This is a genomic window from Desulfovibrio sp. X2 (genome assembly GCF_000422205.1).
Classification (GTDB): domain Bacteria; phylum Desulfobacterota; class Desulfovibrionia; order Desulfovibrionales; family Desulfovibrionaceae; genus Alkalidesulfovibrio.
In genome coordinates this window covers 1-56,328 of record NZ_ATHV01000066.1, presented here as the reverse complement: position 1 = coordinate 56,328, position 56,328 = coordinate 1, and the positions used below count along the sequence as shown (strand labels likewise).

At 68.3% G+C, this 56,328-nt stretch carries 53 protein-coding genes; 34 read left to right on the top strand and 19 right to left on the bottom strand.

All coding sequences use genetic code 11. The features are described 5' to 3' along the window. The first annotated feature begins 92 nt into the window (after window positions 1–92). The 13 genes from DSX2_RS17260 to DSX2_RS17195 all read left to right on the top strand — a co-directional run bounded on the left by DSX2_RS17260 (window position 93) and on the right by DSX2_RS17195 (window position 17,847). Window positions 93–449, top strand: a complete 357-nt coding sequence (locus DSX2_RS17260) for a DUF488 domain-containing protein (RefSeq protein WP_020882290.1) — start codon at window positions 93–95, stop codon at window positions 447–449. 655 nt (window positions 450–1,104) lie between these two features. Continuing rightward, window positions 1,105–2,421, top strand: a complete 1,317-nt coding sequence (locus tag DSX2_RS17255) for a (Fe-S)-binding protein (RefSeq protein ID WP_020882289.1) — start codon at window positions 1,105–1,107, stop codon at window positions 2,419–2,421. A 73-nt stretch (window positions 2,422–2,494) separates the two neighbouring features. After that, a complete protein-coding gene (locus tag DSX2_RS17245) occupies window positions 2,495–5,545 on the top strand; it encodes a CoB--CoM heterodisulfide reductase iron-sulfur subunit A family protein (RefSeq protein ID WP_152513013.1) in 3,051 nt (1,016 codons plus the stop codon). A 10-nt stretch (window positions 5,546–5,555) separates the two neighbouring features. Continuing rightward, entirely contained in the window at window positions 5,556–5,984 is a 429-nt protein-coding gene (locus DSX2_RS17240) for a hydrogenase iron-sulfur subunit (protein WP_152513012.1), read from the top strand. Between the two features lie 20 nt (window positions 5,985–6,004). Further along, a complete protein-coding gene (locus DSX2_RS17235; protein ID WP_020882284.1) occupies window positions 6,005–6,955 on the top strand; it encodes an NADH ubiquinone dehydrogenase in 951 nt (316 codons plus the stop codon). A 79-nt stretch (window positions 6,956–7,034) separates the two neighbouring features. Further along, the gene (locus tag DSX2_RS17230) at window positions 7,035–8,498 is read left to right on the top strand and encodes a Ni/Fe hydrogenase subunit alpha (RefSeq protein WP_084486766.1); all 1,464 of its coding nucleotides are present in this window, start codon (window positions 7,035–7,037) and stop codon (window positions 8,496–8,498) included. 147 nt (window positions 8,499–8,645) lie between these two features. Continuing rightward, complete coding sequence (locus tag DSX2_RS17225; protein WP_020882282.1) at window positions 8,646–9,140, top strand: hydrogenase maturation protease; 495 nt, start codon at window positions 8,646–8,648, stop codon at window positions 9,138–9,140. 42 nt (window positions 9,141–9,182) lie between these two features. Beyond that, a complete protein-coding gene (locus tag DSX2_RS17220) occupies window positions 9,183–9,527 on the top strand; it encodes a 4Fe-4S dicluster domain-containing protein (protein ID WP_020882281.1) in 345 nt (114 codons plus the stop codon). Then, window positions 9,524–10,411, top strand: a complete 888-nt coding sequence (locus tag DSX2_RS17870) for an iron-sulfur cluster assembly scaffold protein (protein ID WP_020882280.1) — start codon at window positions 9,524–9,526, stop codon at window positions 10,409–10,411. Before DSX2_RS17220 ends, DSX2_RS17870 begins: the two co-directional genes overlap by 4 nt. 2 nt (window positions 10,412–10,413) lie before the next feature. Then, complete coding sequence (locus DSX2_RS17210; protein ID WP_020882279.1) at window positions 10,414–10,830, top strand: hypothetical protein; 417 nt, start codon at window positions 10,414–10,416, stop codon at window positions 10,828–10,830. Between the two features lie 48 nt (window positions 10,831–10,878). Continuing rightward, on the top strand, window positions 10,879–12,786 hold the full coding sequence (locus DSX2_RS17205; RefSeq protein WP_020882278.1) for a PAS domain-containing sensor histidine kinase: 1,908 nt from the start codon (window positions 10,879–10,881) through the stop codon (window positions 12,784–12,786). Between the two features lie 473 nt (window positions 12,787–13,259). Further along, a complete protein-coding gene (locus tag DSX2_RS17200) occupies window positions 13,260–15,389 on the top strand; it encodes a methyl-accepting chemotaxis protein (protein ID WP_020882277.1) in 2,130 nt (709 codons plus the stop codon). Window positions 15,390–15,708: 319 nt separating this feature from the next. Next, window positions 15,709–17,847, top strand: a complete 2,139-nt coding sequence (locus tag DSX2_RS17195) for a methyl-accepting chemotaxis protein (protein WP_020882276.1) — start codon at window positions 15,709–15,711, stop codon at window positions 17,845–17,847. A gap of 170 nt (window positions 17,848–18,017) precedes the next feature. On the opposite strand, the gene DSX2_RS17190 is transcribed toward DSX2_RS17195, so the two are convergent. Genes DSX2_RS17190 through DSX2_RS17140 form a run of 11 tightly spaced genes read right to left on the bottom strand, consistent with a single transcriptional unit; the run spans window position 18,018 to window position 26,287 of the window. Continuing rightward, window positions 18,018–18,512 (bottom strand): cyclic nucleotide-binding domain-containing protein, encoded by a 495-nt coding sequence (locus DSX2_RS17190; protein ID WP_020882275.1) that lies wholly within the window; start codon window positions 18,510–18,512, stop codon window positions 18,018–18,020. A gap of 32 nt (window positions 18,513–18,544) precedes the next feature. Continuing rightward, window positions 18,545–20,326 (bottom strand): Na(+)/H(+) antiporter subunit D, encoded by a 1,782-nt coding sequence (locus tag DSX2_RS17185; RefSeq protein WP_020882274.1) that lies wholly within the window; start codon window positions 20,324–20,326, stop codon window positions 18,545–18,547. Further along, entirely contained in the window at window positions 20,316–20,567 is a 252-nt protein-coding gene (locus DSX2_RS17180) for a hypothetical protein (RefSeq protein WP_020882273.1), read from the bottom strand. The genes DSX2_RS17185 and DSX2_RS17180 overlap by 11 nt, the downstream gene beginning before the upstream one ends. Before the next feature lie 25 nt (window positions 20,568–20,592). Further along, window positions 20,593–22,059 carry a monovalent cation/H+ antiporter subunit D family protein gene (locus DSX2_RS17175; protein ID WP_020882272.1) on the bottom strand — a complete coding sequence of 489 codons (1,467 nt, stop codon included), beginning with the start codon at window positions 22,057–22,059 and terminating at the stop codon, window positions 20,593–20,595. A gap of 13 nt (window positions 22,060–22,072) precedes the next feature. Beyond that, window positions 22,073–23,533 carry a complex I subunit 5 family protein gene (locus tag DSX2_RS17170; RefSeq protein WP_020882271.1) on the bottom strand — a complete coding sequence of 487 codons (1,461 nt, stop codon included), beginning with the start codon at window positions 23,531–23,533 and terminating at the stop codon, window positions 22,073–22,075. After that, entirely contained in the window at window positions 23,534–23,980 is a 447-nt protein-coding gene (locus DSX2_RS17165) for a cation:proton antiporter subunit C (RefSeq protein WP_020882270.1), read from the bottom strand. A 1-nt stretch (window position 23,981) separates the two neighbouring features. Further along, window positions 23,982–24,818, bottom strand: coding sequence for a hydrogen gas-evolving membrane-bound hydrogenase subunit E (mbhE, locus tag DSX2_RS17160; protein WP_020882269.1), 837 nt, complete (start codon window positions 24,816–24,818; stop codon window positions 23,982–23,984). Beyond that, window positions 24,818–25,063: a hydrogenase subunit MbhD domain-containing protein gene (locus DSX2_RS17155; protein ID WP_020882268.1), complete on the bottom strand. Its 246-nt coding sequence runs from the start codon at window positions 25,061–25,063 to the stop codon at window positions 24,818–24,820. Before DSX2_RS17155 ends, mbhE begins: the two co-directional genes overlap by 1 nt. Continuing rightward, window positions 25,060–25,422, bottom strand: a complete 363-nt coding sequence (mnhG, locus tag DSX2_RS17150; protein WP_020882267.1) for a monovalent cation/H(+) antiporter subunit G — start codon at window positions 25,420–25,422, stop codon at window positions 25,060–25,062. Before mnhG ends, DSX2_RS17155 begins: the two co-directional genes overlap by 4 nt. After that, window positions 25,422–25,721 (bottom strand): monovalent cation/H+ antiporter complex subunit F, encoded by a 300-nt coding sequence (locus DSX2_RS17145; RefSeq protein WP_020882266.1) that lies wholly within the window; start codon window positions 25,719–25,721, stop codon window positions 25,422–25,424. The genes mnhG and DSX2_RS17145 overlap by 1 nt, the downstream gene beginning before the upstream one ends. Then, window positions 25,721–26,287, bottom strand: a complete 567-nt coding sequence (locus tag DSX2_RS17140) for a Na+/H+ antiporter subunit E (protein ID WP_020882265.1) — start codon at window positions 26,285–26,287, stop codon at window positions 25,721–25,723. The genes DSX2_RS17145 and DSX2_RS17140 overlap by 1 nt, the downstream gene beginning before the upstream one ends. Before the next feature lie 489 nt (window positions 26,288–26,776). Here DSX2_RS17140 and DSX2_RS17135 point away from each other — a divergent pair, with 489 nt between their 5' ends. Both DSX2_RS17135 and DSX2_RS17865 read left to right on the top strand, forming a co-directional pair. Next, window positions 26,777–27,472, top strand: coding sequence for a response regulator (locus tag DSX2_RS17135; protein ID WP_020882264.1), 696 nt, complete (start codon window positions 26,777–26,779; stop codon window positions 27,470–27,472). Beyond that, complete coding sequence (locus DSX2_RS17865; RefSeq protein ID WP_020882263.1) at window positions 27,453–29,003, top strand: cell wall metabolism sensor histidine kinase WalK; 1,551 nt, start codon at window positions 27,453–27,455, stop codon at window positions 29,001–29,003. Before DSX2_RS17135 ends, DSX2_RS17865 begins: the two co-directional genes overlap by 20 nt. Window positions 29,004–29,042: 39 nt before the next feature. On the opposite strand, the gene DSX2_RS18740 is transcribed toward DSX2_RS17865, so the two are convergent. From DSX2_RS18740 to DSX2_RS17105, 5 genes are all read right to left on the bottom strand, one after another. After that, window positions 29,043–29,639 carry a TetR/AcrR family transcriptional regulator gene (locus DSX2_RS18740; protein WP_020882262.1) on the bottom strand — a complete coding sequence of 199 codons (597 nt, stop codon included), beginning with the start codon at window positions 29,637–29,639 and terminating at the stop codon, window positions 29,043–29,045. A 537-nt stretch (window positions 29,640–30,176) separates the two neighbouring features. Further along, window positions 30,177–30,509, bottom strand: a complete 333-nt coding sequence (locus DSX2_RS17120) for a P-II family nitrogen regulator (protein ID WP_020882261.1) — start codon at window positions 30,507–30,509, stop codon at window positions 30,177–30,179. Window positions 30,510–30,557: 48 nt separating this feature from the next. Beyond that, window positions 30,558–31,955, bottom strand: a complete 1,398-nt coding sequence (locus tag DSX2_RS17115; RefSeq protein WP_020882260.1) for an ammonium transporter — start codon at window positions 31,953–31,955, stop codon at window positions 30,558–30,560. 579 nt (window positions 31,956–32,534) lie between these two features. Beyond that, window positions 32,535–32,873 (bottom strand): P-II family nitrogen regulator, encoded by a 339-nt coding sequence (locus DSX2_RS17110; RefSeq protein ID WP_020882259.1) that lies wholly within the window; start codon window positions 32,871–32,873, stop codon window positions 32,535–32,537. Between the two features lie 12 nt (window positions 32,874–32,885). After that, window positions 32,886–34,511, bottom strand: a complete 1,626-nt coding sequence (locus DSX2_RS17105; protein WP_084486778.1) for an ammonium transporter — start codon at window positions 34,509–34,511, stop codon at window positions 32,886–32,888. 139 nt (window positions 34,512–34,650) lie between these two features. Between DSX2_RS17105 and DSX2_RS18465 the strand changes: the two genes are divergently transcribed. Further along, window positions 34,651–34,905: a hypothetical protein gene (locus DSX2_RS18465; RefSeq protein WP_152513011.1), complete on the top strand. Its 255-nt coding sequence runs from the start codon at window positions 34,651–34,653 to the stop codon at window positions 34,903–34,905. A 284-nt stretch (window positions 34,906–35,189) separates the two neighbouring features. On the opposite strand, the gene DSX2_RS17100 is transcribed toward DSX2_RS18465, so the two are convergent. After that, the gene (locus DSX2_RS17100; protein WP_020882257.1) at window positions 35,190–36,065 is read right to left on the bottom strand and encodes an IS630 family transposase; all 876 of its coding nucleotides are present in this window, start codon (window positions 36,063–36,065) and stop codon (window positions 35,190–35,192) included. A 474-nt stretch (window positions 36,066–36,539) separates the two neighbouring features. Between DSX2_RS17100 and DSX2_RS17095 the strand changes: the two genes are divergently transcribed. The 13 genes from DSX2_RS17095 to DSX2_RS17035 are packed head-to-tail and all read left to right on the top strand — an operon-like array spanning window position 36,540 to window position 49,580. Further along, window positions 36,540–37,349, top strand: coding sequence for a 2-amino-3,7-dideoxy-D-threo-hept-6-ulosonate synthase (locus DSX2_RS17095; protein ID WP_035043420.1), 810 nt, complete (start codon window positions 36,540–36,542; stop codon window positions 37,347–37,349). Between the two features lies 1 nt (window position 37,350). Continuing rightward, window positions 37,351–38,334 (top strand): 3-dehydroquinate synthase II, encoded by a 984-nt coding sequence (locus tag DSX2_RS17090; RefSeq protein WP_020882255.1) that lies wholly within the window; start codon window positions 37,351–37,353, stop codon window positions 38,332–38,334. Beyond that, entirely contained in the window at window positions 38,331–39,482 is a 1,152-nt protein-coding gene (gene pheA, locus DSX2_RS17085; protein ID WP_020882254.1) for a prephenate dehydratase, read from the top strand. Before DSX2_RS17090 ends, pheA begins: the two co-directional genes overlap by 4 nt. Then, the gene (locus DSX2_RS17080; protein WP_020882253.1) at window positions 39,479–40,879 is read left to right on the top strand and encodes a 3-phosphoshikimate 1-carboxyvinyltransferase; all 1,401 of its coding nucleotides are present in this window, start codon (window positions 39,479–39,481) and stop codon (window positions 40,877–40,879) included. Before pheA ends, DSX2_RS17080 begins: the two co-directional genes overlap by 4 nt. After that, the gene (locus DSX2_RS17075; RefSeq protein WP_020882252.1) at window positions 40,876–41,739 is read left to right on the top strand and encodes a prephenate dehydrogenase/arogenate dehydrogenase family protein; all 864 of its coding nucleotides are present in this window, start codon (window positions 40,876–40,878) and stop codon (window positions 41,737–41,739) included. The genes DSX2_RS17080 and DSX2_RS17075 overlap by 4 nt, the downstream gene beginning before the upstream one ends. Beyond that, window positions 41,720–43,168, top strand: coding sequence for an anthranilate synthase component I family protein (locus DSX2_RS17070; protein ID WP_020882251.1), 1,449 nt, complete (start codon window positions 41,720–41,722; stop codon window positions 43,166–43,168). The genes DSX2_RS17075 and DSX2_RS17070 overlap by 20 nt, the downstream gene beginning before the upstream one ends. Beyond that, entirely contained in the window at window positions 43,152–43,763 is a 612-nt protein-coding gene (locus tag DSX2_RS17065; protein WP_020882250.1) for an aminodeoxychorismate/anthranilate synthase component II, read from the top strand. Before DSX2_RS17070 ends, DSX2_RS17065 begins: the two co-directional genes overlap by 17 nt. Then, window positions 43,756–44,757: an anthranilate phosphoribosyltransferase gene (gene trpD / locus DSX2_RS17060; protein ID WP_020882249.1), complete on the top strand. Its 1,002-nt coding sequence runs from the start codon at window positions 43,756–43,758 to the stop codon at window positions 44,755–44,757. The genes DSX2_RS17065 and trpD overlap by 8 nt, the downstream gene beginning before the upstream one ends. Continuing rightward, window positions 44,757–45,578 carry an indole-3-glycerol-phosphate synthase gene (locus tag DSX2_RS17055; RefSeq protein WP_020882248.1) on the top strand — a complete coding sequence of 274 codons (822 nt, stop codon included), beginning with the start codon at window positions 44,757–44,759 and terminating at the stop codon, window positions 45,576–45,578. The genes trpD and DSX2_RS17055 overlap by 1 nt, the downstream gene beginning before the upstream one ends. Then, a complete protein-coding gene (locus DSX2_RS17050; protein WP_020882247.1) occupies window positions 45,575–46,231 on the top strand; it encodes a phosphoribosylanthranilate isomerase in 657 nt (218 codons plus the stop codon). Before DSX2_RS17055 ends, DSX2_RS17050 begins: the two co-directional genes overlap by 4 nt. Further along, on the top strand, window positions 46,228–47,493 hold the full coding sequence (gene trpB, locus DSX2_RS17045) for a tryptophan synthase subunit beta (RefSeq protein WP_020882246.1): 1,266 nt from the start codon (window positions 46,228–46,230) through the stop codon (window positions 47,491–47,493). Before DSX2_RS17050 ends, trpB begins: the two co-directional genes overlap by 4 nt. 1 nt (window position 47,494) lies before the next feature. Beyond that, complete coding sequence (gene trpA / locus DSX2_RS17040) at window positions 47,495–48,262, top strand: tryptophan synthase subunit alpha (protein ID WP_020882245.1); 768 nt, start codon at window positions 47,495–47,497, stop codon at window positions 48,260–48,262. Between the two features lie 34 nt (window positions 48,263–48,296). Beyond that, window positions 48,297–49,580 carry a phenylacetate--CoA ligase family protein gene (locus tag DSX2_RS17035; RefSeq protein WP_020882244.1) on the top strand — a complete coding sequence of 428 codons (1,284 nt, stop codon included), beginning with the start codon at window positions 48,297–48,299 and terminating at the stop codon, window positions 49,578–49,580. Window positions 49,581–49,954: 374 nt separating this feature from the next. Here the strand turns inward: DSX2_RS17035 and DSX2_RS17030 are convergent, their stop codons facing one another. Further along, window positions 49,955–50,344: a hypothetical protein gene (locus DSX2_RS17030; RefSeq protein WP_020882243.1), complete on the bottom strand. Its 390-nt coding sequence runs from the start codon at window positions 50,342–50,344 to the stop codon at window positions 49,955–49,957. Window positions 50,345–50,566: 222 nt separating this feature from the next. Further along, window positions 50,567–51,340 carry a methyltransferase domain-containing protein gene (locus DSX2_RS17025; RefSeq protein ID WP_020882242.1) on the bottom strand — a complete coding sequence of 258 codons (774 nt, stop codon included), beginning with the start codon at window positions 51,338–51,340 and terminating at the stop codon, window positions 50,567–50,569. 350 nt (window positions 51,341–51,690) lie between these two features. Between DSX2_RS17025 and pstS the strand changes: the two genes are divergently transcribed. The 5 genes from pstS to phoU are packed head-to-tail and all read left to right on the top strand — an operon-like array spanning window position 51,691 to window position 56,130. Continuing rightward, window positions 51,691–52,740, top strand: a complete 1,050-nt coding sequence (gene pstS / locus DSX2_RS17020) for a phosphate ABC transporter substrate-binding protein PstS (protein ID WP_020882241.1) — start codon at window positions 51,691–51,693, stop codon at window positions 52,738–52,740. Between the two features lie 15 nt (window positions 52,741–52,755). Next, window positions 52,756–53,796, top strand: a complete 1,041-nt coding sequence (gene pstC / locus DSX2_RS17015; protein ID WP_201764426.1) for a phosphate ABC transporter permease subunit PstC — start codon at window positions 52,756–52,758, stop codon at window positions 53,794–53,796. 8 nt (window positions 53,797–53,804) lie between these two features. After that, complete coding sequence (gene pstA, locus DSX2_RS17010) at window positions 53,805–54,644, top strand: phosphate ABC transporter permease PstA (protein ID WP_152513010.1); 840 nt, start codon at window positions 53,805–53,807, stop codon at window positions 54,642–54,644. Beyond that, window positions 54,641–55,414: a phosphate ABC transporter ATP-binding protein PstB gene (gene pstB, locus DSX2_RS17005; RefSeq protein WP_020882238.1), complete on the top strand. Its 774-nt coding sequence runs from the start codon at window positions 54,641–54,643 to the stop codon at window positions 55,412–55,414. Before pstA ends, pstB begins: the two co-directional genes overlap by 4 nt. Window positions 55,415–55,437: 23 nt before the next feature. Then, window positions 55,438–56,130, top strand: a complete 693-nt coding sequence (gene phoU / locus DSX2_RS17000) for a phosphate signaling complex protein PhoU (RefSeq protein WP_020882237.1) — start codon at window positions 55,438–55,440, stop codon at window positions 56,128–56,130. Window positions 56,131–56,328 lie beyond the last annotated feature (198 nt).

The following is a 56,328-nucleotide window of genomic DNA, read 5'->3' as shown; positions in this document are numbered from 1 at the left end:
CCGCCCCGGGTTTTCCCGACGCCACGGGCATGCTACAGGCTGGCTGGGAGCGGCCCGGCCTGTAGCATGCCGGGGCCGCACGGGAGGCTCACATGCTGCGGATCAAGCGCGCCTATGAAGAGGCAGGGGAAGGCGACGGCACGCGCTACCTGGTGGATGCGCTCTGGCCGCGCGGCGTTTCGCGCGAGCGGCTGCGCATCGCGGCCTGGCTCAAGGCCGTGGCCCCGGGGGCGGGGCTCCGCAAGCGCTTCCACCACGAGAAGGAGCGCTGGCCCGAGTTCCGCGAGGCCTATCTGGCAGAGCTGGGCCAGGCAGAGGGCGAGGCTGCCGAGGCGCTCGGCGAGCTGCGCCGGGCCATGGCCGAGGGCGACGTGACCCTGGTCTACGCGGCCCGGGACGAGAAGCGCAACAACGCCGTGGTGCTGCGCGAGTTCCTGGCCGGAGGCTGAGATTTGCGCCGCACCCTGTGCCGCCCCCTCAGCGACGCCGGGCCCCCATCAGGCAGCGGCAGGCCATGGCTGAAGGCGTCGTGCCGCAGGTGATCGCCTCCCCGACTCCAATCCCTGCCGAGGCGATCTGCCACACCCCCGGGGCGCAGGGTGGGCAAAAGTGTCCCGCAGGGGCTTGTGAAAGAGTTGACAAGCTGGCTTCGGCAAGATATTGATCACTCAAACAGGCTGAACTTCGGACGATAATGGTCTGAAAAAGGTTCAGTCCCCGCCCCTGATTTCATCTGACATTCCACCGCATTGCTCCACTCCCTTCTCCGTCACGCATAGGGTCTTCCTATAGCTCTAATAAGAGCTGTCTATCTGTACGGGATCATTTACTTTCGCCCGATTTTTGGTAGATATCGGGAACGATTTCCGGATCAGATCATCCGGCCGCCCGCATCCAGTCGGCCCTCCTTTCGGAGGTGGATGCGGGAGGCCGACTATCCAGACCAGACCCAGCGAGGGCTGCGCCCGTCGGACTCCCGAAAGGGAAGGGCGCGCCTGAAACATCGCGTTGCGGACGCCCACCCCGGGCGTCTCAAAATAGAGGCAGCGGCGACCCAGGCCCGCATCGGCGCGGGCAGGGACGCAAACCGATCAGGGGGTATGTATGGAGCCTATCCAACCGAGGGACATCCCCGCCGCGATCAAGGATAAGCTTGCCGGACTCAACCTGAACGCATGCTTCACCTGCGGCATGTGTTCGAGCGGGTGCCCCATCACCGGAACTCCGGGAATGGAAGGCTGGGACACGCGCAAGGTTATCCGCATGCTTGCCTACGGCATGGTCGACGAGGTGGTGGAGTCCAAGTTCCCGTGGATCTGCACGGGGTGCGGCCGGTGTGCCTACGCCTGCCCGCAGCACATCGACATCGTGCCCATCTTCGGCTTCATGAAGCACCTGCGCAACCGCGACAAGGTGCCGGGCATCCTGCACAAGGGCGTGGAAAAGGTCCTGGCTTCCGGCAACAACATGGACATCCCCATGCAGGACTACCTGGCCACCCTGAAGGACGTCGGCGAGGAGCTGGCGGACGAGGAGTGCCCGGGGTTCTACGTGCCGGTGGACAAGAAGGACGCCGAGGTCCTGTTCTTCCCCAACTCCAAGGAGATCTACGGCGACTTCGAGGACATGAAGTGGTGGTGGAAGATCTTCTACGCCGCGGGCGAGAACTGGACCGTGCCTTCCGAGAACTGGGAGGCGGTCGACTGGGGCCTGTTCACGGGCAACTACGAGGCCACCAAGGTCCTGGCCCAGCGCAAGATCGACCTCATGCACGACCTGCAGGTCGGCACCATGATCATGCCCGACTGCGGCGGCGGCTCCTACGGCTGCCGTACCGGCATGAAGATGTGCGAGCTCGAGAACCCGGACAACAAAGCCTCCTTCCTCTATCTCTACGACTACCTGAAGAAGCTCATCGAAGACGGCCGCATCACGCTCGACAAGAGCGTGCACGAGGGCCGCACCTTCGTGTGGCACGACTCCTGTAAGCACGGCCGCGAGCTCGAGCGCCACTTCGGCCGCGGCTACTACGAGGAGCCCCGCTGGATTCTCGACCAGTGCGTGGATTCGCGCGTCGAGTTCTACCCCAACCGCGGCAACAACTTCTGCTGCGGCGCCGGCGGCGGCAACTGGCCCATGCCCTACGAGCAGGAATCCGCCGCGCACGGCCGCTTCAAGTTCGAGCAGATCAAGAACTCGAAGGCGGACGTGGTCGTGGTCGGCTGTTCCAACTGCCGCGACCAGATGATGCGTCGCCTCCCCAAGTACTACAAGGACTACCAGTACGAGGTGAAGTACATCTGGCAGGTCATCGCCGAGGCCCTCGTCCTGCCCGAGAAGAGCGAGGCGGAGATCGAGAAGCTCGCGGCCGAGGCCACCGCGCAGTGGGAGCGCCTGGGCGTCGAGGACATGGAGTATTAGGGAGCACCGGCCGGGCTGCCCCGGCCGACAGGTACGTCACATAGAGGCGTCATTCCAACAAAGGAGACATCCGATGGCAGCGAAACTTGGTTCGGTGCTCGTCGCCGGCGGTGGCATCGCCGGCATCCAGACGGCCCTGGACCTCGCCGAGTCCGGGTACTACGTGTACATGCTCGAAAAGGGCCCGGGCATCGGCGGAGTCATGGCCCAGCTGGACAAGACCTTCCCGACCAACGACTGCGCGATGTGAATTATCTCGCCCAAGTTGGTCGAGTGCGGTCGGCACTTGAATATTGAATTGATGACCCTCTCGGAGATCGCGGGGGTTGCTGGCGAGGCGGGGAACTACACGGTCAAGGTGCGGAAGGCTCCGCGCTACGTGGACATGGAGAAGTGCATCGCCTGCGGGCTGTGCGCCGAGAAGTGCCCCAAGAAGGTTCCCAACGAGTTCAACCAGGGCCTGGACAACCGCAAGGCCGCCTACATCCAGTACGGCCAGACCGTGCCGCTGAAGTACGCCCTGGATGCCGAAAACTGTCTGTACCTGACCAAGGGCAAGTGTCGCGCCTGCGAGAAGTTCTGCCCCACCGGCGCGATCAACTTCGAGGACAAGGAAGAGATCGTCGAGCTGAACGTCGGCGCCCTCATCCTGGCCCCGGGCTTCCACCCGTACAACCCCGGCGAGATCGACTTCTGGGGCTACGACAGGAAGCACCTGCCCGACGTGGTCACCTCCCTCGAGTACGAGCGCCTGCTCTCCGCGTCCGGCCCCTGCATGGGCCACCTGACGCGGCCCTCTGACCACTCCGAGCCCAAGAAGATCGCCTGGCTGCAGTGCGTGGGCTCGCGTTCCTCCAACAAGTGCGACAACGGCTTCTGCTCGAGCGTGTGCTGCATGTACGCCATCAAGCAGGCCCTGGTCACCGCGGACCATACCTCCGGCGACGTGAACCAGACGGTCTTCTACATGGACATCCGCTCGCACGGGAAGGAGTTCGAGAAGTACTACGAGAACGCCAAGGAGAAGGGCATCGACTTCGTGCGTGCCCGCATCCACACCGTCTACCCCGGCCCCGAGGGCAAGGGCGTGCGCGTGCGCTACGCCACGGAAGACGGCAAGGAGATGTACGAGGACTACGACATGCTCGTGCACTCCATCGGCCTGGAGGCGCCGAAGGACGCGAGGAAGCTCGCCGAGATCTGCGACTTCCAGCTCGACAAGTACCGCTTCGCGGCCACGAGCTCCTTCGCCCCGGTCAGCACCTCGCGGCCCGGCATCTTCGTCTCCGGCGCCTTCCAGGGCCCCAAGGACATCCCCCAGTCCGTGACCGAGGCCTCCTCGGCCGCGGCCGCCGCGGCCGACCTCCTGGCCGAGGCCAAGGGCAGCCTGACCCGCGAGAAGACCTACCCGGCGGAGCGCGACATCAGCAAGGAGCCGGCCCGCGTCGGCGTCTTCGTCTGCTCCTGCGGCATCAACATCGCCTCGGTGGTCGACGTCAAGAAGGTCACGGAATACGCCAAGACCCTGCCTGACGTGGTCTTCGTGGAGAACAACCTGTTCACCTGCTCCACGGACACCCAGGTCATGATCGCCGAGAAGATCAAGGAGCACGGCCTGAACCGCATCGTGATCGCCGCCTGCACGCCGCGCACCCACGAGCCGCTGTTCAAGGACACGCTGCGCGAGGCCGGTCTCAACCAGTACCTGGTGGAGATGGCCAACATCCGCAACCAGAACTCCTGGGTCCACCCGGACACCCCGGAGAAGGCCACCGAGAAGGCCATGGACCAGGTGCGCATGGCCGTCGCCAAGGCGCGCCTCCTGGCCCCGCTGGACAAGCTCTCCGTGGACGTGGTGCAGCAGGCCCTGGTGGTCGGCGGCGGCGTCTCCGGCATGACCGCGGCGCTCGGCCTGGCCAACCAGGGCTACAAGACCTACCTCCTGGAAAAGTCGAGCATCCTCGGCGGCAACGCCTGGTCGCTGGACCACACCTGGAAGGGCGAGAAGATCGTGCCGCACATCGAGCACCTCATCGCCCAGGTCGACAACCATCCGAACATCACGATCTACAAGAACGCCACGCTGAGGAGCGCGGTCGGCTCGGTGGGCAACTTCGTCTCCGAGATCGACGTGGCCGGCGAGAAGAAGGCCATCAAGTACGGCGCCGCCGTGGTGGCCACGGGCGCCAAGGAATCCAAGCCCACCGAGTACATGTACGGGAAGGACCCGCGCGTGCTCACGCACCAGGACTTCGAGCACATGATGAAGAAGGAGCCCGAGAAGCTCGACGGCGTGAAGAGCGTCGTCTTCATCCAGTGCGTCGGCTCCCGCGAACCCGCGCGCCCCTACTGCTCGCGCGTGTGCTGCTCGCACTCCGTGGAGGCGGCCGTCCGGCTCAAGGACAAGGACCCGAACATGAAGGTCTTCGTCCTCAACCGCGACATCCGCACCTACGGCGAGCGCGAGGACCTGTACACCCGCTCGCGCGAGAAGGGCGTCATGTACATCCGCTACGAGCCCGAGGCCAAGCCCCAGGTGACGAGCGAGGGCGGCTCGCTCTACGTGACCGCCTTCGATCCCATCCTGCAGGCCCCGGTGAAGCTCAAGGCCGATCTGCTGATCCTGGCCTCGGCCATCGTGCCCAACGAGACCCGCGAGCTCGTGGACCTCTACAAGTGCTCGGTCGGCACGGACGGCTTCCTGACCGAGGCGCACCCGAAGCTCCGCCCCGTGGACCTCTCGGTGGACGGCCTGTACGTGGCGGGGCTCTGCCACTACCCGAAGCCCATCGACGAGGCCGTGGCCCAGGCCCAGGCGGCCGTGGCCAGGGCGGGCGTGGTGCTCTCGCGCACCGTGATGCCGCTCGACTCCATCAAGAGCTACGTCACGGAGAACTGCGACGGCTGCGCCCTGTGCGTGGACACCTGCCCCTACAACGCCATCAGCCTCGCGGCGTACCAGGCGGACGACGGCAAGGAGCATCGCCGCATCCAGACGGACAAGGCCCTGTGCAAGGGCTGCGGCGTGTGCATGGCCACCTGCCCCAAGCAGGGCGTGAACGTGGCCGGCTTCGACATGGAACAGATCAAGGCCCAGGTCCGCGCGGCCCTGGCCGGAATATAAGGAGCGAGACATGGCTGAGTTCGAACCGGTCATCATCGGCTTCCTGTGCAACTGGTGCGCATATGCCGGTGGCGACCTGGCGGGCGTTTCCCGCCTGAAGTATCCGCCCAACATGCGTGCCGTCCGGGTGATGTGCTCGGGAATGGTCCATCCGAACCTGATCGTCGACGCGCTGCAGCACGGCGCGGACGGCGTGATGGTGCTTGGGTGACACCTCGGCGAGTGTCATTACCTGGAAGGTAATAACAAAGCACTGGCTAGGGCCGAGGGCGCCAAGCTCGTCCTCGAGGATCTGGGCATCGACCCCGAGCGCTTCATGATCGGGTGGGTGTCGAGCGCCGAGGCTCCCCGTTTCGCGGAGGTCGTCACCGCGTTCACCGAACAGGTGCGCGCCCTGGGACCCAACCCGCTCAAACAGGCTCAGGCGGCCACCGCCTGAGGCCGGAAGGGAGGAATCACATGGCGCGTATCATCGAGGAATGGCTGAACTCCTGCTCCGGCTGCGAGATCGCCATCCTGAACATCGGCGACGTGCTGGTCGACCTGCTGCCTTCGCTGCAGTTCGTCCACATCCCGGTCCTCATCGACAAGAAGTACTACGGCCAGACCGGCGAAGGGAAGACGCTGGAGATCCCCGAGGCCGACGTGGCCATCGTCTCCGGCGGCGTGAAGAACGAGGAGCATCTCGAGGTCCTCGAGATGTGCCGCAAGCGGGCCAACATCCTGGTCGCGCTCGGCACCTGCGCCACGGACGGCGGCATCCCGGCGCTCGGCAACATGTACGGCAACCAGGCCATCCGCGACTTCTCGTACCGCGAATCGCCGACCACGGTGCCCGGACCCGATCCGGACACCGAGACCTACCACATCCCCGCGATGCTCGAGAACTGCGGGGCGCTCGACGACCACGTGAAGGTGGACATCAAGCTGCCCGGCTGCCCTCCGCATCCGGACTGGATCGCCGCCGCGGTCCTGGCGCTGCTCGACGGCAAGCCCGAGAACCTGAAGCTGCCCGAGCGCAGCGTCTGCGACACCTGCCCCACGATCCGCGAGCGGAAGAAGGGCGGGGAGCTGAAGCGCATGCTGCAGACCCCGGAGTTCGACCCCGAGAAGCCGGTCTCCGAGATGCGCTGCCTGCTCGAGCAGGGCTTCATGTGCCTCGGCCCGGTCACCCGGGCGGGCTGCTCGGGCCTCAAGGGCGAGGCGCCGCGCTGCATCAGCACGCGCATGCCCTGCCGCGGCTGCTACGGCCCCATCAAGGAGGACTCCAAGCCGCTCATGGACTACGTGGGCGCCCTGGCCTCCGTGGGGTACGACCCGGCCAGGATGCTCGACCGCAAGGGCTTCCTCTGCCGCTTCAACGGTGCCCACGGCGTGCTGCACGCGGTGAAGCAGCCGAAGCAGAAATAGGATGATCTAGCAGGACAAACCAGGGTCGCTGGCCGGGGCGGACAGGCTCCGTTCCGGCAGGACCCCAGGAGGCGATCATATGAGTGAAGTTCAGGCCGCCAAGACCCTGAGGGTGGCCCCCATCACGCGCATCGAGGGCCATGCCGGCTTCGAGATCAAGCTCGACGCCAACGGCAACGTGGCCGACGCGCGGATGCAGGTCATGTCCCTCAGAGGCTTCGAGAAATTCGTCGTGGGCCGTCCCGTGGAGGAGGTGCCCCGCATCGTCAACCGCATCTGCGGCATCTGCCCCTGGCAGCACCACCTGGCCTCCAACAAGGCCGCGGACGCCTGCCTCGGCGCGGTCGTGCCGCCCACGGGCAAAAAGCTCCGCGAGCTGTGCCAGATGCTGGCCTACATCCCGGACAAGATCCTGCACTTCTACTTCCTGGCCGCTCCCGACTTCGTGATCGGCCCGGACGCCGACTATTCCGTGCGCAACGTGGTCGGCGTGGTGGGCGCGGTGCCCGATCTGGCCAAGCAGGTCGTGCACATGCGCTACAAGACCCAGATGGCGCTCGAGAAGTTCGCCGGCAAGGTCATCCACCCCATCGCGGCGGTGGTCGGCGGCTACTCCAAGCCCATGCTGGAGGACGAGCGCAAGGAGCTTTTGGCCGTCGTCAAGGAGGCCAAGGACTTCTGCATGTTCACCATCAAGTTCGCGCGCGAGAACGTCTTCCCCAAGTACATCGACGCGGTGAAGATGCTCGGCGTGTTCCCCTCGGGCTACATCGGAACGGTGAACCCGAAGAACGGCGCGCTCGAACTGTACGACGGCGAACTGAGGCTCATGAACATCGACGGCACGTACGACCAGTTCACGTACGACAAGTACGCGGACTACATCGCCGAGCACGTCGAGCCGTGGACCTACCTCAAGTTCCCCTACATAAAGAAGGCGGGCGGGATCAAACTCGACGAGAACGATCCGGTGGGCGTGTACCGCTCCAACTGTCTGGCGCGCATCAACGTCTGCGACCAGATGGCCACCCCCGAGGCGCAAAAGGAGCTCGAGATCTTCCGCAAGGAGTTCGGCCGTCCGGCGCACCTGACGCTGCTCTACCACTGGGCGCGGCTCATCGAGCTCGTGCAGTGCTGCGAGCGCGCCGAGGAGCTCCTGAACGACCCCGAGATCACGGGCCGCGAGATCCGCGCCAAGAACATCGAGCCCAGGGCGGGCGAGGGCGTGGGCTGCGTGGAAGCGCCGCGCGGCACCCTCATCCACCACTACAAGACCGACGAGAACGGCTGCGTGAAGATGGCCAACCTCATCGTCGGCACCACCCACAACAATGCGGGCATGAACCTGTCGATCAAGCAGGCCGCCAAGGCCGTCATCAAGGACGGCAAGTACGACCAGGGCGTCCTGAACATGATCGAGATGGCGGTTCGTGCCTACGACCCGTGAATGTCCTGCGCCACGCACCGCCTGGATGGCGGTATGGCCATGGAAGTGAAGATCATCGACGCCGACGGCCAGGTGATCGAGACGATGAGCAAGTAGAGGAGGCGCCCGGTCCGTTCGTGGTTCACCACGGCCGGACCGGGGCCCCGGCGGGGCCGTCCCGGTGACGGCCCCGCTTTTTCGTTCTAGAGTGTGTCAGAAGCGGGGACTCCCGCGCCATTTTTCCACGGAGGCCACGGAAGCAAGATGGACTGGTCCAAGATGTTCACCTCTCGGGTGCTCGTGTTCGGTTGCGGCAACATCCTCATCGGCGACGACGCCGCGGGCCCCAAGGTCGTGGAGATGCTCGAGCAGGACCCGGAGATCCCGAGCGACGTCGGCCTGCTCGACGTGGGCACCTCCATCCGCACGCTGCTCTTCGACCTCATCCACGCCCCCACGCCGCCCAAGCGGGTCATCGTGGTGGACGCCACCACCCAGGAGGGCAAGAAGCCCGGCGAGTTCTGGGAGATCGACGTGGACGAGATGGACCCCAAAAGGGTCAACGACTTCTCGCTGCACATGTTCCCCACGGTGAACCTCCTGAAGGATCTGAAGCTCAACACCGGCATGGAGGTGCGCATCGTGGTCGTGCAGACGGGCTTCATCCCCGACGAGATCGAGGAGGGGCTCTCGCCCGAGATGGAGGCCGCCCTGCCCAGGGTCGCGGCCAAGGTCAAGGAGCTCTGCCTTTCGGCCTGACGGACGGTGCACGATCCGCTGACCATGCCCAGGGAGGTTGCCATGCGCCTCATCGCCAGGGACTTCGAGAACGAGGAGCGCTTCGCCGGGCGCGGGGCCGTCGCGCGGGTGGACGAGAGCGTCTGCGACGGCTGCGCGTTCTGCGTGGACATCTGCCCCAAGTCCTGCCTCAAGGTCGTTGCCCATCCCCATCGCCCGGGACGGCGCACGGTCAGCGTGGCCGAGCGCGCCTGCTCCGGCTGCGGGGCCTGCCAGGGCACCTGCCCCAAGGAGGCCATCGCCATCCCCGGGCTGTCCACGGCGGAGCTTCGGGAGTGCGTGCGCGCCGCCCTGCGCCAGGCCTTCTCGGGCGTCCCGTCCGGGGAAGAACCGCGGGAGGAACCATGATCTCGTCCGATTCTTCCGACTCCCCAGAGGACGTCCACGAGGAGGGCCTCGGGCCCGACGCCCTGGCCGCGCGCCTGCAGGCGCAAATGGACGCGGCCCACGAGGCGCGCTTCGGCCGCGAGGTGGTGGAGCGCTTCGCGCATCCCCGCTTCCTGGGCGAGCTGCCCCTGCCTGACGGCGTGGGCGAGGCGCGTCGGGGCGGACGGAGCATGAGCGTGCAGCTGGCCCTGGCGGGCCAGGGCGGGGATGCGGGCCGCATCGCTGCCGCGCGCTTTTGGACCAACGGCTGCGGTCCCTACATGGCCGCGGGCGACGCGGCCTGCGAGCTGGCGCTCGGCCGCACCCCGGCCGAGGCCGCCGCGCTTTCGGCCGACGAGGTGATCGCCGTGCTGCCCGGCCTCGCGCGCGAGAAGCGCGAGTACGCCGAGGCCGCGGCCGGGGCCGTGCGCGCCGCGGCCGAGGCGATCCTGGCCCGCGCCGGGCAGGGCGTCGCGAAGGCCGGGGCCGATCCCGCATCCTGCCGCCCGCCCAAAAAGCTGCTCGCCCTCTTCGAGCGCTGCGCCTGGACCGCCAAGACGCTGGGCTCCCTGCCGGAGCGCGAGGACGAGATCCTCTACATCTGGCGCGAGGAGGAGGCGGGCATGGCCGAGCTCTTCTTCGGACCGGCCGGGGCGCGCACGCTCACCGAGCGCCACCCCTCGGTGCGGCGCAGCCTCTACCTCGGCCCGGACGCCAAGGGCGCCTGGGCCCTGGCCGTGCGCGAGGTGGAGCACGCGGGCTACGACGTGCGCCGTGTGGCCGAGGAATCGACCATCGTCTTCGACGGCGAGAAGGTGGGCGCCTATCTGAAGCGCATTCTGGGAAACGACGACGGGGAGGCCTGACCATGCACCCTCCGAAGCGGCTGAAAGACATCTTCGACGCCTGCGCCTGGACGGCCAAGACGCTGGGCGAGCTGCCCGAGCGGCCGGACGAGATCCTCTACGCCTGGCGCGAGGACGAGGCGGACACCGCGGCCCTCTTCTTCGGCCCCTCGGGCGCGCGCATGCTCACGGAGCACCACCCCGCGGTGAAGCGCAGCCTCTATCTCGGCCGGGACGCCTCGGGCTGCTGGGTGCTGGCCGTGCGCGAGGCCGAGCACGAGGGCTTCGACGTGCGCCGCGTGGCCGAGGAGACGGCCAGGATGCTCGACGCGACGAGGCTCAACGAGTACTGGCAGCGCCGCTTCGGAGGCGGCCGGGCGGACGGCGGGAAGGATGCGGGCGAAAACGGCGAGTCTACCGGCACTGCCGGGAAAAAATAGTCCCCTTTCCGCCTCGGCTGGGCTAGCCTTACACCAAAGGTGCAGCTCATGAGTCACGACAGCAAGATCATACGGCCCCCCGAACCTTCCCGCCCAGGAACCCGGGCCTGCGGCCGCGAGTGCGGAGCGGAGCTGGTCTCTCCCTTCACCTGCGCCCAGTGTTGCGATGCCTCCTGGCCCGCGGTGCTCGGCAGCAGCCTCTTCGGACTCTTCCGCACCACCGTGGAGGGCAGGCTGCTCTGCGCCAGCGAGGGGCTGGCGGCCATCCTCGGCTACGAGAACTCGGACGAGATGCTGGCCCTGGTCAAGGACATGGCCCGCGACGTGTACGCCGATCCCGAGGAACGGCACGAGCACATGGCCCGCTCCCTCGCCTCTCCCGAGACCATCTCGCGCGAGATGCGCTGGAAGCGCAAGGACGGCAGCATCGTCTGGGTGCGCTCGGACAAGATCATCGTGCGCGACGAGAAGGGCGCCGTGCTCTACCAGGAAGGGGTCATCAGCGACATCACGGCGCACAAGAGGGCCGAGGATCAGCTGCGCGCGAGCGAGGCCCGCTTCCGTTCCCTGTTCGAGGGCTCGGTCGACGCCATCTATCTCCTGGACCAGGACGGCCGCATCCGCGAGGCCAACGCCGTGGGCCACACGCTCATGGGCGCGGCGCCGGGCAGCCTCGTGGGCAGGCCTTTCACGGATCTCTGCTCGCCCGCGGCCTGCGTGCGCATCGAGAACGTCCTGCACAGCGTGCGCGGGGGCGGCAGGGCCCGCTTCCGCTTCGACATGAAGCGGCCGGACGGCACCACCCTGCGCGTGGACGCGGGCGTCTCCGAGGTCCCGGGCACGCCCGGGGTCATCCAGGCCGTGTGCCGCGACATCACCCCCCTGGTGGAGGCCCAGCGCCGCCTGGGCGACGCCCTGGCCGAGCTCGAGACGATCTTCGAGAACAGCCAGGTGGGCGTCATGCTCGTGGGCGAGGAATACCTCATCCGCCGGGCCAATTCCCGGCTCGGGGACATCTTCGGCTACCAGCCGGACGACCTCGAGGGCAGGGACGTCTCCCTGCTGCACCCGAACCTCGAGTGCTTTCTGGCGTTTCGCGACGAGCTCACGCGCCACATGGTCGAGAAGGGGCAGTTCCAGGGCGAGTGCGAGATGCGGCGGCGCGACGGCTCCCAGGTCTGGTGCCAGATATGGGGCCGGGCCCTGGACCGCTCGAACCTTTCGCGCGGCATGATCTGGGTGGTGGACGACATCACGGCGCGCAAGGCCGCTGAGGAGCTGCGCCAGGAGGTGGAGCGCATCGCCCGCCACGACCTGAAGAGCCCGCTGGGCGCGGTCATCTCCTACCCCGCGATCATCGCCGAGGAGGGCGACCTGACCCCGGAGCAGCGCGACGACCTGGAGCGCATCCGGCAGGCAGGCTTCCGCATGCTCGAAATGGTCAACCTCTCCCTGGACCTCTTCAAGATGGAGCAGGGCACCTACGTCCTGAAGTCCGAGGAGATCGACCTCCTGGCCGTGCTCGAGCGCGTGCTGTGGGAGGTGAACGTCCAGGCCTCGGCCAGGAACGTGAGCCTGGGCGTGCTGGTCGAGGGCCGTGCGCCCGAAAAGGGCGAGCGCTTCGCGGCCCTGGGCGAGGACCTGCTCTGTTCCTCCATGCTCGCCAACCTGATCAAGAACGCCATCGAGGCCTCGCCGCGCCACAGGAAGGTGACCGTCGCCCTTGCCGCCGAAGGAAGCGAGGCCGTGATCTCCATCCACAACGCGGGCGCCATCGCGGAAACCATCCTCCCCCGCTTCGCGCAGAAGTACGCCACGCACGGCAAGCCGAACGGCACGGGACTCGGCGCCTATTCCGCCCGCCTCATGGCCGAGGTCCAGCACGGCTCTCTCTCCTTCACGAGCTCGGAGGCCGAAGGCACGACGCTGACCGTGCGGCTCCCCCGGCCTGCCTAGCCGCGGGACCGGCGCGCAAGGGGCCGGGAAGCCGACGTTCTGGAGGCCCCCCTGGTCATGGGCGCGCGCACGGGGCAAAGGAAGACGCACACGGCCGGAGACGTCTCGAGAAGCGCATGACGGCCGTTTCGACGCGGACGCTCCTGTGTCGCCGCCTATAATGGCGTGTCGATGGTTTCGTTACGGTTCGTGCTTTATGCAGGGGTGTCGTTGAAGGCCTAAGTGTTGCATCGACGCAATGCAGGCTTGAATTGCAGAGGGGTTTTCATGTATCTTCCGGTAATCGACACGGGGGGGCGAGTGTCCGCAGCTTTCTTGCTGCAATCTTTAGGTAAAGATGTTCACGTCTTGATCCGAAACGCAACAGTAGTTTTTCCCGCAAGAATCGCGTTCCTCCCCCGGGGCGCGATTCCTGCGCTCCGCGAATGCCGGCTCCCGGGGGGGCGGCGCCTTTTACACCATGGAGAAGTGACATGCTCAAGGATGTGAAGCTCGGGGTGAAGCTCGGACTGGGATTCGGGCTGCTTATCCTGCTCAGCTGCGGCCTCGGCGTGCTGGCCGTGTACAACATGACCGCCGTGAGCCGAAACAGTGGACGGCTCGCCCAGGAGTTCGTGCCCGAGGTGGCCATCGCCAACAACGTGGAGCGCTCCTCGCTGCAGGCCATGCTCGCCATGCGCTCCTACAGCCTGAGCGAGAATCACGACTACTGGGTGGAGGGCAGCAAGCATCTGAACGACGTGCACGCCTTCCTCGACCAGGCCCAGAAGCACGCCCAGGCCCATCCGAGGCTGGTGGCCCTGAAGAAGGACGTCGGCCTGGCCCAGGCCAAGGTGGACGAGTACACCACGCTCGCCGGGCAGACCGACGAGATGATCCGGGACCTCTCCACCGTGCGCAAGCAGATGGACGCCTCGGCGGCCGCGTTCATGAAGAACGCCAACGCCTATCTGGCCGACCAGCAGATCAAGGCCCGCCTGGCTGCCGCCGGAGACGGAAGCGTCATCGACCGGCTGCAGAAGCTCGCCTGGATCACCGAGGTCATCGAGACCGGCGAGGAGATCCGGGTCAGGAACTTCAAGTCGCAGTCCCTGCGCGATCCGGCCTACATCAAGGAAGGCATCGCCCTCTTCCCCAAGATGGAAGACATTGTGGGCCGCATGCGCGCGCTCAGCACGGACGACAAGAACGTGGCCCAGCTCGACGCCATAAAGGCCGCGGCCGAGGGCTACAAGCAGGCCATGACCGAGTTCCTGGCCAAGTGGGAGAATCTGCGCGCCCTGGACGGCAAGCGCAACACGGCTTCCGAGGCCGTGCTCGGGGCGGCCAGGGACACCGCCACGGCCGGGATCGGCCACACCCAGGAGCTGGCCGACGCGGCCGTGGACAGTCTTTCCCTGGCCTCCAAGGTGGTCATCGGCGGGCTCGTTGCCGCCGTGGTCCTGGGCATCGCCATCGCCCTCCTCCTGACCCGGGCCATCACCGGCCCCATGGCCCGCGGCGTGGCCTACGCCACCAAGGTGGCGGACGGCGACCTGGACCAGGTGCTGGACGTGCACCAGAAGGACGAGGCCGGGCAGCTGGCCGCGGCCATGAGCCGCATGGTGGAGAACCTGAAGGAGAAGATCGCCGAGGCCGAGGAGCAGCAGCAGGCCGCCGCCGCGGCCACGAAGGAGGCCCAGGGCGCCATGTCCCGCGCCCAGGCCAAGGAGCAGGAGGTGCGCGGGCTGCTCGAGACCATGGGCAGCCTGGCCGACCAGGCGCAGTCCATCTCCGAGCGCATGTCCTCGGCCAGCGAGGAGCTGGCCGCGCAGGTGGAACAGGTGACGCGCGGCACGCAGGAGCAGAGCGAGCGCATGGGCGAGACCGCCACGGCCATGGAGGAGATGAACGCCACGGTCATAGAAGTGGCCAGGAACGCGGCCGACGCCTCCTCGAGCGCGGACAAGGCCCGCGCAAAGGCCGGCGAGGGCGCGGACGTGGTGGGCCAGGCCGTAAGCGGCATCGGCGAGGTGCACGCCATCACGCGCGACCTGCAGGAGAACATGGTGGACCTCGGGCACAAGGCCGAGTCCATCGGCGAGGTCATGAACGTCATCTCGGACATCGCGGACCAGACGAACCTTCTGGCGCTGAACGCGGCCATCGAGGCAGCGCGAGCGGGCGACGCGGGCCGGGGCTTCGCCGTGGTGGCCGACGAGGTCAGAAAGCTCGCGGAGAAGACCATGGGCGCGACCAAGGAGGTCGGCGAGTCGATCCTCTCCATCCAGCAGGCCGCGCGCCAGAGCCAGGAGAAGATGCAGTCCGCGGCCAAGGCCGTGGAGCGCGTTACCGACCTGGCCGGTCGCTCGGGCGAGGCGCTGTCCGAGATCGTGGAGCTCGTGGGCGGCAGCGCCAGGCAGGTCGAGGGCATCGCCACGGCGGCCGAGCAGCAGTCCGCGGCCAGCGAGGAGATCAACCGGGCCATCGAGCAGGTCAGCCGCATCGTCGCCGAGACGGCCGACGGCATGGCGCAGTCCTCCCTGGCCGTGCAGGAGGTGGCCACCATGTCCGGCGAGCTCAACCAGATCATCGCCCGGCTCAAGCAGGACGGCGCCGGCTAGCCGCCTTCCTTCCAGGCCCTTTTCGCGAGGGCGGGCCGCGCGCGGCTCGCCCTCGCGTCTTTCCGCCCGTTCCTCCCGCCATCCCCCCATTCCTCCGCCTCGGACTGCAGTTCGACTGCCGAAAGAAATGCGGCCGATGACAAATTTGTCTAAGATTTGCTTGTGATTGCCACGGCTTGGCAAACTGGGTACACCTATTTGGCAAAATACTCGGGTACTCCCGGAACGATGGTCCGGGCCCGGGCATTCGCGAGCGGTTTCGCACAGGAGCGGCAGGACCGCGGCCAAGCCGCGCGGCACCGGCAAAAAAGGGGGAACGATGTTCAAGGATATGCGCCTGGGCATGAAGCTCGGCCTGGGATTCGGCGTGCTCGTGCTCATCACCTGCTGTCTCGGCGTTCTGGCCGTGGTCAACATGCGGGCCGTGCGCGCGGGGAGCGAACGGCTCTCCGCCGAGGACGTGCCCGAGGTGGCCATCGCCAACAACGTGGAGCGCACCGCCTTCATGACCATGTTCGCCATGCGCGGCTACAGCATGAGCGAGCGCCCCGCCTTCTGGAAGGAGGCGAGCGAGCGGCTCTCCGAGGTGCACGCGCACCTGGACGAGGCCGCGGCGCACGCCGAGAAGTATCCGGACCTCGTGGCGCTCAAGCAGAGCGTGGACGCGGCCCAGACGCGGATCGACGAATACACCGCGCTCGCCGGGCAGACCGACGCCCTGATCAAGGAGCTCGGCACCGACCGCGACGACATGAACTCGGCCGGGGCGACCTTCATCCAGAACTGCAACGGCTACCTGGCCGGGCAGAGCTACAAGATGCGCGAGCTCATCAACGGCCAGGGAGGGCCCGAGGAGCTCCTGGGCCGCCTGCAGAACATCTCCGCCGTCAACGACCTGATCGGCATGGGCAACGAGATCATCGCCACCAACTTCAAGGCCCAGGCCATGCGCGACGCCAAGCTCATGGAAGACGTGCTGGCGCGCTTTCCGAAGATCGACGAGCAGGTGCAGCAGATGAAGGCCGCGACCACGGACGACATCGCCCAGCGCCAACTCGGCGCCATCGCGCGCTCGGCCAAGGACTACAAGGAAGCCGTGGCCGCCTACCTCGAGGCCTGGACCAAGCGCCGCGAGCTGGACGCCACGCGCGACAAGGCCGCGAGCGCCGTGCTCGACGCCTCGCGCACGATCTCGCTCTCGGGCATCGAGCACGCGCAGAAGGTGGCCGACGGCGCCGTGCACAGCCTCTCCTCGGCCGCCAAGGTGGTCGTGGGCGGGCTCGTTGCCGCCGTGGCCCTGGGCATCGCCATCGCCCTCTTCCTGACCCGGGCCATCACCGGCCCCATGGCCCGCGGCGTGGCCTACGCCACCAAGGTCGCGGACGGCGACCTGGACCAGGTGCTGGACGTGCACCAGCAGGACGAGGCCGGGCAGCTGGCCGCGGCCATGAGCCGCATGGTGGAGAACCTGAAGGAGAAGATCGCCGAGGCCGAGGAGCAGCAGCAGGCCGCCGCCGCGGCCACGAAGGAGGCCCAGGGCGCCATGTCCCGCGCCCAGGCCAAGGAGCAGGAGGTGCGCGGGCTGCTCGATACCATGGGCAGCCTGGCCGACCAGGCGCAGTCCATCTCCGAGCGCATGTCCTCGGCCAGCGAGGAGCTGGCCGCGCAGGTGGAGCAGGTGACGCGCGGCACGCAGGAGCAGAGCGAGCGCATGGGCGAGACCGCCACGGCCATGGAGGAGATGAACGCCACGGTCATGGAGGTCGCGCGCAACGCGGCCGACGCCTCCACGAGCGCCGAGCAGGCCCTGGGCAAGGCCCGGGAAGGCGCGGACGTGGTGGGCCAGGCCGTGAGCGGCATCGGCGAGGTGCACGCCATCACCCGCGACCTGCAGGAGAACATGGTGGACCTCGGCCGCAAGGCCGAGTCCATCGGCGCGGTCATGAACGTCATCTCGGACATCGCGGACCAGACGAACCTGCTGGCGCTGAACGCGGCCATCGAGGCCGCGCGCGCGGGCGACGCGGGCCGGGGCTTCGCCGTGGTGGCCGACGAGGTCAGAAAGCTCGCGGAGAAGACCATGGGCGCGACCAAGGAGGTCGGCGAGTCCATCGGCTCCATCCAGCAGGCCGCGCGCCAGAGCCAGGAGAAGATGCAGTCCGCGGCCAAGGCCGTGGAGCGCGTCACGGAGATGGCCGGGCGCTCGGGCGAGGCGCTCGGAGAGATCGTGGGGCTCGTGGGCGGCAGCGCCAGGCAGGTCGAGGGCATCGCCGCGGCGGCCGAGCAGCAGTCCGCGGCCAGCGAGGAGATCAGCCGCTCCATCGAGCAGGTGGGCCGCATCGTCTCCGAGACCGCCGAGGGCATGGAACAGTCCTCGCGGGCGGTGCAGGAGGTGGCGGTCATGTCCGGCGAGCTCAACCAGCTCATCGTCCGGCTCAAGCAGGACGGCGCGGCCTAGGCTGCGCCGTTCCCGGTCGCTGAAAGAACGTCGTCAGCTGCGTTGCCGCGAAAAGCCGGACGTTTCTCGAGCGTCCTCCCTGCCGACCGGCGCAAATGTCGAAAAAAAGGCCCGCGGCGCATGCGCCGCGGGCCTCGTCGTCTCGCATGGCCGTGTCGCAAGGGACGCGGCTAGTCTTCTTCCCGTCCCCCGCACAGCGTCTGCAGGTCCGGGTTCTCGCGCATCAGGCAGAGGACCTGGCCCGTGCGCAGCTGCAGCCTGTCCACGGCGCGGGCGAGGAGGTTGATCAGGAAGGGGAAGGCCTCGGAGCCGGAGGCCAGCAGGGCCTCGCGCAGGGCGGCGGCCTCGAGGACCAGGACCTCGGTGTCCTCGGCGCAGGTCACGGTGTGCGTGTAGGTCTCCGAGGCGAGCACGGCGGACCAGCCGAAGCACAGCCCCGGCTTGATGGCGCCGAGCGCCACGGTCATGCCCGGGCGCGGCTCGTTGACGAACAGGGCCTTGCCGCGCACCAGGAAGTAGAATTTCGTGGCCGCGGTGTTCTCGGTGTAGATGACCTCTCCGGCCTTGTAGGCCTTGGGCGTGGCCAGGGCGGAGAGGGTGGCCAGCAGCGGAGCGGGAACGCCCTGCAGGACCTGGTAGCGCTTGGCGTCGAGTTGGATGGACATCGTGTTTCTCCTTCGTGTTGTCCGCGTGAGGCCTAGCTCAGGGCCACCACGGCCAGCAGTGCCGTGAGGCCGACGAAGATCATGAGAAGTCCCGCGCCCACGGGCACGGCCGAGGCGGCCAGGGCGCTGCGCGCCTCCCTCGCCGCGGCCTCGCGGGCCTGCGCGTCCTTGCCCGAGAGCCCGGCCACGAAGCGGGCCGAGGCCCCGGCGAGGCGCAGGGGCAGGTCGCTGAAGAGCGAGGCCAGGGAGCCGGTCACGCACGAGACGCCCCGGGCGCAGGCCGCGTTCAGGCCGTTCAGGCCCACGTCGAGCCCCCTGTACAGGAGCGCGGCGCCCTTGCGGTAGAACCAGTCGATGTCCAGGGCGATGGTCTCGGTGCGCTTGAGCAGCGGCAGGAAGAGGAAGAAGACCAGGGCCGAGAACATGAGCAGCTGCAGCTGCCCCACGACCTTGGCCGTGGTGTAGGGCACGTACGGGGTCATGGGGAAGGGCAGCAGCGAATAGAGCGGCGCCGGGTCCAGGCCGATGAAGATGCACAGGAAGGCGAACAGGCCCATGGCCAGGAGCATGGGCAGCGGCGCCTCCTTGGGGCGCAGGCCGTGGTCCTTGGCGAAGAAGACGAAGTACGGGAACTTGATGCCCGCGTGCAGGAAGACGCCCGCCGAGGCGATCTCGAGGATCATCCAGGCCCAGGCCAGGTGGTTGTCGGCCGTGCTCTGGATGATCAGCGACTTGGAGACGAAGCCGCTGGTGGCCGGGAAGGCCGAGATGGCCAGCGCGCCCACGGTGCCGAAGATCATGGTCAGGGGCATGGACTTCCACAGGCCGCCCAGGTCCGTGCAGCGGCTCTTGCCGGTCATGGCCAGCACCGAGCCCGCGCTCATCCACAAAAGCGCCTTGTAGATGATGTGGCAGAAGGCGTGCGCGGCCGCGCCGTTCAGCGCCATGGCCGTGCCCACGCCCACGCCGGTGACCATGAAGCCCACCTGGTTGATGATCGAGTAGGCCAGGATGCGGCGCATGTCGTTCTCGAGCAGGGCGTAGACGATGCCGTACAGGCTCATCACGCAGCCGACCACGATCAGGATCTCCCAGCCGGGATAGGCGCGGATGAGCGCGTAGACCGCGGTCTTGGTGGTGTAGGCCGAGAGGATCACGCCGCCGACCACCGTGGACTCGGGATAGGCGTCGGAGAGCCAGGAGGAGAAGGGCACGGCCGCGGCGTTGACCAGGATGCCGATGAGCATCAGCCAGTTGGCCGCGGTGTGCTCGGTCATGCGCACGAAGTCCGTGGAGCCGGTCTGCGTGATGTGCATGATGATGCCGAGCAGCAGGACCATGCCGCCGAGCAGGTGGATCAGGATGTAGCGCATGGCCGCCTTCTGGGCCTTGTCCGTCTGCCGGGCGAGGATCAGGAAGGTGGAGGCCACGGCCATGATCTCCCAGAAGACGTACAGGGTGATCAGGTCGCCCGCGAAGACCGCGCCGAGCGAGGAGGCGATGTAGAAGAGCGCCGGGCCGAGCTGGCGGCCGTCGTCCACCTTGAAGGCGTAGAGCATGCCCGCGAACGCGTTCAGCGAGAAGATCACGCCGAAGATGCGCGAGAGGCGGTCCACGCGCAGGAGCGTCAGGTCGTAGCCGAGCAGGCGGATGTGGCCCCAGGAGCCCTCGGGCAGGGCGAAGACGCCGAGCAGGGCCAGGGCGGCCAGGATGAGCAGCACGGTGTTGCGCAGGCGGCCGGAGAGGAAGGGCACGAGCAGCGCGCCCACGAAGAAGATGAGCTGCGGCGCGTGGGGCGCGAGGCTAACGGTCATAGTAGTCCTCCGGCTTCTTGAGCAGGTAGCCCAGGAGCTTGGCCCCGACGATCAGCACCGCGCAGGAGACGAAGCCGAGCACGGCCTCGAAGCCGAAGAAGTCGGCGAAGTGGAAGTGGATGGGCGGCGTCCACCAGAGCTCCAGGAGCACGGTCAGGGCGCACGAGCCCCACAGCAGCCACCACAGCACGCGGCGCACGTCCGGGCGCTCGAAGAAGTCTTGTTCGGTTTTCTTGCTCACGTGTCGTCCTCCTTGGGGACCCGGGCTACATGCCGATCGCCCGGTGGGCCAGTTCGAGGAAGATGTCGGGGTAGAAGAACAGGGCCACGGAGATGACCGCGGTCAGGCACAGCGGAATGAGGCAGAAGAGCGGCGCCTCGCGCACGGGTCCGCTGTGCAGGGCCTCTTCGTCCGTGCAGAAGAAGGCCTTGTAGGCGATGGGCAGGAAGTAGGCCGCGTTCAGCATGGAGCTCACCACCAGCAGGCAGGCCAGCACCCATCGGCCGTCCGAGAGGCAGCCGTTCAGCAGGTACCACTTGGAGAGGAAGCCCGCCGTGGGCGGGATGCCGATGATGGACAGGGAGGCGATGAAGAAGGCCAGCATGGTCAGCGGCATGCGGCGGCCGATGCCCGCCATGCGGCTGATCTTGGTCTCGTGCGTGGTCACGTAGATGGCGCCCGCGCAGAAGAAGAGCGTGATCTTGCCGAAGGCGTGGGCCACGATGTGGAAGATGCCGCCCGTGAGCCCCCAGGCGTTCAGCAGGCCCGCGCCGAAGACGATGTAGGCCAGCTGGGCCACGGTGGAGTACGCCAGCCTTCGCTTGAGCCCGTCCTGCGTGAGCGCGATGCACGAGGCCAGGATCATGGTCACCGCCGCGGCCGCGATGAGCAGCTGCCCCGCGCCGATGGAGCGCAGGAGGTCCACCCCGAAGACGCCGGTGACGATGCGCAGGATGCAGAAGGCGCCGACCTTGACCACGGCCACGGCGTGCAGCAGCGCGGAGACCGGGGTCGGCGCGACCATGGCCGCGGGCAGCCAGGAGTGGAAGGGCATGAGCGCGGCCTTGGCGAAGCCGAAGACGAACATCGCCAGGAGGATCCAGATCCAGACGTTGCCAACCTTGCCCGCGAGGCCGCCCGGGTGGGCGAAGTCGAGCGTGCCGGTCAGCGAGGCCACCACGATCATGGCGGGCAGCACGAGGCCGATGGAGGTGCCCACGATGTTCGTCAGGTACTTGCGGCCCGAGGTGCGGCTCTCCGCGTCCTGCTTGTGCGTGACCAGCGGGTACGTGGCGAAGGAGAGCAGCTCGTAGAAGAGGTACATGGTGAACAGGTTGGCCGAGAAGGCCACGCCCACGGCCGAGAAGATCGACAGCGAGAAGAAGGTGAAGAAGCGCGTCTGGGCGTGCTCGTTCAGTCCCCGCATGTAGCCGATGGCGTAAGCCTCGGTGACGATCCACAGAAAGCTCGAGACCAGGGCGAAGAGCAGGCCCAGGGCGTCCACGCGGAACTGGATGGGCGCGCCCGGGATGACGTCGGCGATGGTGAAGGTCGGCGCCTGGCCCGCGAGCACGCTCGGGACCATGGAGGCCACCAGGCAGAAGGTCAGGCCCGCTGCCAGGAAGGTCCAGGCCTCGCGCAGGTTGCCCGAGCGCGAGGAAAGCCCCGTGGGCACGGCGATGAGCGAGGCGGCGACAGCCAGTACGGGAGTGAGTGAGGCGACGGTTTCCATGCGGTCGTCCCTGTCAGGATGCGAGGGTGAAGAGCGGGGTTATGACGCGCTGCACGATGGGGCCGGTTGCCAGGCCGATGAGCGGCAGGGCGGCGGCGACCACGGCCAGCGGGGCCAGCCGGGTCCAGCGCACGTCGCTGCACTCCTCGCAGCCGCGTTCGAAGAAGGCCAGTTCGAAGACGCGGAAGAAGAGCAGGGCGTTCACGAGGCTCGAGAGGATGAGGGCCACGACGAAGGGCCACTGCCCCGCCTCCATGGCTCCCTTGACCAGGTACCACTTGCTGAAGAAGCCGCAGAACGGCGGCACGCCGATCATGGACAGGGCGCCTGCCGTGAAGGCGGTCATGGTCCAGGGCATGGCCCCGAACAGGCCGCGCAGGTTCTCGAACCTGAGCGTGCCGCGGCGCCGCGAGATGTTGGCCATGGCCATGAAGACGCACAGCGTCATGGCGGCGTCCGCGAAGACGTGCAGCACCGCGCCGGTGAGCGCCGTGTGGTTGCCGATGAAGATGCCGCCCGCCATGTAGCCGACCTCGGCCACGAGGATGAAGCAGAGCATGCGGCGAAGCTCGCGCTGCGCCAGGGCCATGACCCCGCCGACCACGATGGCCGCCGTGGCGGTCCAGACCATGATCTCCGAGAAGGCCGGGACCGAGGCCATGAGCGAGGGCGGCAGCACGGCCAGGGTGATGCGGATGAGCGCGTAAGCCATGACCTTGGTGGTCATGGGCGCGATCAGGCTCGCGGCCACGGGGGTGGCCTCGCCGTAGGCGCCGGGCAGCCAGCTGTGGAACGGGAAGAGGGCCATCTTCACGGCCAGGCCGACGATGATGATGGCCAGGGCCGCCAGGACGACCGGCGTGTGCACCAGCGGCTCGAGCAGGTGGTGCATGTCCGCCATGTTGAGCGTGCCGGTCTTCATGTACAGAAAGCCGATGCCCAGCAGGTAGAACGAGGCGCCCACCGAGCCCATGAGCAGGTAGTTGAGGCTCGTGAGCTGCGAGCGGCCCGTGCCCATGGAGAGCAGGGCGTAGCCGGACAGGGCCGAGATCTCGACCAGGACGTAGAGGTTGAAGGCGTCGCCCGTGGAGACGATGCCCAGGTGCCCGGCCGTGCACAGGAGGTACAGGGCGTAGAAGGCCTGGGTCTTGTCCGGGAAGCGCTCGGTGATCTCGCGGCGCACGCCCATGAGGTTCAGGAGCGATCCCCAGGCCAGCAGGCAGATGAGCGCGGCGTTGAAGGGATCGGTGACGTAGACGATGCCCCAGGGCGGCGACCAGTCGCCGATGAGGTAGGTCTGCGCGCCGTGGGTGAGCACGGCGATGAGCATGTACAGGCTCGTGACCGCGGAGATGGAGAGCGCCGTCATGGCGATCCAGTGCTCGCGCGAGCGGCCCGTGAGCCAGTGGCTGACAACGCAGGCGAAGGCCCCGAGCAGCGGGGTGACGACGCTGACGACCGCGACGTTCAACATCTACTTCTCCCCCTTTTCGGCGGGGAGCTCGTCCCCTTCGGCGGCGTGGAGCGCCTCGTTTTCCTCACGGAGCTGGGCGAGTATCTCGTCCTCCTCCAGGGTGCCGTGCTTCTTGTAGAGCTTGAGCAGGAGCGCCAGGGCCACGCCCAGGGTGGCCACGGAGACCACGATGGCCGTGAGCATCAGGACGTGGGGCAGGGGGTTGATGTACTGCGCCGGGATGACCACGCCCGTCTCTTCCGCGGCCTTGGAGAGGATGGGGATGGTCGCCCCCTCCTTGGAGCCGATGGAGACGTAGAAGAGCATGATCGCGGTCTGGAAGATGCCCAGGCCGATCATCTTCTTCACCAGGTTGCGCTTGGCGGTCATGCCGTACAGCCCGGTGACCATGATGAATATGTAGCACCAGTAGTTGGCCCTGCTGAGCAGGATGTCGGAGAGGTTCATGCTACAGGCCCTCCAGAACCGTTCCCTCGGAGGAGACGAGCTTGAAGATGAGCACGAGGCAGGAGAAGACCGTCATGGACACGCCTGTCTCGACGCAGAGGATGCCGAGGGAGTGGGCGTGGGCCACGTCCATGCCGAAGAGCAGGTGCAGCCAGCCGTAGTCCAGGAAGTTGACCCCGAAGGCCAGGGCCAGCACGCCCATGCCCACGTAGATGGTCACGCCCGAGGCCGCGAGGATGTAGAGGAGCTTTTCCGAGAGGCGCTCGGTGACGCTTCGCAGGTCCTGGGACAGGGCCAGCAGCAGATAGGAGGCGGCGAAGATGACGCCCGCCTGGAAGCCGCCGCCCGGGCTGTAGTGGCCGTGCGCCAGGACGTAGATGGCGAAGAGCTGGATGAAGGGGATGAGCCCCTTGCAGACCGTCTCGAGGATCATGGATTGCGGCACCCAGTCCGAGTCGATGCGCTCGAAGTTGCCGGACGAGGGGGCCGGGAGGCAGTCGCGCTTGAGCATGACCACGATCCCGGTGGGGCCGTGGCGGTAGTAGTAGACGCCGGGCTTGTCCGCCACGTCGCGCAGGGCGCGGATGATGAAGAAGCAGGCGAGTCCCGCGGTGAAGACCACGATGGTCTCGAACATGGTGTCGAAGCCGCGGTAGTCGGCCAGCACCGAGGTGACCACGTTGGGCGTGTGCGTGTCCTCGTAGGAGTGCTCGAGGTAGAGGTCGGAGACGTGCAGGCTCGCGGGCGCCTCCGGGTTGCCCCAGCGGGGGTAGTCCAGGCTCGACCAGACGAAGAGCGCGCCGAGCAGGGCGAGGGTGACGAGGGTTGCGGTGCGCATCAGTCCTTGCTCCTCCTGGTGGTCCTGAAGATGGCCGCGAAGACCAGGGCCGAGCTTATGCCCGCGCCGATGGCGGCCTCGGTGAAGGCCACGTCGACCGCGCCCATGGCCAGCCACTGCGTGCACATGAGGAAGGAGTAGGCGCCGAAGAGGATGGCCGCGCCCATGAGGTCGCGGATCCACAGGGAGGCCACGGCGCAGACCATGACCAGGATCAGGGTGGCGTAGCTGAGCTGCCAGATCATGACGGATTCTCCTCGGATGCGGCCCCGGCCCGCGACGCGGACGGCTGGAGCCAGGGCTTGAGCCCCGCGCGCATGCCGGAGTCGATGAAGGCGTGCGTCGCCGTGGGGTTGGCCAGGAAGACGAAGCCCATGATCAGCATGATCTTTATGCTGACCAGCACGTCGGGCAGGGTGAAGCTCCTCAGGTTCAGCAGGGCCAGGCCGAACAGCAGGGCCAGGGAGCCGAGCGTGTCGATCAGGCCGGACATGTGCATCCGCGTGTAGACGTCTGGCATGCGCAGGATGCCGATGGTGCCCGCGACGAAGAAGAACATGCCGATGACCACGAAGCAGATGGAGGCGATGGAAAGGATGTCCATTACGGCCGCCCTCCCTCGATGCCGCTCTCGTCCTCGGCCAGGCCGCGCTTGTAGAAGTAGCGGGCCGCGGCGAGCACGGAGATGAAGTTCAGCATGGCGTAGGCCAGGGCGATGTCCACGAACATGTCCACGCGCTGGAAGATGAAGCCGATGAGCACGATGAGCACCGTGGTCTTGCTGCCCACGGCGTTCACGCCGAGCAGCCGGTCCAGGGTCGTGGGGCCGGACACGGCCCGGTACATGGCCAGGAACATGAGCAGGGCTATGCCGAGGCTCGTGTAGAGGATGAAGAGGTCCATCACGGCCTGCCTCCGAAGATGTCCACGAGTTTGGTCTCCATGTCCCCGGGCACGCCCGCGGCCAGCTCGCCGTCCAGCGCGTGCACCGTGAAGTTGCCGCGCTCGTCCACGTAGACCGTGATCGTGCCGGGCGTGAGGGTGATGGAGTTGGCCAGGATGGTCAGGCCGAGCTTCGAGGTCATGCGGCTCCTGAAGCGCACGATCTGCGGGTCGATGACCTTCATGGCGCGCGGGGAGAGCGAGATGCGCATGACGTAGATGTTGGCCTTGACGATCTCCTTCAGCAGCCAGAGCGCGTAGCCCGCGAGCTTGAAGGCCATGGCCGGTCTTCTGAACATGCGTCCCTCGGGCGGCCAGAACTCTTCCGAGAGCCAGGCCACGAAGAGCGAGGAGCAGGCACCCACGGTCAGGTGGAAGCTGTCGAAGAAGCCGGAGAGCACGGCCCACAGGACGAAGAGGATGAGGGCGCGCAGGAGGAGGGAGAGGGTCTTGTCCGCGCGTGAGGGCGGCCGGTTGTCCTGCGTCCCTTGGACGAGGCAGGAGGAGGCCGGAACGTCGTTCTTCATGGCATGCCGTTCCTTGCAGTGGGATATGGTGTGGCTGACGACGAAGGCACCGGGAATGTCGACGCGAGCGTCATGGGGAATGAACCGCGCGATCCGCGGCAAGCTGCTGCCCTACCCCGGGAAATGCGATGGCGAACATCGTGCGTCCGCTATATACGCGTAAGATGGCGGGTTCAATAGAAATCATGCCCAAAGCCGTATGGCCGCCCGGACATGCTTGCCCGGAAGCCGTTTCGCGTTCTACATAGGAGAGGCGGGGACGGGAGCCGATCTCCTGGCCCACCGGTGGAAAACGGCCCGCCGAAACCGTCTTCCGCGCACCGCCGGGGAGGCGGCGCGGCGTCTCTTCTCCGGGGCGGCGGGGCATGGCGCAAGGCCGGTCCGCCGCACGAGACGTACGGGTTTCATGCACCAGGGTGATTGATAAATCAAGCGGTATGAGCAGAAAGCGGCGCCGAACGTTCGGCCGATGAAGCGGGGAGGTTGTGGATGCAGGTGCTTGTCGTTGAGGACGAACCCAAGGTGGCGCAGGCCATCCGGAGCGGGCTGCTGGACGAGGGCTACGAGGCGGTCGTGGCCCAGACCGGGGAGGAAGGCTTCTTCCAGGCCAACAACACCGCCTTCGACGTCATCGTCCTGGACATCATGCTCCCGGGCCGGGACGGCTTCGAGATACTGGAGACGCTGCGCCGCCGCGGCCTGAACACGCCGGTGATCATCCTCACGGCGCGCGACGGCGTGGAGGACCGCGTGCGCGGGCTGGACAGCGGCGCGGACGACTATCTCGTCAAGCCCTTCGCCATCGCCGAGCTCTCGGCCCGCATCCGGGCGCTCCTGCGCCGCGGCAGGCCGGAGGACGTGCTGCGCCTCAAGGTCGCGGACCTGGAGATGGACCTCGTGTCGCGCTCCGTGGCCCGCGGCGGCAAGCCCATCGCGCTCACGGCCCGCGAGTTCGAGCTGCTCGAATACCTCATGCGCCACGCGGGCCGCACGGTGCCGCGCACCCTGCTGGCCAGCGAAGTCTGGAAGGTCACCAGGCGCGCCACGCCGCTGGACAACGTCATCGACGTGCACATCGCCAGGCTGCGCAAGAAGGTGGACCACGGGCGCAGGCAGAAGCTCATCCACACCGTGCGCGGTGTGGGCTTCATCCTCAGGGACGACGATGCTCAGGCCGAGGCCTAACAGCCTCCGCCTCAAGCTGGCCGCAGGCTTCGCCCTGACCATCACGGTCATCCTGCTGCTCTACGCGGGGCTGACCTACGTGGCCCTCGGCCAGATCCTGTCCACGCAGCTCTCGGACAAGCTCGAGGCCGACGCCGAGGCGAGCCTGGCCGCCGCCCTGGCCGGAACGGTGGCCTTCTTCCCGCACGACGCCTCGCCCGACCCGGACACGCCGCCCCTGCGCTGGGCCGAGGTGCGCGGCCCGGACGGCGGGGTGCTGCTGCGCCATTTCCCGGCGAACCTGGACGTGGACCTGCCCGACCCGGTCGGCGAGCCGGTCCCCACCGGCCCGTCCCCGTCCGCCAGGCCGGTGTCCGACAAGTCCAGCCTGCTCTTCGACTACTCCCCGCCCGAGCGGCCGGGGCTGGTCCTGCGCGTGCTCATGACGCGCCGCCCCGCGCCGGACGGCGCCCTGCTCACCGTGACCACGGCGCGCAGCCTGGAGCCCATGCAGCGCGAGCTGCGCGACTTCGTGCGCACGAGCGCCGCCATCCTGCCCTTCGGCGTCCTGCTCGCCGGGTTCGCGGGCTACGTGGCCGCGGGCCGCGCCCTGCGCCCCGTGAGCAGCATGGCCGAGCGGGCGGAGCGGATCACGGCCAGCAACCTCTCCGACCGCCTGCCCGTGGACGACCCGGGCAACGAGCTCGGCCACCTGGCCACGGTCTTCAACCAGACCTTCGCCCGCCTGGAGGGGTCGTTCGAGCGGCTTCGGCGCTTCACGGCGGACGCCTCGCACGAGCTGCGCACGCCGCTCACCGTGCTGCGCAGCGTGGGCGAGGCCGGGCTTCGCGACGCGGCCTCGGCCGACGACCTGCGCGACACCGTGGGCAGCATGCTCGAGGAGGCGGACAAGATGACCGGGCTCGTGGACAGCCTGCTCCTGCTGGCCCGCGCGGACAGCGGCGAGGTGGCCCTGGAGCGGGCCCCGGCCGAGCTTTTGGACCTGGCCGAGGAGACCGCGCGTTGCCTGGACATCCTGGCCGAGGAGAACGGGCAGCGCATCGAGGTGTCGGGCGACGCCGGGGCCGTGGTCATGGCCGACCGGGGCGTGGTCGGCCAGGCGGTGATGAACCTCGTGCACAACGCCCTGCGCTACGCGCCCGAGGGCTCGGCGGTGCGCCTCACGGTCCGGCGCGGCGCGCGGTTCCACTCCCTCGCCGTGGCGGACGAGGGGCCGGGCATCCCGCTCGCGGACCAGCCGCACATCTTCGACCGCTTCTACCGCGTGCGGCAGGACCGCTCCCGGGCCCACGGCGGCACGGGCCTGGGCCTGGCCATCGCGCGCTGGGCCGCGACCATCCACGGCGGGGACATCACGCTGGAATCCGAGCCCGGCAAGGGCGCGCGCTTCACCCTGCACCTGCCGGCCCTGGCCGAGGGGACGGACGCGCCGGACGCCGCGGGCGCACTGTCCGGAAGCGGGGGCCTCGCCGAGGGAACGGGCGGGGGAGTCGCCAGGGGAGTAGTCGAGAACGCCGGGCCGCGGGACTAGGAAATCCCCGGCCCCGGGAAAGGGGTCGTGCGCGCGGCCTCAGCGCAGAGAGGGCCCGCGCAGTCCGTCGGCCACCAGGCGCAGCAGCTCGGGCTCGAGCTCGCGCAGGTGGCGCTCGGGCGCGAAGAGGCGCAGCCGGACCATGCCCATGAGCAGGCCGTGCACCAGCAGGGCGCGCTCCGCGACCGGTCCGGGGGCGAGCGAGCCGTCCCGCGAGCCGAGGGAGATGGCCACCTCCAGGAGCTCGATCATCTTGTCGTGCACGCGCGCGATCTCCGCGCGGCACTCCTCCCCCACCTCCCGCACGCGGTAGGGGTTGCTCTGCTGGATGCAGTCGAAATCCTGCTCCCGCTCCTCGTAGAAGCCGCAGAACAGCCGCGTCAGGCGCAGCACCATGTCCAGCCCGGCCTCGCCGGGCACGAAGCGGTGGTGCTGCTCGAAGTAGGCGAAGAACCGCTTCCTGATGTTCGTCAGGATCCGCAGGAGCAGCTGCTCCTTGCTCGGGAAATGGCGGAAGATGGCCCCTTCCGAGACCCCGGCCCGGCGGGCGATCTCCGCGACCGGAGTCGCCTCGTAGCCGCGCTCGGCAAAGAGTTCCGCGGCTGCCTCGACGATGGATTCGCGACGTGCCGTCATGCGCATTCCCCCTGGTTCCGTTCGCGTGCCCGCCGTTTCGGCGCGGCCGCGCGGTCGATTGTCATTATTTTAAAAGGGGCGTATCCGCAAAGCAAGTGAGCGCTCACTTTTCAGAGAGCATTCGCTCACACGTCGGAAAGGGAGCGCCGCGGCTGGAGGCCGTCATGGACTACGTACTTCCTTTGGGGATTCTTGCGGTCCTTGCCTTCTTCGTCGTCCGTTTCCTCGTGAACGCCAAGAAGTAACCGTCAGCCGGTCCGGCCCGCGCCCCTCCCTCCTCTCCGGGGCGCCTCCCGGGCCGACCGCGCCCGTGGCGGCCGTCACAGGACGGCCGCCACGGGCGCGCTCCGCGTCTCCCGAATCCCCTTCCCGCGATCCCGTCCGCGTCCCTCTCCGGGGTTGCCGCCCGCGGCGCGCCACGGCTGCGTCCACCGTGCGGCGCCTTCGCCCCGCGCAGGGCGCAGGGCGACAAAAAAGGGGGAGCGCTCAAGCGCTCCCCCCGTTTCGTGTCGTGCGTGACGGCCGCTGCGCGGTCGCCTAGAGGATGCCTTCCTCGCCGGTGCGGATGCGCACGGCCTTGGCCACGTCCTGGACGAAGATCACGCCGTCGCCTTCCTTCCCGGTGCGGGCGCCGCTCTTGATGGCCTCCAGGGCGTCGTCGACCTTCTCGTCGTTGATGCCGATCTCCAGGCGGATCTTCTTCAGGAGGTTCACCTCCATGACCACGCCGCGGTACGTCTCGGTGAAGCCTTTCTGTCGGCCCGCGCCAAGCATGTTGGTCACGGACATGGAGTAGATGCCCTTGGCGAACAGCGACTGCTTCACCGGATTCAGCTGTTCGGGCCTGATGTATGCGATGACGAGTTTCATGTCTGCTCCTTATCGTCGTCGTCGGTTGCTTCGGTGCCTTGTCTGCGCCTACTCGTTGCGGAAGATCTGGAAGCCCGCGTAGGCCTCGGAGCCGTGCTCCGCGAGGTCCAGGCCCTTCATTTCCTCGTCGGCGGTGACGCGGATGCCGAAGATCGCCTTGACCAGGAACATGAGGACCAGACCTGCGCCGAAGGCCCAGACGAAGGTGGCGGCCACGCCGAGCGCCTGCACGCCGAGCATGGACAGGCCGCCGCCGTAGAACAGGCCGCCCGCGCCGCCGTTGAGCCCCGGAACCGTGAACAGACCGGCGGACAGGGTGCCCCAGGCGCCGCACACGCCGTGCACGGAGACCGCGCCGACCGGATCGTCGATCTTCAGGACCTTGTCGATGAACTCGATGGACAGGACCACGAGCAGACCGGCGAGGGCGCCGATGGTGATCGAGCCCATGGGCGAGACCGTGTAGCAGGGCGAGGTGATGGCCACGAGACCGGCCAGGGTGCCGTTCATGGTCATGGACATGTCGGGCTTGCCGAAGCGGAACCACGAGAGGGCGAGGGCGCCCAGCGTGCCTGCGCAGGCGGCCAGGGAGGTGTTCACCGCGATGAGGCCGATGGTGTTGTTGGCCGTGGTCGTGGAGCCCGGGTTGAATCCGAACCAGCCGAACCACAGGATGAACACGCCCAGCGCGCCGAGCGGGATGTTGTGGCCGGGGATGGCCCGGGCCTCGCCGTCGGAGTTGTACTTGCCGAGCCGGGGGCCGAGGGCGATGGCGCCCGCCAGGGCGACCCAGCCGCCGCAGGAGTGGACCACGGTGGAACCGGCGAAGTCGATGAAGCCGAGGCCGGAGAGCCAGCCCGCCGAGGCGTCGCCGTTCAGGGAGCCCCAGGCCCAGTGGCCGGAGACGGGGTAGATGACGGCCGTCACGAAGATGGACAGCAGGATGTAGGAGCTGAACTTCGTGCGCTCGGCCATGGCGCCGGAGACGATGGTCGCGGCGGTGCCTGCGAAGACGCTCTGGAAGAACCAGAAGGTCACGGACCAGCCGCCCGCATCGAAGTTGGCGTAGTCGAGGATCACGTCCTTCAGGCCGAACTGGTCCGTGCCGATGAAGCCGGAGACGTCCGTGCCGAACATCAGGCCGAAGCCGATGAGCAGGAAGACGATCTGCCCGGCGCCGAAGTCGAGCAGGTTCTTCATGACGATGTTGCCCGCGGACTTGGCGCGCGTGAAGCCCGCCTCGACGCAGGCGAAGCCCGCCTGCATGAAGAACACGAGCATGCCCGCGATGAGCGTCCACATGATGTTGGCGTTAGCCTGGCTGAGCATCTCGGGCGCGTCCTCGGCGTGTGCCAGTCCGGGGAGGACCGTCACCGCGCAGGCCACTGCGAGCGCGGCCGCGAACCACTTCACCGCGCTTTTGTCGGTGTACCGCGAAAAAACCATACGAAACCCTCCTGAGTCATAAAAAAGTTGCCTACGACAGCCTTGGGCACGACGCCTGCCATCTGTGCAAAAATCGGGTCCAACGTGTAACATCGCGGAACAATAGAATTTGTTGGTAAAAAACAGGCCTCACCATTTTGTCACAAATGTAAATTTGCAGGTCCGGAGAGGCGAAATGGATTGTGGGTGCAAAAAAATGGTTGCTAAAATTACGGATAAGTAAGGTTTAGTTCATGTTCTGGTTGGGGAGGGACAGAGGAAGAGGCGGAGGGAAAGACAGAGGGAGAGGAGGGAAAGACGGCGGGAATCGGCCGCCGTCTGCGGTGCACGGGGGCGCGTGCGTCTTCCCGGCCCTTCACGCCCGGGCTGCCCGTCTTCATGCTCCGGCATGCAGCGCGTGAAGGCGGGCCAAGGGGCTCTGCCCCGTGCGCGGGAGGGTGCGGGGAGGGGCGGGGAGCCCCGTGGGGATGATCCCTTGCTGCCCGCTGGAAGCATCCGTTGTCCGCGGCGCAAAACGAGAAGGCCGGGCGGCGTGCGCCGCCCGGCCCTCGGGGTGTGCGTACGGAAGGCGGTTATGGTCTAGAGGGCTTCTTCGCCGTGTTCGCCGGTGCGGATGCGCACGGCGTCGTCCAGGGTGGAGACGAAGATCTTGCCGTCGCCGATGGCGCCGGAGTTGGCGGCGGTGCGGACGGCGTCCACGGCCTGGGCTGCCACGGCGTCGGGCACGACGATCTCGATCTTGATCTTGGCGTTGAACATGACCTTGTACTCGGCCCCGCGGTAGAGCTCGACGTGGCCCTTCTGGCGGCCGTAGCCCTTGACCTCGGTCACGGTCATGCCGTGCACGCCGAGGCCGTCCAGGGCGTTCATGACGTCGTCGAGCTTGAAGGGCTTGATGATGGCTTCGATCTTTTTCATGACGTACTCCCCTTACCTGTGGGTCTTGGTCAGGGTGAACTCGGGGTAGGCCATGACGGCGACTTCGTGCTGGTCCAGACCCTCGAGCTCGTGCTCGCGCTTGACGCGCAGCGGGGTGATCTTGTCGAGGATGATGAAGAAGACGAACATGACCACGAAGACGAAGACGGTGTTGGTGACGACGCCGGCGATCTGGGCCATGAGCTGGCTGGCGTCGCCGTAGAACAGGCCCTTGACCGCGCCGGCCACGCCGTTGGCGCCGTCGCCGTAGGTGCCGTCCGCGAAGAGGCCGAGGGAGATGAGGCCCCAGGCGCCGTTGACGCCGTGCACGGAGATGGCGCCGACCGGATCGTCGATCTTCAGCTTCTGCTCGACGAAGAGGACGCTGACGCAGAGCAGGATGCCCGCGATGAGGCCGATGATGACGGCGGAGACGGAGTTGACGAAGGCGCAGGGCGCGGTGATGGCCACGAGGCCCGCGAGCAGGCCGTTGGCGGCCATGGAGATGTCGGGCTTGCCGTAGCGGGCCCACATGTAGCACATGGAGGACATGGCGCCCGCGGCCGAGGCGAGCATGGTGTTGGTGGCGATGACGCCGATGCGCAGGTCGGAGCCCGCCAGGGTGGAACCGGCGTTGAAGCCGAACCAGCCGAAGGCCAGGATGAAGCAGCCCGCGATGGCCATGGGCACGTGGTGGCCGGGCATGGCGTTGGGGGTGCCGTCCTCGTTGAACTTGCCGATGCGCGGTCCGAGCACGATGGCGCCCGCCGCCGCGGCCACGCCGCCGGTCATGTGCACGACGGAGGAGCCCGCGAAGTCCAGGGTGCCGTGGCCCAGGCCGAAGTTGCTGCCCAGGGCGGAGAGCCAGCCGCCGCCCCAGACCCAGTTGGCGTACAGCGGGTAGACGAACATGGAGATGAAGAAGCCGTAGACGACGAAGGACTTGAAGGTCCAGCGCTCGGCCATGGAGCCGGTCGGGATGGTCGCCGTGGTGTCCATGAAGACCATCTGGAAGAGGAAGATGGAGAAGATGACGGCGTCGTAGGTGGTGCCGGAGAGGAAGAAGCCTTTGGTGCCGAAGAGGCCGAAGGTCTTGCCGAGCAGGGTGACGGTGAACTCGGAATCGAGCGCGCCGCCGCCGCCCAGCGCGGCCACGCCGCCCACGCCGCCCATCTGCAGGGCGAAGCCGCAGATCCAGTAGCCGAGCATGCCGATGCCGTAGATCATCATGTTCATGGCCATGGTGTGGCCTGCGTTCTTGGCGCGGGTGAAGCCGGTCTCGGCCAGGGCGAAACCGGCCTGCATGAACATGACCAGGAAGCCGCAGACCAGCGTCCAGACCATGTTGATGGAGATGCGGTTGTGCCCGACCACGTCGGCCAGCTTGGAGGCCAGGGGCTCGGTCGGCGCGAGCTTGTCGAGGTCGTCCTTGGTCGGGGCGTTGGCCGTGGCGCCGACGACGTCGGCCGCGGTGCCGATGGAGGCGCCGCTCGGATCGGAGTCCGCATGCGCCGGCGTGGCGGGCATGGCCGTGAGCAGCATCGCCGCGAGCAGCAGCGAGGCGGTCAGGCAGCCGAGCGACGCGAGCACGCCGGAGCCCCCCGGACCGCGCCTGAAAAGTGTGGTCAAACTGTACATCTGAAAGCCCTCCTTGAGTCTGTTTGCGATCCCCGTGATCTTCATGTGCGATCCATGAGCGATCGTGATGCGGACGCAACGCTGGAGCAAAAATGGGGCCGTTCTTGTACCTTGCTGAAATGTAAGGAATTGGCCCCGGATGGGCTGCCTGACCCCCTGGCCATTTGTTGCCAAAAATGAAAAAAACAACATTCAGTGCAAGAAATTGATTCCACAAAGAAGGCGGGCTGACAGACATAAAGACCGCATGCCGCAATGGTTTTTTGGCCTGGTGCACATGCTTGTGAAACACAGGGGACGCCCGGGGGAGACATCCGGCGCATGGCTTGAAGGCCGCTGTCTCGACCTTTCGGAAAGGTCAGAATTGAAAGCGATGAATCTTACGGAAGAATGAACGCCGGGCCGCGAGTCAGCCGCGAGTCAGCCGCGAAGCGGCCCGAAGCGGGCGCGCTCCGGACGCCGCCGGAGGCCCGCAGGGCGCGGCCCGGCGGCCTTTGCGGCACGAGGGCACGAGGGCGCGAGGGGGGCGAGGGACGGGGCGTGCCGGGCGGACGGGACGTTCCGGAGCCGGAAGAGAGCCGGAAGAGAGCCGGAAGAGAGCCGGAATAGAGCGGGAAGAGGTCGGAAGTGAGAGGGAGGAGGGCTTTCGCCGCGCGGACAGGCGGGCCTCGCGAGGCCTTAGGCCGCGCGGGTCGGGGTGCCGGAGGCGGCTTCCCAGGCGCCGCCCTGGACGCTCTCGGACGCGCTGCCGGGCAGGAAGACCAGGCGGATGCGGCGGTTGGCCTCGAGCCAGGCCTTGACCTGGGCCGAGCGGTGGACCGGGTGGCGGTCCACGATGAGGAAGATGCGGCGGCGCTTGGCGCTCTTCTGCAGGCGGGTGAGGAAGTCGATGAACAGCCCGGCCTGGTAGCGCTCGCGCGAGAGCAGGAAGCGGATGTGGCCCTGGTTGCTGACCGCGGAGCAGAGCTGGCGCACGTGGACGTGCTCCTCGCCGCTGCGCGACGGACCGTGGGAGAGGCGCAGCACGGCCTCGCCGCTCCAGAATATGACGGCCTTGTCGGCGCGCGCCTCGCGCACCAGGGCGGGGTATTCGTCGCGCACCCAGCGCCTGACCTCGCGCGGGTTGCGCTCGAGCGCGCGGCGCAGGGGCCGCTGCAGGGAGAGGCCCCAGCGCCTGAGCATGCGCCGGATGGTCCACAGCGAGAAGCGCAGCCCGAACTTCTGCTCGATGAGGCGCGAGACCGCCTCGCTGGTCCACAGGCTGTAGGGAAGCTTCAGATCGTCGGGCAGGCGGTTGTCGAGCATGTTCATGACCCAGCTCGCCTGCCAGTCCTTGAGCGTGCCGCCGGTCGGGCGGCCCTGGGGCTTGGCGCCGAGGGCGTCGGAGCCGCCCGCGCGGTAGGAGCGCAGCCAGCGGCCGATGGCCTGGCGGGTGACTCCGAAGACGCGCGCGGCCTCGGTCTGCTTCATGCCGCCGAGCACGGCCTTCACGGCGCGCTTGCGCAACTCTTCCTGCGCGGTCGCGGAGAGGGAACGGGCATCCTTGATGTCCATGGGGGGCGAAGCTGACAGAATTGGCAGTGAAAAGCAAGATGGGCGTATGGAATATATTTTTTGCACTTAACAATTATTGCAAATTTGTCACCGAGTGGCTAAAATTGCAAAAGTGTAACTTATGACCCTCCGATCAGCGGGGGAGGAGATGGATTTTTTTCATATAACGACATTTTTTTTGAAAGGTCGATTTGCGCTTGACACCGATTCGGGGGTGCGGATATCCCTTTCGCCATGAAGTCCCAGACCTCCGTCCGTTCCAACACCTTTTTCGCCGGTTCCAACTTTTGGTACTGGTATTGGTATTATGGAACGGCCTGTGGCCAGGGATACGGCGCGAACTAAGCTCACAAACCAAGAACGACGCCACCCAGGGGCCGCAGGCAGAAAGCCGGCGGCCCCTTTTTTTTCCCGGAAGGAGGCGTCGGCGGAAGCGGGCCGGGGGGCAGGAGGTCAGTCATGGACAGCGGCAGCATCCAGATCGGCAAGAGCATCCGCCTCGAACGCATCTTCAACCGCCAGACCGGGCGCACGATCATCGTCCCCATGGACCACGGCGTGACCGTGGGGCCCATCGACGGGCTGGTGGACATGCGCGAGACCGTGAACCACGTCGCGGCGGGCGGGGCCAACGCGGTGCTCATGCAGAAGGGCCTCATCCGCTGCGGCCACCGAGGCGGCGGCAAGGACATCGGACTCATCTGCCACCTCTCCGCCTCCACCTCGCTCTCCCCCTTTCCCAACGCCAAATGCCTCGTCGGCACCGTCGAGGACGCCATCTGCCTCGGCGCGGACGCCATCTCGCTGCACATCAACCTGGGCGACGAGTCCGAGCGCGACATGCTGCGCGACCTCGGCTACGTGACCACCCAGGCCTCGCGCTACGGCATCCCGGTCCTGGCCATGATGTACGGCCGCGGCCCCAAGATCGAGAACTCCTTCGACCCCGCCGTGGTGGCCCACTGCGCCCGCGCGGGCGTGGAGCTCGGCGCGGACGTGGTCAAGGTGCCCTACACCGGCGACATCGAGTCCTTCGCCCGCGTGGTCGAGTCCTGCTGCGTGCCCGTGGTCATCGCGGGCGGCGAGAAGATGGAATCCACGCGCGAGCTGGTGCAGATGGTCCACGACTCCGTGCTCGCGGGCGGCCGGGGCCTGTCCATCGGCCGAAACATCTTCCAGGCGGACGACCCGCTGCGTCTGGTGCGCGCCCTGCGCGGCCTGGTGCACGAGGAATGGGAAGTCGCGCAGGCCATGGAATACATGGCCACCGGCGAGGAGGCCTAAAATGCGTCATGTGCTTTTCCTGGCCGTGCCCTTTGAAAAGGACGACGTCACCCGGGCGCTCGAGAGCGGCGTGGACGCCGTGGTCTGCGAGCCGGACAAGGCCGACGCCGTGCGCGCTCTGGGCCGCGTCGAGGTCCTCGCCCCGGACGACTTCGTGCGCGTGAGGATCGAATCCAAGGCAGACGAGGAGCGCGCGGCCGAGGCCCTGGCCGCTGGCCGCTCCGTCCTGCTCATGGCCCCCTGGGAGATCATCCCGGTGGAGAACCTGCTGGCGGGCAGGAGGGGCGAGGGCGCGCTGCTCGGCGCCGAGGCGCGCTCCCTCTCCGAGGCGCGGCTTGCCGCGGGCGTGCTCGAGCGCGGCGTGGACTTCATCGCGGCCTCGCCCGACGCGGCCATGGAGCTGCCGCGCATCGTCTCCGAGCTGCGCCTCTCGCGCGGCCGCGAGGAGCTGGTGCCCGGCCGCATCGTCTCCATCCGCCCCGTGGGGCTCGGCCACCGCGTCTGCGTGGACACGCTGAGCATTCTTTCGCGCGGCCAGGGCATGCTCACGGGCAACTCCTCGGCCTTCACCTTCCTGGTGCACGCCGAGACCGAGGCCAACCCCTACGTGGCCTCGCGCCCCTTCCGCGTGAACGCGGGCGCGGTGCACGCCTATGCCTTCATGGCCGACGGCCGCACCCGCTACCTCGAGGAGCTGCGCGCGGGCGACGAGGTGCTGATCGCCGGATCGGACGGCATGACGACCACGGCCGTGGTCGGCCGCTCCAAGGTCGAGGTGCGGCCCATGCTGGCCATCGAGGCCGAGGTGGGCGGCAGGCGCGGCGGCGTCTTCTTGCAGAACGCGGAGACCATCCGGCTGGTCAGGCCCACGGGCGAGCCCGTGAGCGTGGTGGCCCTGTCCGAGGGAGATGAGGTATTGGTGCGCCTGGACAAGGCCGGACGCCATTTCGGCATGGCCGTGGACGAGGAGATAACGGAAGCATGAGCGAGAAACGCATCGCGGACGACAAGGTGCTCTCCGCCGTCAGGCGGGAGATCGACGCCATCGACGAGGAAGTCCTGGAACTCCTGAACCGCCGCGCCCGCGTCTCGCGGCGCGTGGGCCGGATCAAGGCGGGCGGCTCGGGGCAGGTCTTCAAGCCCGGCCGCGAGGAGCGGCTGCTGTCCAAGCTCTGCGGCCTGAACCAGGGGCCGCTGCCCGACGAGCACCTGAAGGCCATCTATAGAGAGATCATCTCCTCGTCGCGCAGCCTGCAGCGTACCCTCTCCGTGGTCTATCTCGGACCCGAGGGCACCTTCTCGCACTTCGCGGGGCTGCGCTACCTCGGGGCCTCGGCCGAGTACACGCCGCGCCCGCACATCCCGGGCGTGTTCGAGAGCGTGGCCTCGGGCGAGGCGGACCTCGGCGTGGTGCCCATCGAGAACTCGCTGCAGGGCGCCGTGGGCCAGAGCCTCGATTCGCTGATGCACTACGACGTGGCCGTGCAGGCCGAGCTCTTCGCGCGCATCTCCCACTGCCTCATGGCCAAGGGCGGCGAGCTCTCGGAGATCCGCCACGTCTACTCGCACCCCCAGCCGCTGGAGCAGTGCGGCGGCTGGCTGCGCGCCAACCTGCCGGGCGCGGAGCTGCACCCGGTGGAGAGCACCTCGGCCGCGGCCCGGCGCGTGGCCGCCGGGCGCGGCGCGGGGAGCGCGGCCATCGGCCACGCCCGCCTCGCGGCCATGACCGGCCTCTCCATCCTGGCCGCGCCCATCGAGGACTACCCGGACAACTGGACCCGCTTCTTCGTCATCTCCAAGACGCCCAACAAGGCCGGGGACAACAACAAGAAGAGCTCCATCCTCTTCACCACCCTGGACAAGCCCGGCGCCCTGGCCCTGGTGCTGGACCTCCTGGCCACCCACGGGGTCAACATCACCAAGCTCGAGTCGCGTCCGGTGAAGGGCGAGAAGTGGCGCTACGCCTTCTTCGCGGACCTCGAGTGCGACCTCGGCCTGCCCGAGCTGGCCGCGGTGCGCGAAGGCCTCACGGAGGCCTGCGCCAGCCTCAAGGTGCTCGGCGCCTACCCCGTGGGCCCGCAGATCGACAACAGCCCGGTCATGAACACCCGGGCCGGAGGAGAGGACGCATGAACGCCCCCTTCGTCACCGTGACGGCCCCGCCGTCCAAGTCCCTGTCCCACCGCGCGCTCATCGCCGCGGGCCTGGCCAACGGCGTGAGCGTGGTGAGAAACGTGCTGCGCTCCGTGGACCTGGCCATCACCCGCGGCTGCCTGGAGGCGGGCGGTGTGGAGATCACCGAGCTCGACGGCGGCGGGCTGCGCGTGACAGGCAGGCCCGGAGGCCTCACGGGCGGGGAGCTGCGCGACGGCGCCGCGCCCGTCCTGCTCGAGGTCCACGAGTCCGGCACCACCTGCCGCCTGATCACGGCCGTGGCCGCGGCCGGGCACGGCGTCTTCGAGGTGCGCGGCGCCCCGCGCATGCACGAGCGGCCCATCGGCTCGCTGGCCCAGGCGCTGCACAGTCTCGGCGCCGAGGTGCAGTGGCTGGAGAAGGAGGGCTACCCGCCCCTGCGCGTGCTCACGGCCGGGCTTACGGGCGGCCTCGCCTCGGTCTCGCTCGAGGAGTCGAGCCAGTACCTCTCCGGCCTGCTCCTGGCCGCGCCGCTTGCGCACAAGCCCACGGTGCTCGAGATCGGCGGTTCCAAGGTCGTCTCCTGGCCCTACGTCTCCCTGACCCTGCAGGTCATGGAGGACTTCGGCGTCCAGTTCCACGTCATGAAGCTGGCCGAGAAGGGCGTGCGCGGCCGCGAGCCCAAGTTCCTGCCCGTGCCCTGGCGCGAGATCGAGGAGGCGAGGCCCGGCGAGCTGCGCCTGGCCGTGCAGCCCGCCTCCTACTGGCCGCGCGAGTACTCGGTGGAGGGCGACTGGTCCAGCGCCTCCTACTTCCTGGCCGCGGGCGCCATAGGCCCGGCCGTGGCCGTGGCGGGGCTCAGGCCCGACTCGGCCCAGGGCGACCGCGCCATGTGCGACATCCTCGCGGCCATGGGCGCGCCCGTGTCCGTGGAGGACGGGCTCATCGTCTCCCGGCCGCCCGCGCAGGGAACACTGCACGGCGCAGAGCTCGACATGGGCCGCTGCCCGGACCTGGTGCCCACGGTGGCCGCGCTCGCGGCCTTCGCGCAGGGCGAGACCGTGATCCGCAACGTGGCCCACCTGCGCATCAAGGAATCCGACCGCCTCGCTGCCGCGGCCGCGAACCTCGAGCGCGCCGGGGCCTCGGCCGAGCTGCTCGAGGACGGCATCCGCATCATTCCCCCGAAGGAGGGACGCGCGGGCTTCGCCTCGGGCGCGGTGGACTTCGGCTCCTACGGCGACCACCGCATGGCCATGAGCGCGAGCATCTACGGGCTCGCGGGCATCGACGTGCGCCTGGACGACACTTCCTGCGTCTCCAAGTCCTTCCCGGACTTCTTTACGCGCTGGGCGCCGGTGCTCGCGGCGGCAGGGAGCAGGAGGGCAGGGGCATGAGCGACGGGACCGACGGTTTTCGCTGCGGGCGCGACGCCGACGTCGCCAAGGACGCGCGCGAGATAAACACCATCGCCGTGGTCGGGGCCAGGGGCGAGATGGGGCGCATGCTCTGCGAGCGCGCCCGGGCCGCGGGCATGGCCGTGCGCGAGCTGGACAAGCCCCTGACCGCGGAAGGGGCCGGGTCGGCCCTTCCGGGCGCGGACCTCGTGCTCGTCTGCGTGCCCATCGACGCCGTGGGCCAGGCGCTCGGCATCGTCGCCCCGCTGCTCGACGGCGAGCAGATCCTGGCCGACGTCTGCTCGGTCAAGGTCACGCCGCTGCGCCAGATGCTGAACGCCTACGCCGGGCCCGTGGTCGGCACCCATCCCCTGTTCGGCGGCGTGCTGCCCGAGCCCGAGGACCGGCGCGTCTCGGTCTGCCCCGGCCGCGACGACGCGGCGCGCGAGAGCGTGTGCACCTTCCTAAGGCGCCTGGGCTTCATCCCCTTCGACGTCTCCGCCCGCGAGCACGACAACATCCAGTCCTTCGTGCAGGGGCTCAATTTCGTGACCACGGTGGCCTACCTGGCCACCGTGGCCGCCCAGGAGGGCGTGCTGCGCTTCGTCACCCCGAGCTTCCGCCGCCGCCTGGAAGCGGCGCGCAAGATGTGCCTGCGCGACTCCTCCATGTTCGAGGCAATGTTCGAATCAAACCCGGCCAGCCAGGAGGCTGTCCGAATCTTCCGCTCCCACTTGAACGTGGCTGCGGGCGGCGACGTCGACCTCCTGGTTGAGCGCGCCCGCTGGTGGTGGAGCGACGAAGCCCGCGACCGCGAACAACACGCCAAAGGAGCGGACCATGCGACAGATCAGGCTTAAGCAGCGGGCGAGGTTCCTGCCCGCGGACATCCAGACGCCCATCAGCCTCTATCTGGGGCTCGTGGGCGACGGCCCGGGCATCCTGCTCGAGAGCGCCGAGGTGGACGGCAGGCTCGGCCGCTACTCCCTCATCGCCTGGGACTTCCGCCTGACGCTCTCCTGCCGCGACGGGGGCATGGAGATCCTGGCGGGCGATCCGCGCGTGGCGGGCATCAACAAGCTGCACGGCGAGCCCTTCCTGGACGGCGTGCGCCAGACCATGCAGAACCTGGTCATCGAGCCGCCCGACGAGGCCCCGGACCTGCCGCCCATCACGCGCTCGCTGCTCGGCTACTTCGGCTACGGCATGGCCGGGCTCTTCGAGCCCAAGCTGGCCAGGGTCGTGCCGCCCGAGGAGGCCGAGGCCGTGCTGGTGCTGCCCGCGAGCGTGGTGCTCTACGACCACCTGCACCACCGCTGCTGCTACCTGACCTGGGACGGCGACCCGAGCGGCGACTCCCGGGGGCTCGGCGAGTCCGGCGGCCCGGCCTTCGACACCGCCCGCGTGACGCGGCCCGCCAGGGCGCCCAAGGTCGGCGAGATCCGCGCCGTTCCCGGCCGCGAAGGCTTCATGGAGGGCGTGAACAGGGCCAAGGAGATGATCCGCCAGGGCGAGTGCATCCAGGTGGTGCCCTCCAACCGCTTCGAGGCGGACTTCGAGGGCGACCCCTTCACCCTGTACCGCCGCCTGCGCCAGCTGAACCCCTCGCCCTACATGTTCTACATGAAGCTGCCCGAGGTCTCCCTGGTCGGCTCCTCGCCCGAGCTCCTGGTCAAGTGCCAGGGCGGCAGGCTCGAGACCCGGCCCATCGCGGGAACCCGGCCGCGCGGCGAGACCCCGGCCGAGGACGAGTCCCTGGCCGCCGAGCTGCTGGCCGATCCCAAGGAGCGGGCCGAGCACGTCATGCTCGTGGACCTGGGCCGCAACGACCTGGGCCGCGTGGCCGCGCCCGGCACGGTGCGCGTGGAGAAGTTCATGAACGTGGAGCGCTTCTCCCACGTCATGCACCTGACCTCCTACGTGGAGGCCGAGGCGCGCGACGACGTGGACGCGCTGGACGTGCTGGCCGCGACGTTCCCGGCGGGCACGCTCTCCGGCGCGCCCAAGGTGCGCGCCATGGAGATCATCGCCGAGCTCGAGGGCCTGCCGCGCGGGCCTTACGGCGGCGCCGTGGGCTGGCTCGGCCTGGACAAGGGCCGCGTGGACCTGGACACGGGCATCCTCATCCGCACCATGTGGGTGCGCGGGGGCAAGGTCTCGTGGCAGTCCGGCGGCGGCATCGTCTACGACTCCGTGCCCGAGACGGAGTGGGCCGAGGTGACGAACAAGTCCGGGGCCGTGCGCAAGGTGCTCGAAGGAGGAGGGAAGGGCGATGTTTTTGCTGATTGACAACTTCGATTCGTTCACCTTCAACCTGGTCCAGGCCTTCCAGATGCTGGGCAAGGACCCGAAGGTGGTGCGCAACGACCGCCCCGAGCTCCTGGACATGGCCACGGCGGCCGACCTGGAGATGGTCTGCATCTCCCCCGGCCCCTCGAACCCGGAGAACGCGGGCCTGTGCCTGCAGTTCCTGGAGCGGCTGCCGAAGACCGTGCCGGTCTTCGGCGTCTGCCTGGGGCACCAGATCCTCGGTCACTTCGCGGGCGCGCCCGTGTTCGTGGCCGAGCGCATCATGCACGGCAAGACCTCCCTCGTGACCCACGACGGCAAGGGCGTCTTCACCGGGCTGCCCGACCCCTTCGAGGTCTGCCGCTACCACTCGCTCCTCGTCCCGGCCGAGAAGTCCGACCTGCTCGAGGTCACGGCCCGCACCGTGGATGCGGGCGAGGTCATGGGGCTGCGCTACAAGGACCGCCCCTGGGAGGGCGTGCAGTTCCACCCCGAGTCCATCCTGACGCCGGAGGGCATGAAGCTCCTGGCCAACTTCCCCGACAAATTGGGGCCCGACAACCTGCTGCACCGGGAGGGAGCCGCCAATGGCTGAGATTCGTGAAATACTCGAAACCCTGGCCAAGAGGCGCGACCTCACGGCCGAGCAGGCGGGCGGCGCCTTCGCGGGGCTGCTCGCGGGCGAGATGAGCCCGGCCCAGGCCGGAGCCTTCCTGATGGGGCTGCGCGCCAAGGGCGCGACCGCGGAGGAGCTTTCCGCCGGGGTCGAGGCCTGCCTGGGCGAGGCGCGCCTGGTGCCGAACCTCTCGGGCCCCCGCATCGACACCTGCGGCACGGGCGGCGACTGCCGCAACTCCTTCAACTGCTCCACGGCCGTGGCGCTCACGCTCGCGGCCATGGGGCACAAGGTGGTCAAGCACGGCAACCGCTCGGTCTCCTCGTCCTGCGGCAGCGCGGACATCCTGGAGGCCATGGGCATACGCCTGGACCTGCCGCCCGAGGAGGTCGCGGCCGAGCTCGAACGCACGGGCTTCGTCTTCCTCTTCGCCCCGGCCTACCATCCGGCCTTCAAGCACGTCGTGCCCATCCGCCGCGAGCTCGCCATCCCCACCGTGTTCAACGTCATGGGGCCGCTGCTCAACCCCGCCCGGCCCACGCACCAGCTCCTGGGCGTGGCCGACCAGACGCTCATGCCGCTCATGGCCGAGGTCCTGGCCCGCTCGGGCGTCACGCGCGCCGCCGTGGTCCACGGCGCCGAGGGCTTCGACGAGGTCACGCCCTTCGGCCCCTCGCGCGTGCTCTGGGTCGAGAACGGCACCGTGCGCGAGGACTGCATCGACCCCGCCAAGCTGGGCCTGGGCGGCGGCAGGCCGTCCGACGTCAGCGTGGCCGGGCCGGACGAGGCGCTTTGCGCCATGCGCGACCTGCTCTCGGGCCAGGGCCACATCATCATGCAGCACATGCTCATGCTGAACCTGGCCGTGGCGCTCTACGTGCTGGGCGACGCCCCGGACCTGGAGACCGCGGCCATGCAGGCCCGCGCCGCCGTGTTCGAGGGCGCGGCCGGACGCCGCTTCGAGGTGGCGTGATGACCGGATCGCCACGGCCCGCGGGCATTCTGGAAAAATTCCGCGCCGCCAAGGCGCCTGAGATCGCCATGTTGCGCGAGCGCGAGAAGCGGGGTGCGCTGCCCTCCTTCTTCCTCGGCGGCCGCCCGGCCTTCGCCGCCGCGCTCGCCGCCGCGGCCCCCCTGGCCGTGATCGCGGAATACAAGCGCGCCTCGCCCAGCCAGGGCGACATCAACCTCGGCGCCACGCCGCTTCACACCTGCCAGGCCTATGCCGACGCGGGCGCGGCCGCGCTCTCCATCCTCACCGAGCGGGTGCACTTCAAGGGCGACCCGGACTTCCTCACCGCCTGCCGCCCCGTGGGCCTGCCCATGCTGCGCAAGGACTTCATCCTGGACGAGGTGCAGATCCGCGAGACCGCGGCCACCCCGGCCTCGGCCTTCCTGCTCATCGCGCGCATGCTCCCGGACGCCGGAACGCTCGCGCGCTTCCTGGTGCTCGGCGCGGCGGCCGGGCTCGAGGCCGTGGTCGAGATCTTCGACGAAGCCGACCTGGCCATGGCCCGCGAGGCGGGCAGCCGCATCATCCAGGTCAACAACCGCGACCTCGACACCCTGGCCGTGGACCTCGGCAACGCCGAGAACCTGATGGCCGCCGCGGGCGGCAAGCAGGGGGACGAGGTCTGGATCGCGGCCAGCGGCGTGAAGGGCCCGGAGGATGCCGCGCGGATGGCCCGGGCGGGCTACGACGCCGTGCTCGTGGGCACGAGCCTCATGTCCTCGGCCGATCCCGCGGCCGCCGTGCGCGCCCTTATCGAGGCGGCGCGGGAGGCCGTGGCATGAGCCCGACCGTCCTGCCATGCGGCCGCTCCCTGATCGTCAAGATCTGCGGCCTGACCCGCCCGCGCGAGGCCGTGCTCGCGGCGCGCCTGGGCGCGGACTGGCTCGGCTTCATCTTCCATCCCGGCAGCCCGCGCTACGTGGCCCTGGCCGTTCCGGCCTCCCTGGAGGGGCTGCCCGCAAGGAAGGTCGGCGTCTTCGTGCATCAGGAGGCGGGCGAGGTGCGCGCCGCCATGGACGCGGCAGGGCTCTCCATGGCCCAGTTGCACGGCGGGCAGGACCCGGAGTTCTGCCGCCGGGTGGGGGCTGAGCGCGTCATCCGCGTCTTCTGGCCCGAGCGGCACCCCACGCGCGAATCGCTCATGGAGGAGATGCACGCCTTCCGCGACGCGGCGGCCTACTTCCTCCTCGACGCCGGGACCTCCGGTGGCGGCCACGGCCGCGCGCTCGACCCGGCCTTCCTCGAAGGGCTCGAGAGCCCCGTGCCCCTCATCCTGGCGGGCGGCCTCTCCCCGGAGAACGCCGCGCGCGCCGCGGCGCTGCCCGGCATCGCGGGGCTCGACGTGAACTCCGGCGTGGAATCCGCGCCCGGGGTCAAGGACATCGCCAAACTGGAAGCGCTCTTCCATCTTCTCAAACAGGAGCAACCCTCATGACCCCGAAGAAAGACACGACCCCGACCGACTCCGGCTACTACGGCGAATTCGGGGGCCGCTTCGTGCCCGAGCTGCTCATGCCGCCCGTGCTGGAGCTCACCCGCGCCGCGCAGGAGATCGTCGCCTCCAAGGAATTCCAGGACGAGTTCACGGCCATCCTGCGCGACTACGTGGGCAGGCCGAGCGCCCTCTACCACTGCCCCAACATCTCCCGCGAGCTGGGCCTCGAGTTCTGGCTCAAGCGCGAGGACCTGAACCACACCGGCGCGCACAAGATCAACAACACCATCGGCCAGGCCCTGCTGACCAAGAAGATGGGCAAGCCGCGCATCATCGCCGAGACCGGCGCGGGCCAGCACGGCGTGGCCACGGCCACGGCCGCGGCCATGCTCGGCCTGGAGTGCGTGGTCTACATGGGCGAGATCGACGTGGAGCGCCAGGCGCACAACGTGCGCCGCATGGAGCTTCTCGGCGCCACGGTCGTCCCGGCCAAAAACGGCACCAAGACCCTGAAGGACGCCGTGAACCTCGCGCTCAAGGACTGGATCGCCAACCAGCGCACCACCCACTACTGCATCGGCTCGGTCATCGGGCCGCACCCCTTCCCCGAGCTCGTGCGCGACTTCCAGGCCGTCATCGGCCTGGAGGCCAAGGAGCAGTTCGCCGCCCGCACCATGGGCCGCCTGCCCGACGCCGTGGTCGCCTGCGTGGGCGGCGGCTCCAACGCCATGGGCATGTTCCACGCCTTCGTGCCCGAGACCTCGGTGCGCCTCATCGGCGTGGAGGCCGCGGGCACCGGCGAGCCCGGCTGCTACCACTCCTCCTCGCTCTCCCAGGGCACGCCCGGCGTGTTCCAGGGCACCCTGACCAAGCTCCTGCAGACCGAGCAAGGGCAGATCGAGCCCTCGCACTCCGTGGCCCCGGGCCTGGACTACCCCGGCGTGGGCCCCGAGCACGCCTGGCTGCAGGCCACCGGCCGCGCCGAGTACTACTGCCTGAAGGACGACCGCGCGCTCAACGCCTTCTTCGTCCTGTGCCGCAAGGAGGGCATCATCCCGGCGCTGGAATCCTCCCACGCCGTGGGCTGGGTGCTGGACAACGCGGACAGGCTGCCCAAGGGCGGCAACGTCATCGTCTGCCTCTCCGGACGCGGCGACAAGGACATGGGCATCGTCGAGGAGGTCCTGGCCAAGGACCCCTCCGCGTATTCCGACATCTATTCGGCCAAGTACGCCGTGAAAGGCCCCAAGGAGGGGAAATAGCATGGGCTCGCTTCTCACCACGCGCATCGAGGAGGCCAAGGCCAAGGGCCGCAAGGCCGTCATCCCCTACCTGCCCTTCTGCCACCCGGACTGCGAGCGCTTCTGGACCGAGATCGAGGGCATGGACGCGGCCGGGGCCGACGTCATCGAGGTCGGCGTGCCCTTCTCCGATCCCGTGGCCGACGGCCCGGTCATCGAGGAGGCCGTGAACGAATGCCTCGAGCGCGGCGCCTGCCTCAAGGGCATCCTGGACGGCCTGGCCGAGCGCAAGGGGAAGCTGCACGCCGCCATCGTGCTCATGGGCTACGTCAACCCCTTCATGCAGTACGGCTGGGAGAAGTTCGCGGCCGATGCCGCCGCCGCCGGGGTCTCGGGCCTCATCGTCCCGGACCTGCCCTACGAGGAGGCCGGGGAGATAAAGGCCCTCCTGCGCGCGCAGGGGCTGGACCTCGTGCCCCTGGTCGGGCTAAACACATCCGCCGACCGCCTCGCGCTCTACGCCGAGGACGCCTCGGGCTTCGCCTACTTCGTCTCCGTGCTCGGCACCACCGGCGCGCGCGACAGCCTGCCCGAGGAGGTCTTCGAGAAGCTCACGCTCGCGCGCAAGGCCTTCACCGTGCCGCTCGCGCTCGGCTTCGGCATCAAGACCCCGGAGCAGGCCGCGCGCTTCGGCGACCTGGCCGACGCCGTGGTCATCGGCAGCGCCATCGTCAGCCACACGAAGGCGGGCGGCAGCGCGGCACAGTTCCTCGCGCCCTTCCTCAAGTAAGGGCGCGGGGCAGAGCCTCAAACAGGGAGTCAGCATGGGCCATCGCTTCATCCCGCACCTCTCGGCCGACGAGCTGGCCGCGCGCCAGCTCGAAGGCCTCAAGTGGACCGTGAACCACGCCTTCGAGAACTCGCCCGCCTACACCCGCAAGCTCCGCGACATGGGGCTGCGCCCGGGCGACGTGAAGAGCCTCGACGACCTCTCGCGCCTGCCCTTCACCAGCGTCGAGGACCTGCGCGAGGGCTACCCCCTGCCGCTCCTCGCCGTGCCCGAGGAACAGGTCGTGCGCATCCACGGCTCGTCCGGCACCACGGGCAAGCGCAAGGTCATGGCCTACACCCAGAAGGACGTGGACACCTGGAAGCACATGATGGCCCGCTGCTTCGAGATCGCGGGCTGCACGCCGCTCGACCGCGCCCAGATCTGCGTGGGCTACGGCCTTTGGACCGCGGGCGCGGGCTTTCAGCTCGGCTGCGAGCACTTCGGCGCCATGGCCCTGCCCGTGGGCCCGGGAATGCTGGACATCCAGGTCCAGATCCTCACCGACCTCGGCGCCACCGTGCTCTGCTCCACGGCCTCCATGGCCCTGCTCATGGCCGAGGAGGTCGAGAAGCGCGGCCTGCAGGACCGCCTGAAACTGAAGCGCGGCATCTTCGGGGCCGAGCCCCACACCCCCAAGATGCGCGAACGCTTCGAGGCCCTGCTCGGCCTCGAGGACTCCTTCGACATCGTGGGCATGACCGAGCTCTACGGACCCGGCACCGGCCTGGAATGCCCGGCCCACGACGGCGTGCACTACTGGGCCGACCTCTACATCCTGGAGATCCTCGACCCCGAGACCCTGCGCCCCGTGGCCCCGGGCGAGATCGGCGAGATGGTCGTGACCAGCCTGTGCAAGGAGGCCTCGCCGCTCATCCGCTACCGCACCCGCGACCTCACCCGCCTCGTGGAGGGCGAGTGCTCCTGCGGCTGCTCCATGCCGCGCCACGACAAGATCCTCGGCCGCAGCGACGACATGATCATCGTGCGCGGCGTGAACGTCTACCCCGGCCAGGTGGCCGAGGTCCTGGGCCGCTTCCCCGAGCTGTCCAGCGAATACCAGATCGTGCTCACCCGCGTGGAGGGCAAGGACTACATGGCCGTCAACGTGGAACGCGGCGCAAAGGACCTCTCCGGCAACGACCCCGCCCTGGCCGCCGCCGTGTCCCAGGCCCTGCACAAGGCGCTCCTCGTCTCCGCCAAGGTCGGCGTCCTCGACCCCGGCGAACTCCCCCGCACCTTCGCCAAGACCCGGCGCGTCCTCGACGAACGCCAATAGGCCGCCCGGGGCGCTGAAAAAGCGCCATCTGCCGCGTTGCCGCGAAAAGCTCAAGCCCTCGCGTATGTCACAATACGCGTCGGACTTGAGCTTTTCTTGCGCCTTGCATCTGACGCTTTTTGAGCGCCCCGGGAAATGCGGTGCGCCCTCCGCATCATCTTGAATTTTTCTGCTCGCGTCGCAGGGGGCGGACCGATCTGCCGGTGCGGCCATGTCCGGAATCTTCGCGCGGTCTTTCTGTGAATGGACACGCCCAGGCGACCTGTGCCCGGCCGTCAGTCGTGTCGTATGCGAAGGGGGTCGAGGCAGAGCCTCGCGCAGGAGAGTCCAGAGAGGGGCGCGCAGCCCCTCGCTGGCCGCCGGAGGCATCTTCGTCAGTCGCTCACGCAGTCGTTGCCCTTGAGGCTCCATTTCTCGACTTTGCCTGTGGCCTTGTCGACCACGAAGGTGGTGCGGCATTCGAGGAAGATGGTCTGGGTGGGGGTGCCGCCGTAGGAGGTCATGTAGGAGGTGTCCCCGGCGTGGCGGGTCTCGTAGGTCGCGGGGGAGCCGGGGAAGATGGCCGTGCGTTCCTTCTTGTAGGTCAGGAACTTCTGGGCGGCGGTCTCGTACACGGCGTCCGGCGCGCCCCAGGCCGTGACCAGGGCCGCCTCGTTCATGCCCACCCATTTGTCGAGCTGTTCCTCGTACTTCGCCCGCGTGGCGCAGCCCGCGAGCAGCAGCACGAGCGCGAGAATCGTCACAGACCCCATGAGATGCCGCATGCCGGTCCTCCTCGATTACTGGAATCTACTGGAGGGGCGAGCGGCCTGCAAGAGGGAAGCGGCCTCCCGGCGCATCTCTTCCCAGCGGCCAGCCACGCCCAGGCTTCGTTCATCCATCGTCCGGCGTGCCGCGTGCGAAACGGGTCGAGGCCGCGCCTCGCGCAGGGGGTGTCCAGAGGGGGGCGCGCAGCCCTCCCTCTGGCCGCCGGAGGCAGGCCGCGCCTACCGTGCCCGCGCGGTGAAGAAGAAGCGGGGGAAGTGGAAGATGACCTTACCGTCCGCCTGCAGCGGGTATTCCTGGGCCACGCGGGCGTGGACGTCCTGCTCGAACTCCCTGGCGCGGGCCTCGTCGAGGGCGGCGAGGTAGGGGCGCAGGCCGGTGCCGCGGTACCATTGCAGGATCGCGGCGTGCGAGTCGAGCACGTGGTGGTAGGTGGTGTCCCACAGGCTCAGCTCGTCGCTCATGGCGGCGAGGATGTCGTAGTAGTCGCCGGTGGGCAGGGTGTGGAAGAGGCGCAGGCCGGAGAGTTCCGGGCCCCATTTGGGGCCGGTGGTCAGCTCGCGGATTATGCGGTGGATGGGCGCGCGCTCCGTGAGGGGGATCTGCACGGCGAGCACGCCGCCGGGCGCGAGGCGCGCCATCAGGGAGCGGAGCAGGGCGGGGTGGTCCGGCACCCACTGGATGCAGGCGTTGGAGAAGACCACGTCGAAGTCCGCGCCGAGGCTCGCCAGGTCGCGGCTCGCGTCGCACAGGCGGAAGGCGAGTTCCGGGTGCGCGGCCGTGGCCGAGGCGATCATCTCGGCCGAGCTGTCCACGCCGAGGATGGAGGCGCCCGGAAAAGCCCGCGCCAGGACCTCGGTGCTGTTGCCCGGCCCGCAGCCCACGTCGAGGACCTTTTTCGGCCCGGGATGCTCGATGCGCCGCGTCAGGTCGATGGACGGCCGGGTGCGCTCGTTCTTGAACTTCAGGTACTGTCCGGAATCCCACGTCGCCATGCGGCCGCTCCTTGCGCGGCGTGCCGCCGCGTCGGATGTCCCTTTCTCTGGGACTTTTCGCTCAGGCTATCCCCTGCGCCGCGCAGCCGCAATCTCCTTTCCCGCGCTGAGCGCGTATTCTTACTTTATCATTAATCACGGTTAAGAAATCGTCCGGCGAGAGCCTGGGCTGCCGGTGCGCGGCCGCGGCGATGGTTACGGCCCGGTGGAATGTCACGCGATCTATCCGCTTCGGCAACAGTCCCGTCACAATCGAGACCGGCTTCGGGCTTATGGTCTTTCCGCCTGAATCCTGACGATGCCGAAAGGGGCATCCGCATTTTTCGCAAACGTCCAAGGAGGACTTCGACATGCGCATCGACAAAATCTGGCGGGCGGCCCTGGGCTGCCTCATGGGACTGGCCCTGCTCGGCGGAACGGCCATGGCCGGGGAGATCACCGGCGCGGGCGCCACCTTCCCGTACCCCGTCTACGCCAAGTGGGCCCAGGCTTATGAGCAGAGCTCCGGCGTCAAGCTCAACTACCAGTCCATCGGCTCCGGCGGCGGCATCAAGCAGATCGAGGCCAAGACCGTGGGCTTCGGCGCCTCGGACAAGCCGCTGGAGGCCGCCGAGCTGGACAAGCAGGGCCTGGTGCAGTGGCCGCAGATCATGGGCGGCGTGGTGCCCGTGGTCAACATCAAGGGCGTCAAGCCGGGCGAGATCCGCCTGAGCGGCAAGGTCCTGGCCGACATCTACCTGGGCAAGATCACCATGTGGAACGACGCCGCCATCGCCAAGCTGAACAAGGGCGTCAAGCTGCCCGCCCAGGCCATCGCCGTGGTGCACCGCTCCGACGGCTCCGGCACCACCTTCAACTTCACCAACTACCTCATCAAGGTCAGCCCGGAGTGGAAGGACAAGGTCGGCTGCGACACCTCCGTGGAGTGGCCCGTGGGCATCGGCGGCAAGGGCAACGAGGGCGTGGCCAACTTCACCGCCCGCACGAACGGCTCCATCGGCTACGTCGAGTACGCCTACGCCCTGCAGAACAAGCTCGCCTACTGCATGATGCAGAACCAGGCCGGAAACTTCGTGAAGCCGAACAGCGCGTCCTTCCAGGCGGCCGCGGCCAACGCCGACTGGCTGCACACCCCGGGCATGCACGTGGTGCTGACCGACCAGCCCGGCAAGGACAGCTGGCCCATCACCGCCGCCAGCTTCATCCTCATGCACAAGTCCCAGGAGAACCCGGAGCAGGCCAGGGAGATCCTGAAGTTCTTCGCCTGGTCCTTCAAGAACGGCGGCAAGATGGCCGACTCCCTGGACTACGTCTCCATCCCCAAGAACGTGGTCGAGACCATCGAGACCATGTGGTCCAAGGACATCAAGTCCGCTTCCGGCGAAGCCGTCTGGAAGTAGGGTAGTCCCGACCCCATGGATTACGATCGGATGGAGGACCTGGACCGGACAACCGGACGAACGCAGGCCGAAGTCGCCGGGGCGGTGGTCGCCACCGCCCCGGCTCCGGCGGGCTGGAGCGGACTGGAGCCCAAGGGCGCCTCTTTCGAGTCCGCCTTCGTCTGGCTGACCCGCTCGGCCGCGATCCTGGTCATGCTCGTGCTGGCCGGGATCTGCGCCGTGCTGCTCATGGACAGCTTGCCCGCCCTGCGCACGTTCGGCCTGTCCTTCCTCGTCAGCTCGTCGTGGAACCCGGTCACCGTGCGCTTCGGCGCCCTGGCCCCGATCTACGGCACCATCGTCACCTCACTCATCGCCATGCTCATCGGCGTGCCCCTGGCGCTCGGCTCCGCGCTCTTCCTCACGGAGCTCTGCCCCCACCGCCTGCGCGGGATACTGGGCACGGCCATCGACCTGCTGGCCGCCGTTCCGAGCATCATCTACGGCATGTGGGGCCTGTTCGTGCTCGCCCCGTTCATGGCCACCTACGTGCAGCCCTTCGTCATCGAGTACATCGGGCCCATCCCGTTCATCGGCGCCCTGTTCCAGGGCGCGCCTTACGGCATCGGCATCTTCACGGCCGGGCTCATCCTCGGCCTCATGATCCTGCCCTTCATCGCCTCGGTCAGCCGCCAGGTCTTCGCCACCATGCCCCCGGTCCTGCGCGAAGCGGCCTACGGCGTGGGCGCCACCAACTGGGAGTTCAGCCTGCGCGTGCTGATCCCCTACGCCCGCTCCGGCCTCTTCGGCGCGATCATGCTCGGCCTCGGCCGGGCGCTGGGCGAGACCATGGCCGTGACCTTCGTGGTGGGCAACGCGCACCGCATCGCGCTCTCGCTCTTCAAGCCGGGCACCACCATCTCGGCCACCCTGGCCAACGAGTTCACCGAGGCCGTGGGCGACGTCTATCTCTCGTCGCTCCTGGCGCTCGGCCTCATCCTCTTCCTGCTGACCTTCGTGGTCCTCTTCGTGGCCCGCTCCATGCTCCGCCGCATAGGCAGCAAGGTATCCGCATGAAACCGGACATGACCCTCATCGCGCGCCGCAGGGCGCTGAACACCGTGATGATGGCGCTGTGCGTGGGCGCGGCCCTCGTCGCCGTGGCCGTGCTGGCGCTGGTGCTGGAAAAGCTCGTGGCCGCGGGGGCATCGTCCCTCTCGCCCGCCATCTTCACGCAGGGCACGCCCCCGCCGGGCTCGTCCGGCGGGCTCTTCAACCCCATCCTCGGCAGCCTGATGATGACCCTGGTGGCCGTGCTCACGGCCGCGCCCGTGGGCGTGCTGGCCGGGACCTACCTCGCGGAGTACGGCCGCAGCTCGAAGCTCGGCAGCGCCGTGCGCTTCCTGAACGACACGCTGCTCTCCGCCCCCTCGATCATCATCGGCCTGTTCATCTACGGCGCCATGGTCGTGCCGCAGGGCCACTTCTCGGGCTGGGCGGGCTCCCTCGCCCTAGCCCTCATCGCCCTGCCGGTCATCGTGCGCACCACCGAGGACATGGTCGGCCTCTTGCCCGACTCCCTGCGCGAGGCCGCGGTGGCGCTCGGCTGCCCCTACTGGCGCGTCATCGTCAGCGTCGGCTGGCGCGCCGCGCGGCCCGGCATCCTCACCGGCATCCTCCTCGCCGTGGCCCGGGTCAGCGGCGAGACCGCGCCGCTGCTCTTCACCTCGCTCAACAACCAGTTCACCTCCACGAACATGAACGCGCCCATCGCCAGCCTGCCCGTGGTCATCTTCCAGTTCGCCATGAGCCCCTACGAGGACTGGCAGACCCTGGCCTGGACCGGGGCGCTCATCATCACCGCGGGCGTGCTCGTGCTGAACGTCACGGCCCGCGCCATAACCTCGAGGAACATGCACCAATGAACACCGACGCCGCCCCTGCCGCCAAGCTCAGCGTGCGCGGCCTGAACTTCTACTACGGCGACAAGCACGCCCTGAAGGACGTGAGCCTGGACATCGGCGACCGCATGGTCACCGCGCTCATCGGCCCGTCCGGCTGCGGCAAGTCCACGCTTTTGCGCGTCCTGAACCGCATGTACGCCCTCTATCCGGGCCAGCGCGCCGAGGGCGAGGTCGTGCTCGACGGCCGCGACATCCTGACCCTGTCCGGCGACATCAACACCCTGCGCGCCAAGGTGGGCATGGTCTTCCAGAAGCCCACCCCCTTTCCCATGTCCATCTACGAGAACATCGCCTTCCCCGTGCGCCTCTACCGGAAGCTCGGGCGCCGCGACATGGACGAGGTCGTGGAGACCTCGCTGCGCAAGGCCGCGCTCTGGGACGAGGTCAAGGACAACCTGCGCCAGAGCGGGCTGTCGCTGTCCGGCGGCCAGCAGCAGCGGCTGTGCATCGCCCGGGCCATCGCCATCCGGCCGGAGGTGCTGCTCATGGACGAGCCCGCCTCGGCCCTGGACCCCATCTCCACCGGCATGATCGACGAGCTCGTGCGCGAGCTGTCCGCCGACTTCTGCGTGGTCATCGTGACCCACAACCTGCAGCAGGCCGCGCGCGTCTCGGACCGCACCGCCTTCATGTACCTCGGGGAGCTCGTGGAGTACGACTCCACCGAGAGCATCTTCATGAACCCGGCCCACGAACGCACCAAGAACTACGTCGCGGGCCGCTTCGGCTAGACGCGCATCCTCCGGAGAAAGACATGCTCGACGGACGCCACATCTTCAGCGGCATAGACAAGGACCTCGGCCACATCGACCGGCTCCTCGTCCTCGTCTGGGACCTCGTGGAGCGCCAGTGGCAGGCGGCGCTCGGCAGCCTGCCCGCGGGCGAGCAGATCGTGGCCGCCAACACCGCCAGCCGCGAGACCTCCATCAACGACCTCGGCCGCGAGATCGAGCGCAGCACCACCCGCTTCCTGGCCCTGCGCCAGCCCATGGCCGACGACCTGCGCTTCATCATCGCGGCGCTGCGCATCTCCATCGACCTCGAGCGCGTCGGCGACTACGCGGCCAACATCTCCAAGCGCGCCGCCATCGCCTGCGTCACGCCCGGCAACGCCTGCGTCCACTCCGTGCCCCGCATGGCCCAGATGGTCCTCGAGATGCTGCGCAAGCTCCAGCAGGACTACGTCAGCCGCCAGCTCAGCCTCTCCGAGGGCGTCATCGAGATGGACAAGGAGGTGAACGCCCTCTACGAGCAGGTCTTCGCCGAGGTCCGCGCCCAGATGGCGCAGGACCCCGCCATGATCGAGACCTGCACCGAGCTCCTCTTCATCGCCCGCAACATAGAGCGCGCGGGCGACCACGCCAAGAACATCGCCAGGCACCTCTACCTCCTCTTCTCCGGCAGCCCCTACCCGGACGACGCGCCCGACGGCGGCAAGCACGACTGAGCAGGGCGCCAGCCTGAGAGACGCGGAAAAGAGGCGGGAAAGGATCCCTTCCCCTCCTTTCTCGCACCCGATCCTCCTCACCTCAAGCTTCCTGGTTCGATCAGCGGGGGCGTCCGGTCTCAGGGGCCGGGCGGTCAGGTCATGGAGGGCGCGGCTATGCGCAGCAGGCGGGCATGACGAGCGGGCCGTTCCTTGCGC

Coding starts and splice junctions, on each gene's coding strand:
- DSX2_RS17260 (WP_020882290.1), top strand. CDS start 93: ATGCTGCGGATCAAGCGCGCCTATGAAGAGGCAGGGGAAGGCGACGGC.
- DSX2_RS17255 (WP_020882289.1), top strand. CDS start 1,105: ATGGAGCCTATCCAACCGAGGGACATCCCCGCCGCGATCAAGGATAAG.
- DSX2_RS17235 (WP_020882284.1), top strand. CDS start 6,005: ATGGCGCGTATCATCGAGGAATGGCTGAACTCCTGCTCCGGCTGCGAG.
- DSX2_RS17225 (WP_020882282.1), top strand. CDS start 8,646: ATGGACTGGTCCAAGATGTTCACCTCTCGGGTGCTCGTGTTCGGTTGC.
- DSX2_RS17220 (WP_020882281.1), top strand. CDS start 9,183: ATGCGCCTCATCGCCAGGGACTTCGAGAACGAGGAGCGCTTCGCCGGG.
- DSX2_RS17870 (WP_020882280.1), top strand. CDS start 9,524: ATGATCTCGTCCGATTCTTCCGACTCCCCAGAGGACGTCCACGAGGAG.
- DSX2_RS17210 (WP_020882279.1), top strand. CDS start 10,414: ATGCACCCTCCGAAGCGGCTGAAAGACATCTTCGACGCCTGCGCCTGG.
- DSX2_RS17205 (WP_020882278.1), top strand. CDS start 10,879: ATGAGTCACGACAGCAAGATCATACGGCCCCCCGAACCTTCCCGCCCA.
- DSX2_RS17200 (WP_020882277.1), top strand. CDS start 13,260: ATGCTCAAGGATGTGAAGCTCGGGGTGAAGCTCGGACTGGGATTCGGG.
- DSX2_RS17195 (WP_020882276.1), top strand. CDS start 15,709: ATGTTCAAGGATATGCGCCTGGGCATGAAGCTCGGCCTGGGATTCGGC.
- DSX2_RS17190 (WP_020882275.1), bottom strand. CDS start 18,512: ATGTCCATCCAACTCGACGCCAAGCGCTACCAGGTCCTGCAGGGCGTT.
- DSX2_RS17185 (WP_020882274.1), bottom strand. CDS start 20,326: ATGACCGTTAGCCTCGCGCCCCACGCGCCGCAGCTCATCTTCTTCGTG.
- DSX2_RS17175 (WP_020882272.1), bottom strand. CDS start 22,059: ATGGAAACCGTCGCCTCACTCACTCCCGTACTGGCTGTCGCCGCCTCG.
- DSX2_RS17170 (WP_020882271.1), bottom strand. CDS start 23,533: ATGTTGAACGTCGCGGTCGTCAGCGTCGTCACCCCGCTGCTCGGGGCC.
- DSX2_RS17165 (WP_020882270.1), bottom strand. CDS start 23,980: ATGAACCTCTCCGACATCCTGCTCAGCAGGGCCAACTACTGGTGCTAC.
- mbhE (WP_020882269.1), bottom strand. CDS start 24,818: ATGCGCACCGCAACCCTCGTCACCCTCGCCCTGCTCGGCGCGCTCTTC.
- DSX2_RS17155 (WP_020882268.1), bottom strand. CDS start 25,063: ATGATCTGGCAGCTCAGCTACGCCACCCTGATCCTGGTCATGGTCTGC.
- mnhG (WP_020882267.1), bottom strand. CDS start 25,422: ATGGACATCCTTTCCATCGCCTCCATCTGCTTCGTGGTCATCGGCATG.
- DSX2_RS17145 (WP_020882266.1), bottom strand. CDS start 25,721: ATGGACCTCTTCATCCTCTACACGAGCCTCGGCATAGCCCTGCTCATG.
- DSX2_RS17140 (WP_020882265.1), bottom strand. CDS start 26,287: ATGAAGAACGACGTTCCGGCCTCCTCCTGCCTCGTCCAAGGGACGCAG.
- DSX2_RS17135 (WP_020882264.1), top strand. CDS start 26,777: ATGCAGGTGCTTGTCGTTGAGGACGAACCCAAGGTGGCGCAGGCCATC.
- DSX2_RS17865 (WP_020882263.1), top strand. CDS start 27,453: ATGCTCAGGCCGAGGCCTAACAGCCTCCGCCTCAAGCTGGCCGCAGGC.
- DSX2_RS18740 (WP_020882262.1), bottom strand. CDS start 29,639: ATGACGGCACGTCGCGAATCCATCGTCGAGGCAGCCGCGGAACTCTTT.
- DSX2_RS17120 (WP_020882261.1), bottom strand. CDS start 30,509: ATGAAACTCGTCATCGCATACATCAGGCCCGAACAGCTGAATCCGGTG.
- DSX2_RS17115 (WP_020882260.1), bottom strand. CDS start 31,955: ATGGTTTTTTCGCGGTACACCGACAAAAGCGCGGTGAAGTGGTTCGCG.
- DSX2_RS17110 (WP_020882259.1), bottom strand. CDS start 32,873: ATGAAAAAGATCGAAGCCATCATCAAGCCCTTCAAGCTCGACGACGTC.
- DSX2_RS17105 (WP_084486778.1), bottom strand. CDS start 34,511: ATGTACAGTTTGACCACACTTTTCAGGCGCGGTCCGGGGGGCTCCGGC.
- DSX2_RS18465 (WP_152513011.1), top strand. CDS start 34,651: ATGGGCTGCCTGACCCCCTGGCCATTTGTTGCCAAAAATGAAAAAAAC.
- DSX2_RS17100 (WP_020882257.1), bottom strand. CDS start 36,065: ATGGACATCAAGGATGCCCGTTCCCTCTCCGCGACCGCGCAGGAAGAG.
- DSX2_RS17090 (WP_020882255.1), top strand. CDS start 37,351: ATGCGTCATGTGCTTTTCCTGGCCGTGCCCTTTGAAAAGGACGACGTC.
- pheA (WP_020882254.1), top strand. CDS start 38,331: ATGAGCGAGAAACGCATCGCGGACGACAAGGTGCTCTCCGCCGTCAGG.
- DSX2_RS17080 (WP_020882253.1), top strand. CDS start 39,479: ATGAACGCCCCCTTCGTCACCGTGACGGCCCCGCCGTCCAAGTCCCTG.
- DSX2_RS17075 (WP_020882252.1), top strand. CDS start 40,876: ATGAGCGACGGGACCGACGGTTTTCGCTGCGGGCGCGACGCCGACGTC.
- DSX2_RS17070 (WP_020882251.1), top strand. CDS start 41,720: ATGCGACAGATCAGGCTTAAGCAGCGGGCGAGGTTCCTGCCCGCGGAC.
- DSX2_RS17065 (WP_020882250.1), top strand. CDS start 43,152: ATGTTTTTGCTGATTGACAACTTCGATTCGTTCACCTTCAACCTGGTC.
- trpD (WP_020882249.1), top strand. CDS start 43,756: ATGGCTGAGATTCGTGAAATACTCGAAACCCTGGCCAAGAGGCGCGAC.
- DSX2_RS17055 (WP_020882248.1), top strand. CDS start 44,757: ATGACCGGATCGCCACGGCCCGCGGGCATTCTGGAAAAATTCCGCGCC.
- DSX2_RS17050 (WP_020882247.1), top strand. CDS start 45,575: ATGAGCCCGACCGTCCTGCCATGCGGCCGCTCCCTGATCGTCAAGATC.
- trpB (WP_020882246.1), top strand. CDS start 46,228: ATGACCCCGAAGAAAGACACGACCCCGACCGACTCCGGCTACTACGGC.
- trpA (WP_020882245.1), top strand. CDS start 47,495: ATGGGCTCGCTTCTCACCACGCGCATCGAGGAGGCCAAGGCCAAGGGC.
- DSX2_RS17035 (WP_020882244.1), top strand. CDS start 48,297: ATGGGCCATCGCTTCATCCCGCACCTCTCGGCCGACGAGCTGGCCGCG.
- DSX2_RS17030 (WP_020882243.1), bottom strand. CDS start 50,344: ATGCGGCATCTCATGGGGTCTGTGACGATTCTCGCGCTCGTGCTGCTG.
- DSX2_RS17025 (WP_020882242.1), bottom strand. CDS start 51,340: ATGGCGACGTGGGATTCCGGACAGTACCTGAAGTTCAAGAACGAGCGC.
- pstS (WP_020882241.1), top strand. CDS start 51,691: ATGCGCATCGACAAAATCTGGCGGGCGGCCCTGGGCTGCCTCATGGGA.
- pstC (WP_201764426.1), top strand. CDS start 52,756: ATGGATTACGATCGGATGGAGGACCTGGACCGGACAACCGGACGAACG.
- pstA (WP_152513010.1), top strand. CDS start 53,805: ATGACCCTCATCGCGCGCCGCAGGGCGCTGAACACCGTGATGATGGCG.
- pstB (WP_020882238.1), top strand. CDS start 54,641: ATGAACACCGACGCCGCCCCTGCCGCCAAGCTCAGCGTGCGCGGCCTG.
- phoU (WP_020882237.1), top strand. CDS start 55,438: ATGCTCGACGGACGCCACATCTTCAGCGGCATAGACAAGGACCTCGGC.